Raw genomic sequence first — 57,144 nt, 5'->3', positions numbered from 1 at the left:
AATGGCCCGGTCATGGTCTTTAACAAAATCAAAGGCTTTAAAGATATCAGCGTAGCGATTGGCCTGAATGGCTCCCGCCAGCGCGTCAGCCATTTCCTCCAGTGTGAACCGGCTAAACTGGGGCATCTGCTGAAGGATTCGGTGGAGAATGCGATAGCGCCGGTGATGGCTCAGGGCGCAGCGGTCTGCCAGCAAGTGGTCCACCTGGCGAGCGATGCCGATTTCGATCTGCGCAAGCTGCTGCCGGCGCCGACGAATACTGAAGAAGACGCCGGCCCCTATATTACGATGGGCCTGTGCTACGCCTCCGATCCAGAAACCCATGAGTCCGATATCACCATTCATCGCCTGTGCGTCCAGAGCCGCGACGAACTCTCCATGTGGCTAACGCCCGGCCGCCATATCGATGCTTTTCGCATGAAGGCGGAAGCGGCAGGCCAGCCGCTGCCGATTTCAATCAGCATCGGCGTCGATCCGGCCATTGAAATTGCCGCCTGTTTTGAGCCGCCGACCACCCCGCTGGGCTTCAATGAGTTAAGCATCGCCGGCGCGCTGCGCGGCAAAGCGGTGGAGATGACGCAGTGTAAAACTATTAACGAGAAAGCGATCGCCCACGCTGAGATCGTGATTGAAGGCGAACTGCGGCCCAACGCGCGCGTACGAGAAGATCAGAACACCCATACCGGCCGCGCGATGCCTGAGTTTCCGGGCTACACCGGCGAAGCTAAAGAGGCGATCCCGGTCATCAAAGTGAAAGCCGTCACTCACCGTATCAATCCTATCTGGCGCACCACCGTAGGGCCAGGCGAAGAACACGTCAATATGGCCGGTATCCCGACCGAAGCCAGCATTCTGGATATGGTCGAGCGCGCGATGCCCGGCAAGTTGCTGAACGTCTTCGCCCATTCCGCGGGAGGCGGCAAACTGCTGGCGGTGCTGCAGTTTAAAAAATCCTCCCCGGCGGACGAAGGGCGCCAGCGTCAGGCTGCTCTGCTGGCGTTCTCAGCCTTCCCGGAACTGAAGCACGTCATTCTGGTTGATGAAGACGTCGATATTTTCGACAGCGACGACGTGCTTTGGGCCATGCAAACCCGCTACCAGGGCGATGTCGATACGATCGTTATTCCCGGCGTTCGCTGCCATCCGCTCGATCCGTCGCAGGTACCGGAATACAGCCCGAGCATCCTGCAGCAGGGAATGTCCTGCAAAACGATATTCGACTGCACGGTGCCGTTCCATCTGAAGCACACCTTCCAGCGCTCCAGATTTAAAGAAGTGGACGTGAAGCGCTTCCTGCCGGATTTCGAATAAAAGGAGAACCTCATGACGGCACGCATCATCATTGGTATCAGCGGCGCATCCGGGTTTCAGTACGGCGTTAAGGCGCTGGAGCTACTGCGCCCGCATCCCGTTGAAGTCCACCTGGTCGTCTCTAAAGGCGCGGAAAAAACCTGCGAGCTGGAGACGGATCACCGCCTGGACGAGGTGATGGCGCTGGCCGACGTGGTGCATCCCATCGCGAATCTTGGGGCGGCTATCTCCAGCGGTTCGTTTAAAACGCTGGGAATGTTGATCGCGCCGTGTTCAATGCGTTCTTTAGGCGCCATCGCCCACTGCCTGACCGACAACCTGCTCACCCGCGCTGCGGACGTGGTGCTGAAAGAGCGTCGCCGCCTGGTGCTGCTGGCCCGGGAAACACCGCTGAACCTTGGCCATATCCGCAATATGGCCGCCGTAACCGAAATGGGCGGAATTATCTTTCCGCCGGTCCCGGCACTTTACCAGCGTCCGCAAACGGCGGACGACATCGTTACCCATAGCGTCAATCGCGCGCTCGATCTGTTTGACCTGCAGGTCAACAACATCCCCCGCTGGGGTGAAGGCGAGCTACGTTTTAATTAACCGGAAATTATTCAATGTTAATCGGCCCATATGTAAACGGAGCCGCCGTGATTATCGGCGGACTCATCGGCGCTGCGGCGGGCGGCAAGCTCCCCGAGCGCGTCAAAACGGCGCTGCCGATGACCTTCGGCCTGTGCTCCGTTGGTCTTGGTATTACGCTGGTGCTCAAAGTGAAATATATGCCCGCCGTCGTGCTGGCAATGGTGATTGGCGCCATCCTCGGCGAATTGCTGCATCTGGAAAAGGGCATCGGTAAAGCCGCAGGTTCCACCCGCGGTTTGATCAACAAGGTGCTGCCGCCGGTCAATGGCCTCGGCCATGAAGAGTTTACCGAGAAATTTGTCGCCATCCTGGTTCTGTTTTGCGCCAGCGGCACCGGTATTTTCGGCGCGATGACCGAAGGCATGAGCGGCGATCCGTCAATTCTGTATATCAAAACGATTCTCGATCTATTTACCGCCGGGATTTTCGCGACGCTGCTGGGCTACGCGGTGATGACCATTGCTATCCCGCAGGTCATTATTCAGGTGGCGCTGGCGATGCTGGCGGTGGTTATTCTGCCGTCGATCTCGCCTGATATGATGGCGGATTTCTCCTGCGCCGGCGGGCTGCTGATGGTGGCGACCGGGTTGCGTATCTGTAACATTAAGCTCTTTCCGGTAGCCAACATGTTGCCAGGGCTTGTTTTGGTAATGCCTTTGTCCCATTTATGGGCTACCCTAGTGGCCTGAGTACATGACCCGGCGGGTTTGTGCCGGGTCATTTTCTATTTCAGGAGTTGTCATGGCCGGGGAACATGTCATTTTGCTGGACGAGCAAGATAAGCCTACAGGTATGCTGGAGAAGTATGTCGCCCACACCCTCAACACCCCTCTGCATCTCGCGTTTTCCAGCTGGCTGTTCAATGAACAAGGCCAGCTGCTGGTCACGCGCCGCTCGCTGGGCAAAAAAGCCTGGCCAGGCGTATGGACGAACTCAGTCTGCGGGCATCCGCAAACCGGCGAAACCTTTGAACAGGCCGTTGAGCGCCGCTGCCGCTTTGAGCTCGGCGTCGAGATAACCCGCATCGTCCCGGTCTTTCCGGGGTTCCGTTACCGGGCCGTCGCGCCGAATGGCATTGTCGAAAACGAGGTCTGCCCGGTCTATGCGGCACGAGTCGCCAGCGCGTTACGGATAAATGCTGACGAAGTGATGGATTTTCAGTGGAGCAATCTTGCGGATGTGTTAAGCGGGATTCGCGCGACGCCCTGGGCTTTTAGTCCGTGGATGGTGCTGCAGGCGGCGGACGATAATGCGCGTAACGCATTAATCAGCTTTAGCAATCAGGCATAAAAAAACCCAGCTCTGCTGGGTTTTTTTATTCGCGTAATGCTTATTTTACCGGACGCATCGCCGGGAACAGGATCACGTCGCGGATGGTGTGGCTGTTGGTAAACAGCATCACCATACGGTCGATACCGATACCCAGGCCCGCGGTCGGCGGCAGGCCGTGCTCCAGCGCGGTAACGTAGTCTTCGTCATAGAACATCGCTTCGTCGTCACCGGCGGCTTTCGCGTTAACCTGATCGAGGAAACGCTGCGCCTGGTCTTCCGCATCGTTCAGCTCGCTAAAGCCGTTACCGATTTCACGCCCGCCGATGAAGAATTCAAAGCGGTCGGTGATTTCCGGGTTCTCGTCGTTACGACGCGCCAGCGGAGAGACTTCTGCCGGATATTCGGTAATGAAGGTCGGCTGAATCAGGTGCGCTTCCGCCACTTCTTCGAAGATCTCGGTCACGATGCGGCCCAGACCCCAGCTCTTCTCAACGTGGATACCGATGCTTTCCGCAATGGCTTTTGCAGAATCGAAGTTATCCAGATCGGCCATCTCGGTTTCCGGACGATACTTCTTGATCGCTTCGCGCATGGTCAGCTTTTCAAACGGCTTGCCGAAATCAAAAGTCTGATCGCCGTAAGGCACTTCAGTATGGCCCAGAACGTCCTGCGCCAGAGTGCGGAACAGGGATTCGGTCAGTTCGATCAGATCTTTGTAATCCGCATACGCCATATAGAGTTCCATCATGGTGAACTCTGGGTTGTGGCGAACGGAGATACCTTCGTTACGGAAGTTACGGTTGATTTCGAACACGCGCTCAAAGCCGCCAACCACCAGACGCTTCAGGTACAGTTCCGGCGCGATACGCAGGTACATGTCCAGATCCAGCGCGTTGTGATGGGTGATGAACGGACGCGCGGACGCGCCGCCGGGGATCACCTGCATCATCGGGGTTTCAACTTCCATAAAGCCGCGGCCGACCATGAACTGGCGAATGCCCGCCAGGATCTGCGAACGCACTTTAAAGGTGTTGCGCGATTCATCGTTGGAGATCAGATCCAGGTAGCGCTGACGATAGCGCGCTTCCTGATCCTGCAGGCCGTGGAATTTGTCCGGCAGCGGGCGCAGGGCTTTGGTCAGCAGGCGCAGCTCGGTGCAATGGATGGAGAGTTCACCGGTCTTGGTTTTGAACAGCTTACCGCGCGCCGCGATGATATCGCCGAGGTCCCATTTTTTGAACTGCTCGTTGTAGACGCCTTCCGCCAGATCGTCGCGGGCGACGTACAGCTGAATGCGGCCGCCAACGTCCTGCAGCGTAACGAAGGAGGCTTTACCCATGATACGACGGGTCATCATGCGGCCAGCGACGGCGACTTCAACGTTCAGCGCTTCCAGCTCTTCGTTTTCTTTGCCATCGAAGTCAGCGTGCAGTTGGTCAGAGGTATGGTCACGACGGAAATCATTCGGGAACGGGATACCCTGCTCACGCAGCGCGGCCAGCTTCTCACGACGGGCTTTCAGTTCATTATTAAGGTCAATTGCCGCGTCAGCGCCCTGTGCTTGTTGTTCAGACATGTTGGTTCCTCATAACCCTGCTTTCAAACTTGCTTCGATAAATTGATCCAGGCTGCCGTCCAGCACCGCCTGAGTGTTGCGGGTTTCCACCCCGGTGCGCAGATCTTTAATGCGGGAGTCATCCAGCACGTAAGAACGGATCTGGCTGCCCCAGCCGATGTCGGATTTGGTATCTTCCATCGCCTGCTTCTCGGCATTTTTCTTCTGCATTTCCAGCTCATAAAGCTTCGCTTTCATCTGCTTCATGGCCTGGTCTTTGTTCTTGTGCTGTGAACGGTCGTTCTGGCACTGGGTCACTAAGCCGGTCGGAATGTGGGTAATACGCACCGCGGATTCCGTACGGTTAACGTGCTGACCGCCCGCGCCGGATGCGCGATAAACGTCAATGCGCAGATCCGCCGGGTTGATGTCGATATCAATATCGTCATCCACTTCCGGATAAACGAACGCGGAGCTGAAAGAGGTGTGGCGGCGGCCGCCGGAATCGAACGGGCTCTTACGCACCAGGCGATGAACGCCGGTTTCGGTACGCAGCCAGCCGTAGGCGTAGTCGCCGATAATCTTGATGGTCACGGACTTAATGCCCGCCACTTCGCCTTCAGACTCTTCGATGATCTCGGTCTTGAAGCCGCGCGCTTCGGCCCAGCGCAGATACATGCGCATCAGCATGCTGGCCCAGTCCTGCGCTTCCGTTCCGCCGGAACCGGCCTGGATATCGAGGTAGCAATCGGCGCTGTCGTATTCACCGGAGAACATCCGGCGGAATTCCAGCTGCGCCAGCTTCTCTTCCAGCACATCGAGCTCGGCGACGGCTTCGTTGAAGGTCTCTTCGTCTTCGGCTTCAACGGCCAGCTCCAGCAGGCCGGAAACGTCCTCCAGCCCCTGAGACATCTGATCCAGCGTATCAACGATGGCTTCCAGCGAGGAACGCTCTTTACCCAGCGCCTGCGCGCGCTCTGGTTCGTTCCAGACGTCAGGCTGCTCCAGCTCGGCGTTTACTTCTTCGAGACGCTCTTTCTTAGCATCGTAGTCAAAGATACCCCCTAAGAACGTCCGAGCGCTCCGTGAGGTCCTGAATACGGTTTTTTACCGGATTTATTTCAAACATGGTCGGTTTCTTTTAATGGATTCGTCAAAATGCGGTGATAAGAGCGGAATTCTACCGGATTCGCGCCCTCATTAATATACTGTTCTCAATTTGGCCAGAGGTGGTCAATGATCAGCTGCAGGCTGCGGTTGCCGCGGAACTCATTGATATCAAGCTTATAGGCAAGCTGAACTTCGCGAACGCCGTTATCCGGCCAAAGGGAAGTATCAACATTGAACGCGATACCGTCCAGCAGCGGGCCGCCGCCGACCGGCTCAACCATCACCTTCAGATGACGCTCGCCGACCAGGCGCTGCTGTAGCAGACGGAAACGGCCGTCAAACAGCGGCTCCGGGAACATCTGCCCCCACGGTCCGGCGTCGCGCAGCATCTGCGCGACCTCCATGCTCATCTCTGCCGCCGCCAGCGGACCGTCGGAGACCACTTCCCCCTGCAGCAGCGCAGGATCGAGCCACTCGGTCACCAGCTCGCCGAAGCGCTGCTGGAACTCTTCAAAGCGCGCCTCTTCCAGCGATAGCCCCGCCGCCATGGCATGGCCGCCAAACTTCAGAATCAGCCCGGGATAGAGCGTATCCAGACGCTCCAGCGCATCGCGCATATGCAGCCCCTGAATCGACCGACCGGAGCCTTTGAGCGTACCGTCGCCGGTGGGCGCAAAGGCGATAACCGGACGATGGAAACGCTCTTTGATACGCGAGGCCAGAATGCCAACGACGCCCTGGTGCCACTGCGGATGGTACATCGCCAGGCCGCCGGGCAGCGTCTCACCGCTGCGCTCCAGCTTCTCACACAGGGTCAGGGCTTCCGCCTGCATCCCCTGCTCTATCTCTTTGCGCGTCTGGTTCAACGCGTCCAGCTCATTGGCCAGCACCCGCGCTTCGCCGGTGTTGTCGCACAGCAGCAGCGCCACGCCGACGGACATATCGTCCAGCCGCCCAGCCGCGTTAAGCCGCGGACCGAGCGCGAAGCCGAGATCGCTTGCCGCCAGCTTTTGCGGGTCGCGGTTGGCGATCTCCAGCAGCGCCTTAATGCCCGGACGGCATTTCCCCGCCCGGATGCGGCTCAGCCCCTGCCAGGTCAGAATACGGTTGTTGGCATCCAGCGGTACGACGTCCGCCACGGTGCCGAGCGCCACCAGGTCGAGGAGGTCAGCCAGATTCGGCGGCGCAATGCCGCGTTCCTCAAACCAGCCTTTATCGCGCAGAAAAGTGCGCAGCGCCAGCATCAGATAAAAGGCCACGCCCACCCCGGCCAGCGATTTCGACGGAAACTCACAGTCGCGCAGGTTCGGGTTAATAATCGCTTCCGCCGCGGGCAGCGAATCCCCCGGCAGGTGGTGATCGGTCACCAGCACCGGAATACCCAGCGCATGGGCGCGATCGACGCCAGCGTGCGAAGAAATACCGTTATCCACGGTCATAATCATCTGCGCGCCGCGGGCGTGAGCCTGATCGACCACTTCCGGGCTCAGGCCGTAGCCATCTTCAAAACGGTTTGGTACCAGGTACGAGACGTTGCCGTAGCCCAGCGCCCGCAGGGCCAGAACGCTCAGCGCGGTGCTGGTGGCGCCGTCGGCGTCAAAATCGCCGACCACCACAATATGCAGCCCCTGCTGAAATGCGCCGTAGAGCATCTCTACCGCTTTTTCGACGCCGGTCAGCTGCGACCACGGCAGCATGCCTTTCACGCCGCGTTCCAGCTCCTGCGCGCTACGCACGCCGCGGCTGGCGTACAGCCGCTGCAGCAGCGGTGGGAGATCGGCAGGTAAATCGACGCCGTCAGCCGCCTCGCGGCGGCGTAGTTGTATCTGTTGTTTCACGCGAATCAGTTACCGCTTGTCTGTTTTTGATGCTCATCAAGGAGCGCTTTCAGGTCTTTAGGATCGCGATAGCCGGGCATCAGCGTGCCGTCGCTCAGCACCATCGCCGGCGTGCCGTTAACGCCAAGCTGCACGCCCAGCATGTAGTGTTTAGCGATATCAACATCGCAGCTGGCCGGCTGCACGCCCTTACCGCTCATCGCGTCATCCAGCGCTTTGTTACGATCTTTAGCGCACCAGATAGCCTTCATATTCTGCTCGGCTTCGCTTTGCAGCCCCTGGCGCGGGAAGGCCAGATAGCGCACGGTAATACCCAGCGCGTTATAGTCGCTCATCTGCTCATGCAATTTATGGCAATAACCACAGGTAATATCGGTGAAGACGGTGATGACGTGTTTTTCCTGCGGCGCTTTATAGACGATCATCTCTTTTTCCAGCGCGTTCAGCTTACCGGCCAGCAGCGTATTGGTGACGTTTACCGGCTGCGCGCCGCTGACGTCGTACATCGGCCCCTGGATAATGTGCTTACCGTCATCGGTAACGTATATCACGCCGCTGTCCGTCAATACGGTGCTGATGCCTTTGATCGGCGAAGGTTGCACGTCCGAACTCTGCACGCCCAGCTTCGCCAGCAGTTGCTTGATCGCCGCGCTATCGGCATGCGCCGCACCGGATAAGGTGGTCGCCAGCAGAGTGAACATCAGTAAACCTTTTTTCATACTCAGTCCTTTTTTTCAGCACTCACGCACGCGGGTGATGCTGTTGATGGAGTTGTCGCAGACGCTCGGTCGCCACGTGGGTGTAGATCTGCGTCGTGGAGAGATCGCTGTGTCCTAACAGCATCTGCACCACGCGTAAGTCGGCGCCATGGTTAAGTAAATGCGTCGCGAACGCATGGCGTAACACGTGCGGGGAGAGCTTTTCGCTGTCAATCCCTGCCAGTACGGCATAGTGCTTAATTCGATGCCAGAACGTCTGGCGCGTCATCTGCTGCGCGCGCTGGCTGGGAAAAAGCACATCGGACGCCACGCCGTTCAGCAGCCAGGGGCGCCCGTATTCAAGGTAATTCTCAACCCACAGCACCGCCTCTTCACCCAGCGGTACCAGACGTTCTTTATTTCCTTTACCAATCACGCGCAGCACGCCCTGTCGCAGGCTAATGTCGCTCATGGTCAGGCCCACCAGCTCGGAAACGCGCAGACCGGTGGCGTACAGCACTTCCAGCATCGCTTTATCGCGCAGCTCCAGCGGTTGTTCAACCAGCGGCGCCTGGAGCAGGCGTTCCACCTGCGCCTCGCTCAGATCCTTCGGCAGCCTCTGCGGCAGCTTTGGCGAGGCCAACAGCGCGCTGGGATCGTCCGGGCGAATTTTCTCCCGGTAAAGATGCTGGAAGAAACGGCGCACGGCGCTTAGCAGGCGCGCGGTGCTGGTGGCTTTATAGCCGCCGGTTTGCCGCTCCGCCAGCAGCGACTGGAGATCTTCGCCGCTGACGCTGGCAAGCGACAGGCCACGATGATGCAGCCATTCGACCACCATCGTCAGGTCCCGGCGGTAGGCGCTTAGCGTGTTCTCCGCCAGATTCCGCTCCAGCCATAAGGCATCAAGAAACTGCTCGATTTGTGCGAGATCCTGTTCCACTCTGGCCTCTTTGCTTATTAAAACGGCGCCATTATACCCTAAATAATTCGAGTTGCAGGCGGGCGCGGCCTTTCTGGTACACTAAGCGCAAAGTCACAGCAAGAATTGAGACGTTTCCGCGATGAACATAGGTCTTTTTTACGGTTCCAGCACCTGCTACACCGAAATGGCGGCGGAAAAAATCCGCGATATTATCGGCCCTGAACTGGTCACGCTGCACAACCTGAAAGATGATTCCCCTGCCCTGATGACGCAATACGATGTGCTGATCCTCGGCATTCCAACCTGGGATTTCGGCGAGATCCAGGAGGACTGGGAGGCGGTCTGGCAGCAGCTCGATACGCTGGATCTGCAGGGTAAAATCGTCGCGCTGTACGGCATGGGCGACCAGCTAGGCTACGGCGAATGGTTCCTTGATGCGCTCGGCATGCTGCACGATAAGCTGGCGACCAAAGGGGTTAAGTTTATCGGCTACTGGCCTACTGAAGGCTATGAATTCACCAGCCCGAAACCGGTCATTGCCGATGGGCAGCTGTTCGTTGGCCTGGCGCTTGATGAAACGAACCAGTACGACCTGAGCGATGAGCGCATTCAGAACTGGTGCGAGCAAATCCTCGGTGAAATGGCTGAGCAGTTCTCCTGAGTCCTTGCCTACTCTTGCGTCGGTTTTAGCAACACCAGCCGACGCAGGTCTCGCCATTCTCCCGCGTCCATGCTATCCGCCGCGACCCACAAATGCTGGGTTCGTTGGTTTTCCGTATTCCGCAGGCGCAGCAGCATTCCGCTGTTAATCACCCACGGGGTGCCGATGATATCCCACTCCGCCTTTTGCCAGCGCAGACGGGAGTCGATCAGCAGCTTGATTTCTCCCTGACGGGCATGGATCCGCCGCTGGCTGCGCACGCAGTCGAACACCACCAGCGACAGCAGTATCAGCCACAGCGGGGTATAGCTCAGCGGCCAGGGCATCAGCAGCACAAGCGCCGCCACCACGCCGTGCATCAGCAGCGAAAACCACTGCGCTCGCCACGAGATGCGTAAATCAGATTGCCACAGGACCACGTTCCCGATTCCGTGTCTGAATTAATTTTACCATCCGCTGCAGTTCTGCATCAGCCGGCTCGCCATGATTCATCAACCAGTTGAACAGATCCGGATCGTCGTTTTCCAGCAGGCGGATGAATAACGCTTTATCGCCATCGCTGAGCGTGTCGTACTCATGCTCGAAAAACGGCATGATGGAGATATCGAGTTCACGCATACCTCGACGGCATGCCCAGTGGATGCGGGCTTTATTGTTAATGTCCATGTTTTACTTCCTGCTTATAAATATCTCTTAGTTTAACCCGTTTTCGGCGCTGACTTCACTGGAATATCAAGTTTCGCGAGCGCTATTCCATGAAAACCCTAAAATAATCAGGCCATTTATTATTTCGCTGGTTTCAGCGCCCCGTCTTTGAGGGCACGAATGGCCTGTCAAAAGCGCTTGCATTGCACCATAGCTCTTTTACCATTAGTCACACACTCTGCGTTAAGCTATTCAGGATATGACTATGGCTTTTACACCTTTTCCTCCGCGTCAGCCTTCCTCTTCCGCTCGTCTGCCGTTAACGCTGATGACGCTGGACGACTGGGCGCTGGCGACGATTACCGGTCCGGATGGCGAAAAATATCTGCAGGGGCAGATTACCGCCGACGTCAGCCACCTGACCGACGAGCAGCATCTGCTTGCCGCGCATTGTGACGCCAAGGGCAAGATGTGGAGCAATCTGCGCGTTTTCCGCCGCAACGAGGGTTTTGCGTGGATTGAGCGCCGCAGCCTGCGCGATGCGCAGCTGACCGAACTGAAAAAATACGCGGTGTTCTCTAAAGTGACCATCGCCGCCGATGATGAATCCGTACTGCTGGGCGTTGCCGGGTTTCAGGCGCGCGCTGCGCTGTCGCCGCTGTTTAGTGAGCTGCCGAACGCCGAGAAACAGGTTGTCAGCGAAGGTGCCACCAGCGTGCTGTGGTTTGCGCATCCGGCCGAGCGTTTCCTGCTGGTGACCGATGTGGCAACCGCCACCCGCATCACCGATGCGCTACGCGGTGAAGCGCAGCTCAACAACAGCCAGCAGTGGCTGGCGCTGAATATTGAAGCCGGGCTGCCGGTTATCGACAGCGCCAACAGCGCGCAGTTTATTCCGCAGGCCACCAACCTACAGGCGCTGGGCGGCATCAGCTTTAAGAAAGGCTGCTATACCGGCCAGGAGATGGTTGCCCGCGCTAAATTCCGCGGCGCCAACAAGCGCGCCCTGTGGTATCTGGCGGGAACAGCCAGCCGCGTGCCTGAGGCCGGGGAAGACCTGGAGCTGAAGATGGGTGAAAACTGGCGCCGAACCGGCACCGTTTTAGCGGCCGTGCAGCTGGACGACGGTCGCCTGCTGGTACAGGTGGTGATGAATAACGATATGGAGCCGGACAGCGTGTTTCGCGTACGCGATGATGCCGGTAGCCTGAGCATCGAGCCGCTGCCGTATTCGCTGGAAGAGAGTTAAAGCGATATTCCCTGCCGCCTTCTCCCCGGAGGCGGCAATCCCGCGCCTGTCTGGGCTACCCCACCCGCAAACCACGAAACACCCGCGGCCGCGCGCTTTGCGCAAATGCGCCATCTCTGGCCCAGGCCACTTTCTTGCGTAGAAGAATAGTGTATGTTCTGAACAATCATTTATTTCTTAAGCGGTAAAAGAGATGAGACGGATTGAGGTCATACTGGGAGAGCTGGAGCGGTTAACTCGCGGGCTGAATCTTGCGGATCTGGAACAGGAAACGGCATTTACGGCGGAAGCCATCGGCTTTAACCTCGGGCTTGCGCGCAACTCGGTCAGCAAAGACCTCAATCAGTTATGGAACGACGGCCTGGCGATTAAGAGCAGAGGACGCCCCGTGTTCTTTTGGCACCGCCAGGCAATGGAAACGCTGCTGGGGCGCAGACTGAATGATACCGAATGTGAAGTGCGCACGGTTGCCGACCTTCTGCCGCATCAGGAAGGTTGCTCAACGGATGACCCCTTCAGCGGCCTGATTGGCTACGATCGCAGCCTCCGTGATGCGGTGGAAAAAGGCCGCGCAGCGGTGCTTTATCCTCACGGGCTCCACGTATTGCTGACCGGCCCCTCCGGAGTAGGTAAAACTTTCTTTGCCGAGCTGATGCACCGTTTTGCCTGCGAGCATGCGGCGGGTTCTCCCCCGCCGCTGGTCTACTTTAACTGCGCCGAGTATGCGCATAACCCGGAGCTACTCTCTTCGCATTTGTTCGGCCATCGGCAGGGCGCATTTACCGGCGCCAGTGAGAATAAAGCCGGTCTGGTGGAGCAGGCGGACGGCGGATATCTGCTGCTTGATGAGGTGCACCGCCTGCCGTATGAAGGACAGGAAAAACTCTTCTCCATTCTCGACAAAGGCCAATATCGCCCGCTCGGTTCAAGCGCCACGGCGCGGTCCATCACGGTGCGCTTGATTTGCGCCACCACCGAACCGGTCAGCTCAGTCCTGCTGCGAACGTTCCAGAGGCGCATCCAGGTCTGTATCGATCTCCCCGGGATCCGTCAGCGCTCGGTGGAAGAACAGGTGGAACTTATTGTCGGTTTTCTCCAGCGCGAGAGCCGCAAAATTGAGCGTACGGTCAGTATCGACAAAACGCTGTTGCTCTGGCTGCTGAATAAACCGCTGGAAGGCAATATCGGCCAGCTCAAAAGCGATATCCAGTTTCTTTGCGCCCAGGCGTGGGCCGCGGGAATGACCGAGCATAACGACACGCTCCAGCTGGATAAACGGCTGGTAGAAGTGCCGTTCAACGCCACCCCGGAACAGCGTCTGCTGGTCGATACCTTGTTTGACGGCCAGGATCGGCTAAGCGTCGATGCGCGCACGTTGCCCGCATTGAAAACCTCTCTGGCGACAGGAGCGGAGATCGAAGAAAGCGATCTGTTTTACAGCTTCCTGACCCGCGAATACGTCAACCTGCGCAACAGCAACGTCCCACCGGCTGAGACGCTGGCGATCCTCAAAAACAAACTCAGTTCTATCTTTGAATATGGTCTCTACAGCCGCGACAGCGTAGCCCATCCGCCGCGCTATGGCGATCGGATTGAAGAACGCGTGACCCTGCTGATTGGCTGTGTGGAACAGGTGCTGGGCTTTACGCTGCCAGAAAACCTGATGAATCCGCTGCGTAAACACTTTCTGGCGCTGATTGGCTACGTGCAGCGCGGGCTGATCCCACAGCTCTACTCCTCCAGCCTGATCCTCGACCGCTGCAAAGACGAGTATGAAAACGCGACTCTGCTGTGCCGGAAAATCAACGAGCTGCTGCATATTCAGTGCCCGGCGACGGAGGTCGTCTGGCTATGTCTGTTCCTGAAAGAGTGCCGCCATTATCGCCAGCGGATCGACGCCAGCCCCGACTGCGGCGTCATTTTAATCGCCCACGGCGCGACGACGGCGACCAGTCAGGCGCAGTACGTCAACCGGGTGCTGGAGCGCGAGCTGTTCAGCGCCATCGATATGCCCTTTGAGCAGTCGGTGCATGACACGCTGGAAACGCTAACCCAGCGGATCCAGAGCCAACGCTACCGGCGGCTAATTCTGATGGTGGATATCGGCTCGCTGGTGCATTTTGGCAGCACCATCAGCAAGCTATTCCAGATTGACGTCCTGTTAATGCCCAATATTACGCTGACCAGTCTGCTGGAGCTGGGTCTGGATTTAAGCTATGAAACCAGCGAGCTACCGCAGCTGGCGGAATTACTGCAGAGTAAAAATATCCCCTGTCAGCTCTGTACTCCGCAGCAGGAGAACGGCGGTAAGGTGCTGGTGATCTCCTGCATTACCGGCATGGGAACCGCAGAGAAAATCAAAAAAGTGCTGGAGGAAAGTTTTGGCGAGCTGATGTCGCAGGATACGCGAATGGTGATCCTCGATTACAACGAGGTTCGCAGCCTGGAGCGCGTTCAGCAGTCGCTGCTGGCCGGTGAGCGACTGGCGGGGATTGTCGGCACCTTCCAGCCGGGGCTGCCGGATATTCCGTTTATCTCACTTGAAGAGCTGTTCTCCGAGCAGGGGCCGGAACTGGTGCTCAGCCTGCTCACGCCGGACCTCTCAAGCAGTGAGCGCCGTCTGGAGATGGAGCGCAGCGCGATGCGCTTCATCAGCGCGCTGACCATGGAAAGCATCATCAACCATATTTCGGTACTCAATCCCCAGCGCATTCTCAAAGAGATGGAGGGGGTGTTTAACCATTTAACCACCTCGCTTTCGCTGAAACCCAGCCGCCAGGTGACACTGCGCTTCCTGATCCACTGCTGTTGCATGGTCGAGCGTATCGTAATTAACCGGAAACCGTTACAGATGTCGCTGGAGAGCCAGCCCGCGCTGGACGTCCGCGCGTTTAGTGTCATTAAATCCACCTTCCAGCCGATCGAAGAGGCTTATGCCATTCGTTTATCCGACGCGGAATATTTTTATATCTACGAACTGCTGTATCGCTGATCCCTTAACTGGCGTGGCTTTACGCCACGCCTGCCCCTCTTCGCCCCCCATGTGACACAAATTCTGGCACAGCCTTTGCTCTTATTACGTATATCAACGTAATAGCGCCAGGAGGCCATTTTGATTACCACTGAACCTTTGTCCCAGATCCTGCTGCTGACCCATGGCGGCTGGGGACAACAGCTCTGCAACAGCCTGTGCATGGTGACGGGCGAAATTAAAGGCGTAACGGAAATCGCCCTGATGCCCGTCGATACCTTGGGCGAGTTTTATCAGCGCGTAGAAGCCGTCGTGAAAACCCTGCCCGAAGGCTCGCTTATTCTGACCGATTTTATTGGCGGGACCACCTCTAACGTGGCCGCGCGGCTAAGCGCCGATTATCCGGTGGCGGTGATTTCCGGACTGAATGCCTCGCTGCTGCTGGAGGCCCTGGACAAGCGGGAACAGGGGCCGCTATCCGCCTGCGTAGCTGAATTAGTGGAAGCCGCGCGCAGCAGCTGTCTGGACGTTGTCGCCCACGTTCGGCAATTACAACAATCACAATAAGGAAAAAATATCATGGCTAACATCGTGTTATGTCGCATCGACAGCCGCCTCATTCATGGACAAGTGGTGACGAAGTGGGTCGGACAATCCCAGGCCAACCGGATTGCGGTAGTGAGTGATGAGCTGGACGCCGATCCGTTTATGAAAAATATCTATCTGATGGCGGCACCGCCAAACATCAAAGTGGATTGCTACAGCAATCAGAGCTTTGCCGCATCGTGGAAAGAAAACCAGCTTGGCGACGGCAGCGTGCTGGTGCTGTTCCCCTCTCTCGCGGCGATTCAGGAAGCCGTACAGCTCGGGTTTGATGTTTCCGCCATTCAGGTTGGCGGCTTAGGCGGCGGGCCGAACCGCAAGGTCGTTTTCCAGAACATCACGTTGGATGAAAAAGACGTTGGCATTCTTCACGACCTGAAAAGTCGAGGGATTAAGGCGGTCTTCCAGACTATCCCGGAAGATAAGCCGCAGTCGCTGGACGATATCCTGAAAAAATTCTAATCCTCTGATAACAGGGTAAATAATTATGGATACTTTAGTCTTCGCAAGCCTGATGGGGTTGTATTACTGGTTTGCCCGCTTACGCCTTGGCTACACCTTCTCCGCCATGCTGTTACAACCTGTTGTAATCGCCGTTTTTGTCGGCCTGCTGTTGGGCAATATGGAAACGGCGATGATTATTGGCGCGGGTATGCAGCTGGTTTACCTCGGCGTGACCTCAACGCCCGGGGGTAACGTGCCGTCAGATCCGGCGCTGGCCGCCTGTATCTCGATTCCTATCGCCGTAAAAGCCGGGATGGACCCGAACCTGGCCATCGCGCTGGCCATCCCGTTTGGCGTGATCGGCGTTTTCCTTGACCAGCTCAGACGCACGCTGAACGCCGCATGGGTGCATATGGCGGATAAACACGCGGAAACGGCCAACATGGGCGGCATTATGCGCTGCGCGTTCCTCTACCCGGCGTTGCTCGGCCTGGTGCTGCGTTTCCCGGTGGTGTTTGCTGCCAACTATTTTGGCCAGGACGTGGTAGAGAGCTTCCTTAAGCTGATGCCGCACTGGTTGACCCACTCCTTTGAAATTATGGGCGGAATTCTGCCAGCGCTGGGCTTTGCCATCACCATCATGGTGATCGGTAAGAAGAGCCTGCTGCCGTGGTTTATCGGCGGATTCTTTGCGGTGCTGTACCTGAAGGTGGACATTATGGCGATGGCAATCTTTGGTACCTGCGTGGCCTTCCTGATTAAGGGCCTGGCGAAAAATGAAGGAGCAGCATGATGAGCAGCGATGTAATGCAGCATGAACTGGTGGAGCGCGCGCGGGAGAACGGCACGCTGACCAAAGCGGACATCACCAAAGCCTGGTTTATTTACTGGCTGGGTGCGGAAGTTTCCAGCTCCTATGAGCGTTTACAAAGCCTGATTTTCTGCGCCTCAATGACGCCGATTATCAAAAAACTCTACCCGCAAAAAGAAGAGCAGGTGGAGGCGCTAAAACGCCATCTGAACTTCTTCAACTCTGAGCAGACCTTTGGCGCGGTGATTCAGGGGATCTCGATTGCGATGGAGGAGCAGAAAACCCGCGGTGAACCGATTAGCGACGCGTCTATCACCGGGATTAAAACCGGGCTGATGGGGCCGCTGGCCGGAATGGGGGACTCCATCATCTGGGCGGCCGTCATGCCGTTGCTGATTGCGATTTTCATCCCGTTCGCCGCCAGCGGCAGCGCGATGGGCGGCATTGTGCCCTTAATTCTCTATCCGGCCATTACGCTGGCGATCAGCTACGGCATGGTGCACAAAGGCTACACGCTGGGACGCGACTCAATCATCGGCCTGCTCCAGGGAGGGCGAATTAAGGAGCTTATCTACGGCGCGAACGTGCTGGGCCTGATAATGATGGGCGCGCTCTCCGCAAGCTACGTCAAAATAACGACCCCCTTAAAGCTCAGCGCGCTGAAGGGCTCGGAGGTGGTGGTCCAGCAAATCCTCGACTCTATCGCGCCCGGCCTGTTGCCGCTGGCGGCGGTGTTTGCCATCTACTTCTATCTGGTGAAGAAAGGGCCGCGCTACACCACCATTCTGCTGTCAATTGTCGCGCTCAGCGTGGTCTGTTCGCTGCTGGGAGTGCTGTAAACCATGACGCAGAATATCTATCAACAGCTGGGGTTAAAACAGGTGATTAACGCCTGCGGCAAAATGACGATTCTGGGCGTTTCCAGCGTGGCGCCGGAGGTGATGCAGGCAACGGCGCGGGCGGCATCGGCCTTTGTGGAAATCGACAGGCTGGTAGACCGAACCGGCGAGCGGGTCTCCCGCTTTACCGGCGCGGAGGACAGCTATATCACCTCCTGCGCCTCGGCGGGAATCGCCATCGCCGTGGCCGCCGCGATTACCCATGGCGACCAGGCGCGAGTGATGCAGATGCCGGACAGTCGCGGTATGGCCAACGAAGTCGTCATGCTCCGCGGGCATAACGTCGATTACGGCGCGCCCATCACCAGCGCGATTCGCTTAGGCGGTGGGCGCGTTGTGGAGGTCGGTTCAAGCAATCTGGCGGCGCGCTGGCAGCTGGAGAGCGCGATCTCTGCCAGCACCGCCGCCCTGCTGTATGTGAAATCACACCACTGCGTGCAAAAAGGGATGTTGAGTATCGAGGATTTCGTGCAGGTCGCACAGACTCACAACCTGCCGCTGATTGTCGATGCCGCCGCCGAGGAGGATTTACGCGTCTGGGCGGCGAGCGGAGCGGACATGGTTATCTATAGCGGGGCAAAAGCGTTTAACGCGCCCACCTCCGGATTCATCACCGGGAAAAAACAGTGGATAGCGGCGTGTAAGGCGCAGCATCACGGTATTGCCCGGGCGATGAAAATCGGCAAGGAGAATATGGTCGGTCTGGTTTATGCGCTGGAACACTATCATCAGGGGCAGAAGGGGGTCACTGCCGAGGAACTCCTGCCCGTCGCGAAAGCGATCTCAGCGATAAACGGCTTACAAGCCGATATTGAGCAGGATGAAGCCGGACGCGCTATCTGGCGTATCCGCATTCAGGTGAATGCCCAGGAACTCGGCCTGGATGCCCGCGAAGTCGAAGCACAGCTGCGCAATGGCGAGATCGCCATTTACGCCCGGCGCTATAACCTCCATCAGGGGGTTTTTAGCCTGGACCCACGAACGGTAGCCGAGGGTGAAATGAGCCTGATCGTGGCGCGCCTAAAGGAGATTGCAGACCATGCAGCAAATTAATTTTTACCGTCAACGCGTCGCGATTAACGTGCTGGCGAAAGATATCGCCAACGCCCGGGACATTTATGATGCCGCCGAAGGCCATGCGGCGATTGGCGTCCTCTCGGCACAGTTTGCCTCCGTGGAAGAAGGTGTTCAGGAGGTAAAACGCTGGATGGCGGAGATACCCTCCATCTCCGTAGGCCTGGGCGCCGGCGATCCTGCGCAATATTACAAAGCGGCGATGATCGCGTCAGCGCTTCACCCGGCGCACGTTAATCAGACCTTTACCGGCTGCGGGTTTGCCGCAGGGGCGCTGGCGGCTACGGGGGGGCAGCAAACCTGCATTAACGCGCTGGTCAGCCCGACGGGAACCCCTGGCGAGGTTCTTATCTCCACCGGCGTCAGCAGCTGTCAGGGCACGCCGGCCCGCGTCTCCTGCGATGCGGCGGTACGCATGATGCAGGACATGGGGGCCCATGCGGCGAAGTTTTTCCCCATGGGCGGCGAAAAGTCGTTACCGGAGCTGTATATGCTGGCGACCACGGCAGCCCGTAACGGGATGACGTTAATCGAACCAACCGGCGGAATCGATCTCGATAACTTTGGCATTATTTTGCAAAGCTGTCTGGAAGCAGGCGTACCTCGCGTGATGCCCCATGTTTACAGCTCGATAATCGACCCGCAAACCGGCAATACCCGGCCAGAAGATATCCGCAGATTAATGGATATCGTGAAAGCCGTGGTCTGAATAAAAAACACCAGGCCGTAGCCCGGGCAGGCAGGCCATCACCAACGAAGAATGTCCCGGAGGCGGCGCTGGCGCGCCATGTCCGGGCTACCAGCCCTCAGACGACGGTGAACCTGTAGCCCGGCTAAACGTAGCGCGAGCCGGGAGATTTCGCGAAATTTAAACCTGCCCGACGTACAAATAAATGGCCAGGAAGTGGCACACGCTGCCGCCCAGGACAAAACCGTGCCAGATAGCGTGGTTGTACGGAATACGTTTGCAGACGTAGAAAATAACCCCCAGCGAATAGACCACGCCACCCACGGCAAGCAGCGTCACGCCGCCCACCGCCAGCTTAATCGCCAGCTGATAAACGACGATCAGCGACAGCCAGCCCATGGTCAGGTAGGTCACTAAAGAGAGGATCTTAAAACGATGCGCAATGGTCAGCTTAAACAGGATCCCCAGCAGCGCCAGGCTCCAGATGACGATCATCAGCCCGCGCGATAGCGGCGAATTTAGCCCCACCAGCAGAAACGGCGTGTAGGTCCCGGCAATCAGCAAATAGATGGCGCAGTGGTCGAATTTTTTCAGCCACAGCTTAGCCCGCTGATGCGGAATCGCGTGATAGAGGGTCGAGGCGAGGAACAGCAAAATCATGCTGCCGCCGTACAGGCTGTAGCTGGTAATGGCCGTGGCGCCGGCGTTGCTGTCCACCGCCTGCACCAGCAGCAGCACCAGACCGACGATACCGAACACCAGCCCAATCCCGTGACTGACGCTGTTGGCAATTTCCTCTGCCAGAGAATATCCCTGTGTGATTAACGATTTGCGAACCATATTTGACTCCGAAAACAAGTACGCTTTCAATGCACACTTAGGTTAACTGAGAATGATTCCAGTGAACACCTGTTCGCTAAAATAAAAAGATGAATATTTATGAACAGTATAAAATCAATAGGTTACATAAAAATTTCAACTAACAGACGTTCACTGTTTATTTAAAGCTTTTCGAATTCAATAACATAAAACTGCTTTTCTTCAGGATAGATCTCCGCAATCACCTCACGCAGCTGCGCCAGGGTCATATTCTCCTGCTGCGCGTGCAGTTCACTCAGCGTATCCAGCGTCACCGTTGAGGTGGCCACCACGCGAATGGTGCAAAAATAGCCGTCATCTTCATAGCGGCCAACGCGCAGCACATCGCCTGCTTTAAAGTGTGATTCAGCCGCATCGCGGAGGGTAATGGTTTTGCGTCCGGCGAGGATGTCGTCCTGAAAACGCTGAAAAAAGGTTATGTCATTTGGCTGCATGATATCATTCCGTCCTGGTCATTATGAATTGTGAGTTTGCCACTGTGAGTATCTTCTCCCACGCCGCTATCGCCAGTCTCAATAATCTTGAGATGATGGTCTATCACTACGTCATTAAAAATCGCGACAAAGTGATGTACATGACCATCCGCGAGCTGGCGGAAGCGGCCGGAGTCTCCACGACTACCGTTTTGCGCTTCTGCCGCAAGCTGCAGTGCGAAGGCTACTCGGAGTTTCGCGTACGCTTTAAATTATATCTGGAGCAGAATGAGCCTCAACAGGCAAATATCGGCGCCAGCGAAATAATGAGCTTTTTTAAAAGCGTTAATAACGATGAATTTGACCAGCTGCTCGAGCAGGCGGTCGATATTATTCTGTCTTCAGAACGTATTATTTTTGTTGGTGCCGGCACCTCCGGCGCGCTGGCAAAATATGGCGCGCGTTTCTTTTCTAACGTCGGGAAATTCAGTAACCATATCGACGACCCTTATTTTCCGGTGACCAATGATATGGCGCGTAATGCGCTGGCCATCGTGCTGTCGGTCTCCGGCGAAACCGAAGAGATCCTGCGCTTCGCCAGCCAGTTCAGCCTGCATCGCTGTAAAGTGATGTCTATCACCAGCCACGAGCACTCGCGGCTGGCAAAGCTTGCCGACTTTAATCTCTCCTGGCACGTTCCGCAAACGCGCATCGGCGGCGTCTATGACATTACCACCCAGATCCCGGTCATTTATATTCTGGAAACGCTTGGGCGTAAATTAGCGCGCAAACTCGCCTGAAAATAACAGGGTGTTTTTTCGATGTAACAAATTCCATTCCGGGCAAATTGTTATATCGTGACATTTATATTCCCTTTGTTAGACTCGCAGCCAACAAGTCATTAAGACGAGATGAGCAAAGATGAAGAAAATTCCTTTACCAAAAGACTTTTTATGGGGTGGCGCCGTCGCCGCGCACCAGGTTGAAGGCGGCTGGAATAAAGACGGCAAAGGCCCGAGCATCTGCGACGTGCTTACCGGCGGCGCGCACGGCGTGCCGCGCGAGATAACCCAGCAGGTAGAGCCGGGCAAGTACTATCCGAACCACGAAGCCATCGATTTCCACGGCCGCTACAAAGAAGACATCAAGCTGTTCGCCGAGATGGGCTTCAAGTGCTTCCGCACCTCTATCGCCTGGACGCGCATCTTCCCGCTGGGCGACGAAAGCCAGCCGAATGAAGAAGGGCTGAAATTCTACGATGACATGTTCGATGAACTGCTGAAGTACAACATCGAACCGGTTATTACCCTCTCCCACTTTGAGATGCCGCTGCATCTGGTTCAGCAGTACGGCGGCTGGACCAACCGCAAAGTGGTCGATTTCTTTGTGCGCTTCGCCGAAGTGGTCTTCGAGCGCTATAAGCACAAAGTGAAATACTGGATGACCTTTAACGAGATCAACAACCAGCGTAACTGCCGCGCGCCGCTGTTTGGCTACTGCTGCTCCGGCGTGGTCTATACCGAGCATGAAAACCCGGAAGAGACCATGTACCAGGTGCTGCACCATCAGTTTGTCGCCAGCGCGCTGGCGGTGAAGGCAGCGCGTCAAATCAATCCGGAGATGCAGGTGGGCTGCATGCTGGCAATGGTCGCCCTCTATCCGTTCTCCTGCAAGCCGGAAGACGTGATGTTTGCCCAGGAATCAATGCGTGAACGCTACGTCTTTACCGACGTCCAGCTGCGCGGCTACTACCCGAGCTACGTCCTGAACGAATGGGAACGCCGCGGCTTCAATATCAACATGGAGGACGGCGATGCGCAAATCCTGCGCGAAGGCACCTGCGCGTATCTCGGCTTCAGCTACTACATGACCAACGCGGTGAAAGCGGAAGGCGGCACCGGCGACGCGATCTCCGGCTTTGAAGGCAGCGTGCCCAACCCGCACGTCAAAGCCTCCGACTGGGGCTGGCAGATTGACCCGGTCGGCCTGCGCTATGCGCTGTGTGAACTGTATGAGCGCTACCAGAAGCCGCTGTTTATCGTCGAAAACGGCTTCGGCGCGTACGATAAAGTCGAGGAAGACGGCAACATCAACGACGACTATCGCATCGACTATCTGCGCGCTCACGTCGAAGAGATGATCAAAGCGGTGACTTACGACGGCGTTGAGCTAATGGGCTATACCCCGTGGGGCTGCATCGACTGCGTCTCCTTCACGACCGGTCAGTACAGCAAGCGCTACGGCTTTATCTACGTCAACAAACATGACGATGGTACCGGCGATATGTCCCGCTTGCGCAAGAAGAGCTTTAACTGGTACAAAGAGGTTATCGCCAGCAACGGCGAGAAACTGTAATCATCTTGCCCCTTTCCAGCCGGAAGGGGGCAAAACTTCCCACAAAACAGACACTTCTTTACAGCTTTAGCATTGCTAACCCACGCTCAGCCGATAAGATAAACCACATCAATCGTTGAGTCGCTGACGCTGACTTCGTGAATCAACGCCGCACGCTGCCGGCCTTTCCGGCGCATCACAATGTAGAAAAATGATGCTAAACGTCTTCAGACAGATCCTGATATGGCTGCTGATTGTCGCCGCCGTCAGCCTGGCGGTGGATTACCTGCGCAGGCCCGCGCTGCCGCAGAATTTCTCCAGCATGCCGCTGCAAACGCTTGATGGCCGAACGGTCGATCTGGCGGCAATGAGCCACGAGCGCCCTTTGCTGCTGTACGTCTGGGCCACCTGGTGCGGCGTTTGCCGCTATACCACCCCGTCGGTGGCCGCTTTAGCCAACGATGGCGGCAATGTGATGACGGTAGCGCTACGCTCCGGCGACAACGCCGCTCTGGCGCGATGGCTGGCGCATAAAAAAATGGCGCTGCCGACGATCAATGACGCCAGCGGTCAGCTATCCCAACGGTGGGAGGTGCAGGTCACGCCGACCCTTATCGTTATCTCGCGCGGCGAGGTGAAGTCAGTCACCACCGGCTGGACCAGCGGCTGGGGGATGCGCCTGCGGCTGTGGCTGGCGTCGTAGCGCATTTCCCTGCTTGCGCTGCGCTTAGCAGGGCCAGGGATGGGGTGAGGTAAACAGATGTTGTATCCCGGGCAAGGCGTTAGCCGCCCCCCGGAAAACGAGTTCCGATTATCTCCCGCCCGCCAGCTCCAGAAAGCTGCCGGTCACGTAGGAAGCCTTCTCACTCAGCAGCCAGACGATGGCCTGAGCCACCTCCTCCGGCTGCCCGCCGCGCCGCATGGGCAGCATCGACTTCACGCGATCCACGCGCCCCGGTTCACCGCCGCTGGCGTGCATGTCGGTATAAATTAAGCCGGGGCGCACGCCGTTAACCCGAATCCCCTGCGCCGCCACCTCCAGCGACAGGCCGGTAGTCAGAGTATCAACCGCGCCCTTTGACGCGGCATAATCCACATACTCCCCCGGCGCCCCGAGGCGCGATGCCGCGGACGACACATTCACAATCGCCCCGCCCTTACCGCCGTGCTTGTGCGACATCCGCTTTACCGCCTCCCGGCAGCAGAGGAAGTAACCGGTCACGTTGGTGGCCAGCACCCGGTTAATCCGCTCCGCGCAAAGGCTTTCAATCGTCCCCTGGGTAAATAAAATGCCGGCGTTATTGACCAGCGCGGCGAGCGGTTCGCCGAGGCGATCGATAGCGGTAAACATCGCCATCACCTGCGCTTCATCGCTGACGTCCGCCCGTAGCGCAACGGCTTTGCCACCGCTGGCGATAATTTCGTTCACCACGCCGGTCGCGGCAGCGCTATTTTGGTGGTAATTCACCGCCACGGTATAGCCTTCCTGCGCCAGCAGCAGCGCCGTCGCTTTACCTATTCCCCGGCTGCCGCCCGTCACCAAAGCTATCGTCATGCCATTCTCCCAAAAAATAAAGGCGCCGCAGCGCCTTTAAAAGATAGTCTAATCAGCAGATTACTGGTATTCGCTCATCGGCACGCAGGAGCAGAACAGGTTACGGTCGCCGTAAACATCGTCCAGACGCTTAACGGTCGGCCAGTACTTGTTGTTCAGCCCCGCCGGGAAGACCGCCAGTTCACGGGTGTACGGATGGTTCCACTCGCTCACCAGTTCACCCTGAGTATGCGGCGCGTTCACCAGCGGGTTATCCTCCAGCGGCCATTCACCGCCTTTCACGCGGTCGATCTCGCCGCGAATCGCCAGCATCGCATCGATAAAGCGGTCCAGCTCCACTTTGCTTTCCGATTCGGTCGGTTCCACCATCAGCGTGCCGGCAACCGGGAAGGACATGGTCGGAGCGTGGAAACCAAAATCAATCAGTCGCTTGGCAATATCCAGCTCGCTGATGCCGGTCTCTTCTTTCAGCGGACGAATATCCAGAATACATTCGTGCGCCACGCGACCGTCGCGGCCGGTATACAGCACCGGGAACGCGTCTTTCAGCCGGGTAGCGATGTAGTTGGCGTTCAGAATCGCCATCTGGCTCGCCTGTTTCAGCCCCTCTGCGCCCATCATACGGATATACATCCAGCTGATCGGCAGAATGGAGGCGCTGCCGAACGGCGCGGCGGAAACCGCGCCCTGGCGGGTCAGCATGCCTTCAATTTGCACCACGCTGTGGCCCGGCACAAACGGCGCCAGGTGCGATTTCACGCCGATCGGCCCCATACCCGGGCCGCCGCCGCCGTGCGGAATGCAGAAGGTTTTATGCAGGTTGAGGTGCGAGACGTCCGCGCCGATAAAGCCCGGAGAGGTAATGCCGACCTGGGCGTTCATGTTCGCGCCGTCAAGGTAAACCTGGCCGCCAAACTGATGCACCACTTCGCACACTTCGCGAATAGTCTCTTCATAAACGCCGTGGGTGGACGGATAGGTCACCATGATGCAGGAGAGGTTCGCCGCATGCTGCTCGGCTTTCGCCCGCAGATCCGCCAGGTCGATGTTGCCATTTTTATCGCAGGCGACCACCACTACCTGCATTCCCGCCATCTGCGCGGAAGCCGGGTTGGTGCCGTGCGCAGAGCTTGGGATCAGGCAGATATCGCGATGCCCTTCGTTGCGGCTCTCGTGGTAATGGCGAATCGCCAGCAGGCCCGCGTATTCGCCCTGCGCGCCGGAGTTCGGCTGCATGCAGACCGCATCATAGCCGGTCAGCTTAACCAGCCAGTCGGAGAGCTGGGCAATCATCTGATGATAGCCTTCAGCCTGATCAACCGGGCAGAACGGATGCAGTTCGGCGAATTCCGGCCAGGTGATCGGGATCATCTCCGCGGCAGCATTCAGCTTCATGGTGCAGGAGCCCAGCGGGATCATCGCCTGGTTCAGCGCCAGATCCTTACGCTCCAGCGCGTGCATATAGCGCATCATCTCGGTTTCGCTGTGGTAGCGGTTGAACACCGGATGAGTGAGGATCGCATCGTCACGCAGCATGCTGGCCGGGATCGAACGGCTGTCCAGGGCCACGTCTTTATCCAGCGTGTCGATATCCAGGCCGTGATCGTCGCCCACGATGGCGCGGAACAGGTTCAGGACGTCTTCGCGCGTGGTGGCTTCATCGAGCGTGATCCCGACGGCGTGATGAATATCGCTGCGCAGGTTGATCTGCAGCGCTTCCGCCCGCGCCAGCACAGCAGCTTTATCGGCAACGTCCACGCACAGGGTATCGAAGTAGTGAACATGGCGGAGCTTAAGGCCTTTTTTCTGCAGGCCATCGGCGAGAATATCGGTCAGGCGATGAATACGGCTGGCGATACGCTTCAGGCCGGCCGGGCCGTGGAACACGGCGTACAGGCTGGCAATATTGGCCAGCAGCACCTGGGAGGTACAGATATTGGAGTTCGCTTTCTCGCGGCGAATATGCTGCTCGCGCGTCTGCATCGCCATGCGCAGCGCGGTATTACCCGCCGCATCTTTCGATACGCCGATAATACGGCCCGGCATGGAGCGTTTGAATTCATCTTTTGCGGCAAAAAACGCCGCGTGCGGGCCGCCGTAGCCCATCGGTACGCCGAAGCGCTGGGCGGAGCCAAACACAATGTCCGCGCCCTGCTTGCCCGGGGCAGTCAGCAGAACCAGGGCCATAAAATCGGCCGCGACGCTGACAATCACTTTGCGCGCTTTCAGGTCAGCTATCAGTTTGCTGTAATCGTGAACCTCGCCGGTGGTGCCTACCTGCTGCAGCAGCACGCCAAAGACGTCCTGATGGTCGAGCGCTTTTTCCGCATCATCGACAATCACATCGAAACCAAAGGTTTCCGCGCGGGTGCGCACCACGTCCAGCGTCTGCGGGTGAACGTCGGCAGCGACGAAGAAGCGGTTGGCGTTTTTCAGTTTGCTTACGCGTTTGGCCATTGCCATCGCTTCCGCGGCGGCGGTGGCTTCGTCGAGCAGCGAGGCTGAGGCAATATCGAGCCCGGTCAGGTCGAGGGTCACCTGCTGGAAATTCAGCAGTGACTCCAGGCGACCCTGGGAAACCTCCGGCTGATAAGGCGTATAGGCGGTATACCAGCCCGGATTTTCCAGCATGTTGCGCTGAATCACCGGCGGCAGCTGCACGGCGGTGTAGCCCATGCCAATGTACGACTTGAAGCGCTTGTTACGACCGGCGATCGCCTTCAGTTCCGCCAGCGCGGCGAATTCCGTGGTTGCTTCGCCCACCTGCGGCGGCGTTGCCAGCTGGATATCCTGCGGCACAATCTGGCCAATCAGGGCGTTAAGCGAATCGGCGCCAACGGTTTTCAGCATCTCCTGCTGCTGCCGGGCATCCGGGCCGATGTGACGTTCAATAAAGGCGTCACGGTTTTCAAGCTGGCCTAAAGTCTGGGTCATGAGCGATGGTTCCTGAACGTGCGGTGAATCGTGATTGTCTGACGGGTTTGCCCGGCGAGCACTGACGCTAACCGGGCCAGAAGACGCAAATCATTCGCGTTGCAGGAAGCCAACGCCCCTGCAACGTGAAGGATGAAGCGTATTTATTCGTCTTCTAACAGAGCTTCATATGCGGTCGCATCCAGCAGCGCGGCAACCTGAGCTTCATCGCTGGCTTTGATTTTAAAGATCCAGCCGCCGGCGTACGGCTCGCTGTTGACCAGCTCAGGGGAGTCGTTCAGCTCTTCATTGACGGCAACAATTTCGCCGCTAATCGGCGCGTAGATATCGGAAGCGGCTTTGACGGATTCGGCAACCGCGCAGTCGGCGCCCGCTTCTACGGCGGCGCCCACTTCCGGCAGGTCAACGAAAACCATATCGCCAAGCAGCTCCTGCGCGTGCTCGGTGATACCGACGGTATAGGTGCCGTCCGCTTCTTTACGCAGCCATTCGTGTTCTTTGCTGTATTTCAGTTCTGCTGGTACGTTGCTCATCATTTCATCTCCAAATGGGAAATCACACCACGGCTTTGCCGTTGCGTACAAAAACGGGTTTCGTCACTTTGACCGGCATTTCGCGATTGCGAATCTGCACCACGGCGGTTTCACCGATGCCTTCCGGTACGCGCGCTAAGGCAATACTGTAGCCCAGCGTCGGGGAGAAGGTGCCGCTGGTGATAATGCCTTCTTTCTGATTGCCATCGGCATCGCTGAAGCGCACCGGCAGGCCGCCGCGCAGAACGCCTTTCTCGGTCATCACCAGGCCGACCAGCTGTTCGGTGCCTTTTTCACGCTGGAGTTCCAGCGCTTCACGCCCGATAAAATCACGGTCAGCCGGTTCCCAGGCAATGGTCCAGCCCATGTTAGCCGCCAGCGGAGAGACGCCTTCGTCCATCTCCTGGCCATAAAGATTCATGCCCGCTTCCAGGCGCAGCGTATCGCGCGCGCCAAGGCCGCACGGCTTAACGCCCGCGTCCAGCAGGCCGCGCCAGAAATCCACCGCCTGCTCGTTCGGCAGCGCGATTTCATAACCCGCTTCACCGGTATAGCCGGTAGTCGCAATAAACAGATCGCCCGCCTGCACGCCAAAGAACGGCTTCATGCCTTCCACGGCCTGGCGCTGCGCGTCGGTAAACAGCGTCGCCGCTTTCTCTTTCGCCTTTGGACCCTGTACGGCGATCAGGGAGAGATCGTCACGCACGGTTATCTCAAGACCATAGGATTCAGACTGCTGGGTGATCCAGGCGAGGTCTTTTTCACGGGTGGCGGAGTTAACAACGAGGCGGAAATAGTCTTCAGAAAGGAAATAAACAATCAGGTCATCAATGACGCCGCCGGAGGCGGTCAGCATGCCGCTATAGAGCGCTTTGCCCGGCACGGTGAGCTTCGCCACGTCGTTAGCCAGCAGATAGCGCAGGAACTCGCGGATTCGGCTGCCGTGAAAATCGACGATGGTCATGTGCGACACATCGAACATTCCGGCATCACCGCGCACCGCATGATGCTCATCGATCTGGGATCCGTAATGCAGCGGCATCATCCAGCCATGGAAATCCACCATGCGCGCGCCGCATAGCGTGTGTTGTTCAAACAACGGAGTCTGTTGAGCCATCTTTTCCTCATCGAATAAAACGGAACCAGCCACGATTTTTGGCGTTTTTGCGCCGCGAAAAACGCCGCCAGCATCGCTAAAGGACGCCGACGCAAACGTTCTCTTTGGCCTGAACTTACCACCGATATCCGCACTAAACCATAAGCCTGGTCAGGACATCACATTAGCTTATGACCAAAATCAGCCGCAGAGCCTACAGTGTTTTTATCTACAAAAAAGCGATTAAATCCGCACAAAACCAAACTAATTAGTTAAAAAAGCAGCGCATGATGATATTTTCTGCGAAATGACGAGCCTAATTTCTATAACAAAAAAAAGGTAACATTAATAAAACTAATGCGAAAAACGAGGTGAAATTAGATTATTTCAAATGAGAGGGGATAACCCGGCGCGGCGGCCGGGTGAGAGAAGTGTGACGTACTTAACGTAACCAGGCGGGCAGGTCGTTGAGGCCCATCGCTTGACGGATAAGCTGCGGCTTCACGCCGGGCAATGTATCCGCCAGCTTAAGACCGATATCGCGCAGCAGCTTCTTCGCCGGATTGTGGCCGGAGAACATGTCGCGAAAGCCCTGCATCCCCGCCAGCATCAGCGCAGCGCTATGTTTACGGCTGCGTTCATAGCGACGCAGATACAGATGCTGGCCGATATCCTTGCCCTGCGCGTGCAGGCGCTTCAGTTCGTCGATCAGCTCGGCGGCATCCATAAAGCCAAGATTGACGCCCTGCCCCGCCAGCGGATGAATGGTATGGGCGGCATCGCCGACCAGCGCCAGACGATGGGCAGCAAACTGACGCGCATAGCGGCCGGTGAGCGGGAAGACCTGGCGCTCGCTCTCCACGGCGCATAAGCCGAGGCGGTTATCGAAGGCAATATTCAGCGCCTGGTTAAAAGCGGCATCGTCCGCCTGCCGCATCCGCTCAGCCTCTTCGGGAGAGAGCGACCAGACAATCGAGCAAAGATGCGGATCGCTCAGCGGCAGAAACGCCAGAATCCCTTCGCCGTGGAACGCCTGACGTGCCACCGCTTCGTGCGGTTCTTCGGTGCGAATAGTGGCAACCAGCGCGTGATGGTGATAATCCCAGTAGGTGAGCGGGATATCGGCTTTATTGCGCAACCATGAATTGGCCCCATCGGCGCCAACCACCAGCCGGGCGGTTAACATCGTGCCGTCCTGCAGGCTAAGAAAGGCCTCGTTCTCCCCCCACGCAACCTGCTGCAGCTGCGCCGGGGCCAGCAGAGTGACGTCCGCGCAGCGCTGCGCTTTTTGCCACAGGGCGTGGTGAACCACGGCGTTTTCAATAATATGCCCAAGGTGGCTAAAGCCCATGCTCTGGTCATCAAAGCTGATGCGGCCAAAACTGTCTTTATCCCACACTTCCATACCGTGGTAGCAGCTGGCGCGCTGGGCGATAATATCCTGCCAGACGCCCAGTTTGCTCAGCAGCTTCTCGCTGGCGGCGTTAACCGCCGACACCCGCAGCGCCGGCGGCGCATCCGCGCTTAACGGCTGAGGCGCGGCCTGTTCCAGCACCGCAACGCGCAGCCCGCTGCCCTGCAAACCGCAGGCAACCGCCAGCCCCACCATTCCACCGCCAACAATAGCGACATCAACACTTTGCACGTTTCACTCCTTAACGGGGAACCCAACCGAGGGTACGCTGCGCCAGCGCATCGCGCGCCGGGGTAAATAATTCCATCGCCATCAGGCCGACGTTGCGCCCCACCACCAGCGGCGCCCAGCGATTGGCGAACAGATGCACCAGCCCATCGGTCACGCCGACGGTGGCGGCTTTATCTGCGGCGCGTCGGGTCTGATAGCGGCTCAGAAGCGGATAGCCGCCCGGATCCTCTCCTTCTGCCTGCGCCTGCGCCAGCATTTCCGCCAGGCTCATGACGTCGCGCAGACCGAGGTTAAATCCCTGCCCGGCAATAGGATGCAGCGTTTGCGCCGCGTTGCCGACCAGCGCCAGCCGATGCGCAACCGTGCGGCTGGCTCGGGTGAGCGAGAGCGGATACACGCTGCGCTTTCCGGCATGGACGATCCGGCCAAGACGCCAGCCGAATGCCTGCTGAAGCTCATGGCGGAAGCGTTCGTCCGACCAGCTCAGCACCTCTTCACGCCGCGACTGCGGATGACACCACACCAGCGAGCAGCGGCCCTGCGACATGGGCAGCATCGCCAGCGGGCCGTGTGGGGTAAAGCGTTCAAACGCGCGCCCGCTATGCGGCTGCGCGGTACTGACGTTGGCGATAATCGCCAGCTGTTCATAGGGTTCCTGCTGCCAGCTGATACCGCAGCGGGCCCCCAGCGTCGAGCGCGAGCCGTCGGCGGCGACCAGCAGTTTACCGCTGAGGGTTTCGCCGTTGTCCAGAACCAGGTTGACGCTCTCTTCGCTGCGGCTGACATTTTCCACCTTTGCCGGGCAGTGCAGCGTCACGCCCGGCGCCTTGCGCAGCTGCGCAAACAGGCGCTGGCCGACATCGTGCAGCTCGACCACCTGGCCCAGCGCCGCCAGCCCATACTCCTCAGCCTCGAGCGTCACAAACCCCGCGTGGCCGCGATCGCTGACGTGAACGCGCTGAATGGCCGTGGCGCAGTCGGCTATCTCTTGCCAGATATCAACGCGAGCCAGCTGCTGGCAGGTACCGGCAGCCAGAGCGATGGCGCGGGCGTCAAAGCCCGGATGCTGCACGGAATCCGGCGCAGATGCTTCAACCAGATGCACCGGCAGCGTACCGCCGGTCAGGCGAGATATCGCTAGCGCCAGCGTCGCGCCGGTCATTCCTCCGCCGACGATCAGGATGCTCATAGCTGGCGCGCCGCCGCCATCAGCGCCTCGATATCGTCCGCTTTTTTCACTACGCCGGCGGTGAGGTTCTCATTACCGTCTTCGGTAATGACGATGTCGTCTTCAATACGAATGCCGATGCCGCGGTACTGGGCCGGCACGTCGGCATCCGTCGCAATATACAGCCCCGGTTCAACGGTCAGCACCATTCCCGGCTCAAGAATACGCGAGCGGTCAACGTCATAGCTGCCGACATCATGCACGTCGAGCCCCAGCCAGTGGCTCAGGCCATGCATAAAGAAAGGTCGATGGGCGTTATTGGCAATCAGCTCATCAATTTCACCTTTCAGGATCCCCAGACGCACGAGGCCGGTAATCATAATCCGCACCACCTGCTGGTTAACCTCTTTAATTGAGGTACCCGGGCGATAGAGCTTCAGCGAGGTTTCCAGAGATTCAAGAACGATATCGTAAATCTCGCGCTGGGCCGGGCTAAATTTGCCGTTAACCGGGAAGGTGCGGGTGATATCGCCCGCGTAGCCGCGGTATTCGCAGCCTGCGTCAATCAGCACCAGATCGCCGTCGCGCAGCTCGCACTCATTTTCGGTGTAGTGCAGGATGCAGCCATTTTCGCCGCCGCCCACGATGGTGTTATAAGAAGGAAAGCGCGCGCCGTGACGGTTGAATTCGTGAAGGATCTCGCCTTCCAGATGATATTCGAACATCCCGGGACGGCATTTTTCCATAGCGCGGGTGTGGGCCAGCGCGGAGATCTCCCCTGCGCGGCGCATGACCTCCAGCTCTTCTGCCGATTTAAACAGGCGCATCTCATGCACCATCGGCCGCCAGTCAATGACCGAGCCTGGCGCCTGCAGATTCTGCCGTACGCCTTTGCGCAGTTTTTCCAGCGCGTTAAACACGATGTCGTCGGCGTAGGCATATTCGCCCTGGGCAAAGTAGATAGCGTCGAGGCCGTTAAGGAGCTGGAACAGCTGCTGATTGATTTCACTAAATGCCAGCGCGCGATCGACGCCCAGCTTCGCGGGGGCAGCTTCCTGCCCGAGGCGGCGGCCAAACCAGATTTCAGCGGTCAGATCGCGCACGCGGTTAAACAACACGCTGTGGTTGTGCGTCTCATCGCTTTTAATCAATACCAACAGCGCTTCTGGCTCATTAAAGCCGGTGAAGTACCAAAAATCGCTGCTCTGCCGGTAGGGATATTCTGAATCTGCGCTGCGTACCGCTTCCGGCGCGGCGAAAATGAGCGCTGCGCTGCCCGGCTGCATCTGCGCCAGTAGAGCCTGGCGACGAGAGAGAAATTCCTGCTGAGTCATGACGCCCCCTGAACGATTTAATGAATGATTAGTGTAGCGTCGGCTTTTGAACTTCCGGCGCAGTGGGTTTCTGAAGAGAGAAGGTGTCGTGGCACAGCAGCGCAGCAACGCGTACGTATTCGATAATCTCCTCCAGAGACATTTCGAGCTCTTCCTGATCCTCGTCTTCGTCATACCCGAGCTGAGCAATATTGCGCAGATCGTCGATGGCTTCACCCGTTTCGTCTTTGACTTTATCCAGCTTAGGCTGCGTCACGCCCAGCCCAAGCAGAAAATGGTTCACCCAACCCGCGAGCGCATCGGCGCGATCGAACACGCTCACCTCGTCGCCATCCGGCAGGTAGAGCTGGAATAAGAAACCGTCATCCTCCAGCGAGTCGCTGGTGGCGGAATGCATGTTACGCAGCGCCTGCGCCAGCTCGTGACCAAAAGCCAGACCTTCGTTAGTCAGATCGTGCACCAACGGCTGCCAGCTGCTGTCTTTGTTGCCGCCGCACAGGATCCCGCTAATCAAACCGTGCATTTCGGCAGGGGTTAATCCTACCCCTTGTTGGTTCAGTAACTGGTCTACAGCGTTGTAGCCAGGCATTTCGTTCTGTATAGACATGCGCATTCGTCATCGTTGGGAGGAATATTCATGATATGCTACCACTTTGGACCCTGGTGAACCAGAATAGGGCTTGTATCTTAAAACCAGGGTAGCTATAGTGTCGCCCCTTCGCAGACCCTCCCAGGGCGTGAAGGCCGCGCAGTCAATCAGCAGGAAGGTGGCATGTCTGCACAACCCGTAGATCTCCAAATTTTTGGCCGTTCACTACGAGTGAATTGCCCGCCTGAACAAAGGGATGCCTTAAACCAGGCAGCTGACGACCTGAATCAGCGGTTGCAAGATTTAAAAGAACGCACTAGAGTCACAAATACTGAGCAGCTGGTCTTCATCGCCGCGTTGAACATCAGCTATGAGTTGACTCAGGAAAAAGCGAAAACCCGCGACTACGCCGCCAGCATGGAGCAGCGTATTCGGATGCTTCAGCAGACCATCGAACAAGCATTGCTTGAGCAAGGTCGCATAAGCGAAAGACCCGGGCAGAAGTTTGAATAACACTTTGCATTTAACTGTGTTAGAGTAATCGCAAGAACAAAATTTCTCTGAGATGTTTGCAAGCGGGCCAGTCCCCTGAGCCGATATTTCATACCACAAGAATGTGGCGCTCCACGGTTGGTGAGCATGCTCGGCCCGTCCGAGAAGCCTTAAAACTGTGACGACACATTCACCTTGAACCAAGGGTTCAAGGGTTACAGCCTGCGGCGGCATCTCGGAGATTCCCTTCTTTTTCGTTTCATCCCCCCTAAGTTAATTTTCGGCTTTTGCCGTCGTGTATTAGACTACGCCTGTTGGTATCGTTTGCTCACCGATGAGACTCAGGTATGACCCTATTGTCAGATATCCCCTTTACCAGGCAGCAAATTCGTCAGCAGATCCGCCAGCGCCGACGCGCGTTAACGCCGGAGCAGCAAACCCAGTTCGCCCTCCATGCGGCGGACAGAATGATGGCGTATCCGCCGGTTCTGCTCGCGCAGACGGTCGCGGTATTTCTTTCGTTTGATGGCGAGCTGGATACGCGGCCGCTGATTGATCAGCTCTGGCGGGCAGGCAAACGGGTCTATCTCCCCGTGCTTCATCCGTTCAGCCCCGGCAATCTTCTGTTTCTGCACTACCACCCAAGCAGCGATCTGGTGGTGAATCGTCTGAACATCCGCGAACCGAAGCTCGACGTGCGCGATGTCCTCCCGCTTAGCCAGCTGGATGTACTGGTAACGCCGCTGGTCGCGTTTGATGCCGCCGGACAGCGCCTGGGTATGGGCGGCGGATTTTACGACCGGACGCTGCAAAACTGGCGGCAGCATCGCCTGCAGCCGGTCGGCTACGCGCATGATTGCCAGCAGGTCGACGCGCTGCCGACGGAGCAGTGGGATATCCCGCTGCCAGCGGTCATCACTCCGTCAAAAACCTGGCTCTGGTAAAACGTCGAACAATTGACATTGCTGATTTTTTCACCTAAATTCCTGGATAAAGGGTGAGGGAGGCGAACCTCCCTCCTGCATTCTCTCTGTTAATATGCTGGCCAGGCGATGATTAACAGGATAAGCAGCATGATGAAGAGTCTCATCATCGTCCCTTTCCTTTTAGAGCCCCTGCCTCGGTAGGGGCTTTCCCGTTTCAGCCCCACGCTGAGTCTTTATCGTAAATCCCTTTCTTTCAGGCACAACGACATCCGACGGTTTTAATCGCCGTTTGCGGCAAGCCTCGCTAAGCGTTTGGGTGGCGACGGGAAATTGCAGAAGGGTCTATCAGGAGAAAAGGGGCAGGTCGATGACCTGCCCGCTGGCATAAAAGGAGTTAGAACAGCAGACGGGCGCGGATGGTACCAGGAATAGCCTTCATCGCCTGCAGCGCGCTCTGCGCGACATCTTCTTCGGCTTCGATATCAATGACCACGTAGCCCATTTGCGGAGTGGTCTGCAGATACTGCGCCGCGATGTTAATGCCCTGCGCGGCGAAAATCTGGTTAATCGCGGTCAGAACGCCCGGACGGTTTTCATGGATATGCAGCAGACGGCGCCCGCCGTGCAGCGGCAGCGACACTTCCGGGAAGTTAACCGCGGAGAGCGTAGAACCGTTATCAGAGTATTTCGCCAGCTTGCCCGCCACTTCCAGACCGATGTTTTCCTGCGCTTCCTGAGTTGAGCCGCCAATGTGCGGGGTCAGGATAACGTTGTCGAACTCACAGAGCGGAGAGTTGAACGGATCGCTGTTGGTCGCCGGCTCGGTCGGGAAGACGTCGATCGCCGCGCCCGCCAGGTGCTTGCTCGCCAGCGCATCGCACAGCGCCGGGATATCCACCACGGTGCCGCGAGAGGCGTTGATCAGCAGCGCGCCGGGTTTCATCAGCGCCAGCTCTTCCGCGCCAATCATGTTCTTCGTGGAGGCGTTTTCCGGCACGTGCAGGCTCACCACATCGCTCATGTTCAACAAATCAGAAAGATGCTGGACCTGAGTCGCGTTACCTAACGGCAGCTTGCTTTCAATATCGTAGAAATAGACATGCATCCCCAGCGATTCGGCCAGAATACCCAGCTGCGTGCCGATATGACCATAGCCGATAATACCCAGCTTTTTGCCGCGCGCTTCAAAGCTGCCGACCGCCAGCTTGTTCCATACGCCGCGGTGCGCTTTGGCATTTGCCGCCGGTACGCCGCGGAGCATAAGCAGCAGTTCGCCGATCACCAGTTCAGCAACGGAACGGGTATTGGAGAACGGGGCGTTAAACACCGGGATACCGCGTTTCGCCGCCGCGTTTAAATCAACCTGATTGGTACCGATACAGAAGCAGCCAACCGCGACCAGCTTCTCCGCCGCCGCGAAGATCTCTTCAGTCAGATGAGTACGGGAACGCAGGCCGATGAAATGGGCATCACGGATGGACGCTTTCAGCTCTTCGCTATCCAGCGCGCCTTTATGAAATTCGATATTGGTGTAGCCCGCTGCGCGAAGGCTGTCCACCGCTTTTTGGTGCACACCTTCAACCAGCAGAAATTTAATCTTGTCTTTTTCCAGTGATACCTTAGCCATTTCCCCGTCCTGTTTTTGTCTTAACTGATGTCGTGCGGAACGAAAGTTCTTCTCAGCAACATATCAAAAAAAACTATTGCGGCAATATGAACGTTTGCGTCGGCAACCTGAAGAAATATCAATCAGCGGGAAATAGCAGGACAAAACACCAGAAAGTAAAAGAAAGGTAGATTGTTACTAAGACAAGGCGCGTAAATGTGACAGAAGTCACCAAAATAGGCCTGGAGAAAAAATATTTGCGAGGGAGCAATTCGCTCCCTCGGATCAGACTATTTAGTGATAGTTTTTACACCATCAGCGGTGCCAATCAGCGCGACGTCCGCACCGCGATTCGCAAACAGGCCGACGGTCACGACGCCCGGAATACCGTTAATGGTATTTTCCAGCGCAATAGCGTCCAGAATTTCCAGACCAAACACATCGAGGATCACGTTGCCGTTATCGGTCACGACGCCCTGACGATACTCCGGACGGCCGCCCAGCTTAACCAGCTGACGCGCCACGGCGCTGCGCGCCATCGGGATCACTTCCACCGGCAGCGGGAATTTACCCAGAATATCCACCTGCTTGGAAGCATCGGCGATACAGATAAATTTGTCGGCGACCGAAGCGATAATTTTCTCACGCGTCAGGGCTGCGCCACCGCCCTTGATCATCTGCATGTGGCCGTTGATTTCATCTGCGCCGTCCACGTAAATACCAAGACGATCAACGCTGTTCAGATCAAAAACCGTAATACCGAGGCTTTTCAGTTTTTCAGTAGAGGCATCAGAGCTGGAAACCGCCCCTTCAATCTGCCCTTTCATGGTACCCAGCGCATCGATAAAGTGCGCCGCCGTCGAGCCCGTACCGACCCCAACGATGGTGCCCGGTTGTACATACTGCAGTGCCGCCCAGCCTACCGCTTTTTTCAGTTCATCTTGCGTCATGATTATGGTCCGAGATGTGAATTCCTGAGGCGCATTATAGAACATCAGGGGGGTCATTGTCCCTGCGACGGCGCTCACACAACGCGGTCGCCAATTTTTCATCTTCATCAAAAACAAATTTATGTCATAGTGCGAGTTAACGAAAAGTATTAGGGGGCACGCCAGAGCAATGAAACGACCGGACTACAGAACACTACAGGCGCTGGACGCGGTAATCAGGGAACGAGGGTTTGAGCGCGCCGCGCAGAAGCTTTGTATTACGCAGTCCGCCGTCTCTCAGCGCATCAAACAGCTGGAAAACATGTTTGGACAACCGCTGCTGGTGCGAACCGTACCGCCGCGTCCCACCGAACAGGGGCAAAAGCTGCTGGCCCTGCTGCGTCAGGTCGAACTGCTGGAAGAGGAGTGGCTGGGCGATGAACAAACCGGCTCCACGCCGCTGCTGCTATCGCTGGCGGTCAACGCCGACAGCCTGGCCACCTGGCTGCTGCCCGCGCTCTCCAGCGTGCTTTCCGACTCCCCTATTCGGCTGAACCTGCAGGTGGAAGATGAGACCCGGACCCAGGAACGCCTGCGCCGCGGCGAAGTGGTCGGCGCGGTCAGTATTCAGCCGCAGGCGCTGCCCAGCTGCCTGGTCGATCAGCTCGGCGCCCTCGACTACCTGTTCGTCGCCTCGAAGGAGTTTGCCCAGCGCTATTTCCCCAACGGGGTGACCCGCTCGGCGCTGCTGAAAGCGCCGGTGGTGGCATTCGATCATCTCGATGATATGCACCAGGCCTTTTTGCAGCAGAACTTCGATTTGCCGCCGGGCAGCGTGCCCTGCCATATCGTGAACTCCTCGGAAGCCTTTGTGCAGCTGGCCCGTCAGGGAACAACCTGCTGTATGATCCCGCATCTGCAAATTGAGAGAGAGCTGAACAGCGGCGAACTGATTAACCTCACGCCGGGCCTGTTCCAGCGCCGGATGCTCTACTGGCACCGTTTTGCCCCGGAAAGCCGCATGATGCGCCGGGTGACCGATGCGCTGATCGATTACGGCCATAAAGTGTTGAGACAAGATTAACCCCCGCAAGCAGGCCGGCGCCGTCCGGCCTGTATGACCCACCTTCTCCTGTTCATATCTTTGAAATACATCACAAAATAAAACATTTCATGCGGCAAAAAACGACGCATCGATGGCTATTTTTTGCTGGCGACAGGGGCGATGAAAAAGCTCACCGTATTCGCAATATCCCATTTCATTGCGCATACGGAGCACAACATGTCAGAGTTACGGGAGTGGCAAACGCTCGCCAACAAAGAGCTCAGCCGGCGGGAAAAAACCGTCGATGCCCTGGTAAAACAGACGGCAGAGGGCATTGACGTTAAGCCGCTGTATACCGAAGCCGATCTTGATAATCTGGAAGTGACAGGCACCCTACCCGGCCTGCCGCCTTACGTTCGCGGCCCGCGCGCCACCATGTACACCGCACAGCCGTGGACCATCCGCCAGTACGCCGGTTTCTCTACCGCCAAAGAGTCCAACGCTTTCTATCGCCGCAACCTCGCCGCGGGGCAGAAAGGGCTTTCCGTCGCCTTCGACCTCGCGACCCACCGGGGCTATGACTCCGATAACCCGCGCGTGGCGGGCGACGTGGGGAAAGCCGGCGTGGCGATCGATACCGTCGAAGACATGAAGATTTTATTCGATCGGATCCCGCTGGATAAGATGTCCGTATCGATGACCATGAACGGCGCGGTGCTGCCGATAATGGCGTTTTATATCGTCGCGGCGGAAGAACAAGGGGTTGCGCCTGAACAGCTCACCGGCACGATCCAGAACGATATTCTGAAAGAGTACCTGTGCCGGAATACCTATATTTACCCGCCAAAACCCTCAATGCGCATTATCGCCGACATCATCGCCTGGTGTTCGGGCAACATGCCGCGCTTTAACACCATCAGCATCAGCGGCTACCACATGGGCGAAGCCGGAGCCAACTGCGTGCAGCAGGTGGCCTTTACCCTGGCTGACGGTATCGAATACATCAAGGCCGCGCTCTCCGCCGGGCTGAAAATCGATGACTTCGCTCCGCGCCTGTCGTTTTTCTTCGGCATCGGTATGGATCTGTTTATGAACGTCGCCATGCTGCGCGCCGCACGCTACCTGTGGAGCGAAGCGGTAAGCGGCTTCGGCGCTACCAATCCGAAATCCTTAGCCCTGCGCACCCACTGCCAGACCTCCGGCTGGAGCCTCACCGAGCAGGATCCGTATAACAACGTGATCCGCACCACTATCGAAGCGCTCGGCGCCACGCTCGGCGGCACCCAGTCGCTGCACACCAACGCTTTCGACGAGGCGCTTGGCCTGCCCACCGACTTTTCCGCCCGTATCGCGCGTAATACGCAAATCATCATCCAGGAGGAGTCAGAGATCTGCCGCACCGTAGACCCGCTGGCCGGATCGTACTACCTCGAATCGCTGACCGATCGGATCGTCAAGCAGGCGCGGGCCATTATGCAGCAGATCGACGACGCGGGCGGAATGGCAAAGGCGATCGAGGCCGGACTGCCGAAACGGATGATCGAAGAGGCCTCCGCCCGCGAACAATCGCTGATCGACCAGGGCAAGCGCGTCATCGTCGGCGTCAATAAGTACAAGCTGGAAAAAGAAGATGAAACGGCGGTACTGGAGATCGACAACGTCAAGGTGCGCAACGAACAGATCGCCTCGCTGAAAAAAATTCGCGCCAGTCGGGACGACGTGACGGTAAAAGCCGCGCTGAACGCCCTCACCCACGCCGCGCAGCATGGTGAAAACCTGCTGGCCGCCGCCATCAACGCCGCCCGCGTTCGCGCCACGCTGGGCGAAATTTCCGACGCGCTGGAGGCGGCGTTTGACCGCTACCTGGTACCCAGCCAGTGCGTCACCGGCGTGATTGCGCAAAGCTACCACCAGTCAGACAAAGCCGCCGGCGAGTTCGACGCTATTGTTGCGCAAACCGAAAAATTCTTCGCGGAACGCGGCCGCCGCCCGCGCATTCTGATCGCCAAAATGGGTCAGGACGGTCACGATCGCGGGGCCAAAGTGATCGCCAGCGCCTATTCCGATCTCGGCTTCGACGTTGACCTGAGCCCGATGTTTTCCACGCCAGAAGAGATCGCCCGCCTGGCGGTGGAAAACGACGTGCACGTGGTGGGCGCCTCCTCGCTGGCGGCAGGCCACAAAACCCTGATCCCCGAGCTGGTCGATGCCCTGAAAAAATGGGGGCGGGAAGATATCTGCGTCATCGCCGGCGGCGTCATCCCGCCGCAGGATTACGCCTTTCTGCAGGCGCGCGGCGTGGCCGCCATTTACGGCCCCGGTACGCCGATGCTGGAGAGCGTACGCGACGTCCTGATGAGGATTAGCCAATATCATGATTAACCACGCCACGCTGACGGACGCCGTGCGGCGACTACGCCTGGGCGAGCGGGCCACGCTCGCCCAGGCCATGACGCTGGTGGAAAGCCAGCATCCCCGCCATCAGGCGCTAAGCGCACAGCTGCTGGATGCCATTATGCCCTTCACCGGCAACGCCCTGCGCCTCGGCGTCACCGGCACGCCGGGGGCGGGAAAAAGCACTTTTCTGGAAGCTTTCGGCATGCTGCTGATTCGCCACGGCCTGCGGGTCGCGGTGATAGCGGTCGATCCGAGCAGCCCGGTCAGCGGCGGCAGCATTCTTGGCGACAAGACGCGCATGATCGACCTGGCGCGATCGGACTCGGCATTTATCCGCCCGGTGCCCTCCAGCGGCCATCTGGGCGGCACCAGCCTGCGCGCGCGGGAGCTGATACTGCTGTGCGAAGCGGCGGGCTATGACGCGGTAATTGTCGAAACCGTCGGCGTCGGCCAGTCGGAAACGGAGGTCTCCCGGCTGGTGGACTGCTTTATCTCGCTGCAGATCGCCGGCGGCGGTGACGATCTGCAGGGCATTAAGAAGGGGATTATGGAGATGGCGGATATCGTGGTTATCAATAAAGATGATGGCGAGAATCGCGCCAGGGTGGCAATCACCCGTCATATGTATGAATCCGCCCTGCATATTCTGCGCCGCAAGCACGCCGCGTGGCAGCCGCGCGTTTTGAGCTGTAGCGCGCTGGAGCAGCGCGGCATCGAAGCCGTCTGGCTCGCAATTCTTGACTTCAAAACCACCCTCACCGACAGCGGCGATCTGGAAAAACTGCGCCAGCGCCAGGCGCTGGAGTGGCTGCAAAAGCAGGCCGAAACCGAGGCGCTGCACCTGCTGTTTGCCCGAACCGACTTTGCGCGCTACTTCCAGCAAACGCTACAGGCGGTAAAAAACAACGGCCTCTCGCCGCGCACCGGCCTGCGGCAGATTAGCGAATTCCTCCAGAATCATTACTTTGCGTAAAAGGATATTTATGTCTTATCAATATGTTAATGTCGAAATTATCCGCAAGGTTGCGGTGATTGAGTTCAACTATAGCCGCAAGCTCAACGCCTTAAGCAAGGTGTTTATCGACGATCTGATGCAGGCACTGAGCGACCTCAACCGGCCGGAAATTCGCTGCGTCATTTTACGCGCGCCCGGGGGAGCAAAGGTTTTCTCCGCCGGCCATGACATCCACGAATTGCCCGGCGGGCGCCGCGATCCGCTCTCGTATGACGATCCGCTGCGTCAGATCACCCGTATGATCCAAAAGTATCCGAAACCGGTGATCTCCATGGTCGAAGGCAGCGTCTGGGGCGGCGCGTTTGAGATGATCATGAGCTCCGATCTGATCATCGCCGCCAGCACGTCAACGTTCTCTATGACGCCGGTGAATCTCGGCGTGCCCTACAACCTGGTCGGCATCCACAATCTGACCCGCGATGCCGGCTTTCATATCGTGAAAGAGCTGATTTTCACCGCCCTGCCGATTACCGCCCAGCGCGCGCTGGCGGTCGGTATTCTCAATCACGTGGTGGACGCCGACGAACTGGAAGATTTTACCTTGCAGATGGCGCACCACATCTCCGAGAAAGCGCCGCTGGCGATCGCGGTCATTAAGGAAGAGCTGCGCGTGCTTGGCGAAGCCCACACCATGAATTCCGATGAGTTCGAACGTATTCAGGGAATGCGTCGCGCCGTCTACGACAGCGTGGATTATCAGGAAGGCATGAGCGCGTTTATGGAAAAGCGTAAACCTGAGTTCGTCGGCCATTAATCACGCCGGATTAAGGAGTATAAAATGAAACGGATGAGCGCCGATGAAGCGGCGGAGATTATCCAGCACGACCAGATGGTGGCGTTCAGCGGATTCACGCCCGCCGGTTCGCCTAAAGCGCTGCCCGCGGCCATCGCTCGCCGCGCTGATGAATTACATCGGGCGCAGAAGCCTTTTCAGATCCGCTTGCTGACCGGCGCCTCCATCAGCGCCGCCGCCGATGATGCGCTATCGGCAGCCGATGCCGTCTCGTGGCGCGCGCCGTATCAGACCGCCTCCGGACTGCGGCAAAAAATCAACCAGGGGCAGGTGAAGTTTGTCGATCTGCACCTGAGCGAAGTGGCGCAAATGGTCAACTATGGGTTCTTTGGCGAGATTGATGTCGCGGTGATCGAAGCTTCGGCTATCGCGCCGGACGGACGGGTCTGGCTCACCAGCGGTATCGGCAACGCGCCAACCTGGCTGCTGCGGGCGAAGAAAGTGATCATTGAGCTGAATCACTACCACAGCCCGCGGGTTGCCGAGCTGGCCGATATCGTGATCCCCGGCGCCCCGCCGCGGCGCAACAGCATCGCCATCTTTCATGCGATGGATCGCGTGGGCAGCCGGTACGTGCAAATCGATCCGAAAAAGATTGTCGCTGTGGTGGAGACCGAGCTGCCCGACGCCGGAAACGTTCTGGATAACAATAATCCGGTTTGTCAGAAAATTGCCGATAACGTGGTCACCTTTCTGCTGGAAGAGATGGCTCGCGGACGCATCCCACCAGAATTTCTGCCGCTGCAAAGCGGCGTGGGCAATATCAACAACGCGGTCATGGCGCGGCTGGGCGAAAATCCGGATATCCCCGCTTTTATGATGTACTCGGAAGTTTTACAGGAGTCGGTGGTTCATCTGCTGGAAACGGGGAAAATCACCGGCGTCAGCGCCTCCAGCCTGACGATATCCGCCGGTTCGTTGCGCAAGATTTACGACAATATGGATTTCTTCGCCAGCCGTATTGTCCTGCGCCCGCAGGAGATCTCCAATCATCCGGAAATTATCCGCCGTCTGGGGGTTATCGCCCTCAACGTGGGGCTGGAGTTTGATATCTACGGTCACGCCAACTCGACGCACGTAGCTGGGGTGAATCTGATGAACGGCATCGGCGGCAGCGGCGATTTTGAACGCAACGCCTGGCTCTCTATCTTTATGGCGCCGTCCATCGCCAAGGACGGGAAGATCTCCACCATCGTGCCGATGTGCAGCCATGTCGATCACAGCGAGCACAGCGTGAAGGCGATCGTTACCGAGCAGGGTATCGCCGATCTGCGCGGGCTATCGCCGCTGCAGCGCGCCCGCGCCATCATTGATAACTGCGCGCATCCGCTCTACCGGGACTATTTACATCGCTATCTGGAGAGCGCTCCCGGCGGACATATTCACCACGACCTCGCCCACGCCTTCGACCTGCATCGTAATCTGCTTGAGCACGGTTCAATGCTCGGCTAGCCCTCCGCGCCGTCGCGATCTTCAGTAATATGCTGAAGCATCGTGGCGGTATAGCGATGATTTTTCAGCGAATAGAGATACTCCTGCATATACATCGCGCTGCCGGGCGCGTCGAAGTACTTCAGCTTCGCCGGATTCACCAGACGCCAGGCGAAGTAAGGAATAACCGTCAAAAACTGCCCGCGCTCTACGGCGCTAATTTTGGCCATAAAGCTGTAGGGGCGATAGATAATCGTCGGGTTGATCCCGCTGGGGCGCATATACGCGTCCAGCATCGCCTCAAAATTGGCCCGGTTCTGGAAACGCATCTGCAGCCAGGGCAGCTCACGTAACAGATCCTGCGGCGGCTTATCTTCATAACGGCGGGAAACCAGAAACCCCAGACGCAGCGGCGCCAGTTCGCTAATGGTCAAATTTTCCAGCTCCTGCACGCGGGGCGAAACATGCTGCGGCGAGATAATAAAATCCAGCTGGCGATCGAACAGGTTATCAATCACGCCATTCTCGCTGAACTCCACGGCCTGGGTGGTTACGCCATCGTATTTATCGCCCAGGCTGATGAGCTGATCGAAAATAATCGTTGGATAGGTATTGTCGATGCCGATAACGATGTTGCGCGAGCGGTGCGCGGAATAGTGAATTTCGTTATCGATGGCCGATAAGCGCTGATAAATGGGAAACAGCTTCTGATAGAGCTCCTGCCCCGCTTTATTGAGGCTGATGCTGTTATCTTTACGGGTAAATAGCGTATAGCCGATCTGATCCTCCAGCGCAGCGATGCTTTTGCCGAAGGGAGACGCGGTCATATGAATTTTTTCCGCCGCTCTGGCAATATTATTGGTCTGCGCCAACAGAATGAAATTGCGCATCTTTTTCGAAATAAAGATATCCATGCTCACCTCATCGTAGAACAGGGATATATCCTTACCTTATTCAGGGAAAAGACTTTTGTCGCGCTCTCAATTTTACAGATAGTCACAGAAAAAACCCGGCGCGAAGGCCGGGCGACAGGATTACTGTGCGGCTTTGGGTTCTTCAGCGGGTTTCGCCGGTTCCGCAGATGCTGGCGCAGGCTGGGTCGGCTGCAGCTCAAACACCACGTCCACCTGGTCATCGAACTGAATGGTCGCCTGCTCGTAGGTTTCCTGAGCAGAAACCGGCGCCGCATCGGCTTTCATCATCCGCACCATCGGGCTCGGCTGGTAGTTGGAGACATGATAGCGAACGCTGTAGACGGGCCCCAGTTTGCCGTGGAACCCGGTAGCCAGCTCCTGAGCCTGGTGAATGGCATCATCAATCGCCGCTTTACGCGCTTTATCTTTATAAGCGTCCGGCTGCGCCACGCCCAGTGAGACCGAACGGATCTCATTCAGGCCGGCTTTAAGCGCCCCATCTAACAGACCGTTGAGCTTATCCAGCTGGCGCAGCGTCACTTCAACGCTACGCACCGCGCGGTAGCCCTTAAGAATGCTTTTACCGTTCTGATAGTCGTAATCAGGCTGGGTACGCAGGTTAGCTGAGTTAATGTCTTTCTTCGCAATGCCGCTCTTCTCCAGGAAGGAGAGATACTGGGCCACGCGCTCATCGGCCTGTTTTTTAGCGGATGCCGCGTCTTTCGCGGAGACGTTTACTTCAATCGCCAGCGTAGCGATATCAGGAACCGCAGCGACGCTGGCGGTACCTGAAGTGACAATATGTGGGCCGTTTGGCAACTCGTTTGCCTGAACTGCCATTGCGCTAAATCCGAGTGCCGCCGCCAGGGCCATGACTTTTAACTTCACTGTCGTTTCTCCATCTTACATTGGTCGTCTATACGCAGACGCATGCCTGCAAGCTTAGCGCGTACGCGGAGAAAGTCCATCGGACAAGGCTTAGTTAAGCAGCGCCTGCACATGAGCGAAGCCGTCCTTCGCCAGCTGGAAGGCAATGACCCACATCACCAGACCGACCAGCACGTTGATAATGCGCTGCGCCTTCGCCGTACGCAGGCGCGGGGCGAGCCAGGCGGCCAGCAGGGCCAGCCCAAAGAACCATAAGAATGAGGCGCTGATGGTACCTAAGGCAAACCAGCGCTTCGGCTCCATCGCCAACTGCCCGCCAAGGCTGCCGAGAACCACAAACGTATCCAGATACACGTGCGGATTCAGCCAGGTGACCGCCAGCATGGTGACGATAATTTTCCAGCGTCCCTGCTTCATCACTTCCGCGCTGGCCAGCGCCAGATTGCTGCTCAAGGCCGTTTTCAGCGCGCCAAAGCCGTACCACAATAAAAAAGCGACGCCGCCCCAGGTCACCAGCGCCAGCAGCCACGGTGACTGCATCAGCAGCGCGCTGCCGCCAAAAATCCCGGCGCAGATCAGCAGCAGATCGCTGATGGCGCACAGCAGAGCAATCATCAGGTGGTACTGACGGCGAATGCCCTGATTCATCACAAAGGCGTTTTGCGGACCGAGCGGCAAAATCATGGCCGCTCCCAGGGCAAGGCCCTGAAAGTAATACGATAACATCGCAAGTGATTTCCACTGAAAGAGTCAATGCCGGGGAATATAGCGCGCAGAAATCATTAGAGGAAATTGAAAATTTTAATCGTTAATAAGAACTACTAATATGGCGCAGAAAAAAGGCCGGACAAACCGGCCTGTATAAAAGAGGAGAATTACTCTGCTTTTTCCTGCGGACGAATGACGTGAACGTCCATCTGCGGATACGGGAAGCCGATGCCGTTGGCGTCAAAGTCGCGCTTAATACGCTCCAGAACGTCCCAGTATACGCTTTGCAGATCGCTGCTCTTACTCCATACGCGCACCACGTAGTTCACCGAAGAAGCGCCCAGTTCATTCAGACGCACGGTCATTTCACGATCTTTGAGGATACGTTCATCCGATTCGATGATATTGGTGAGCAGCTGCTTCACTTTATCGATATCAGCGTCGTAGGCCACGCCGATGATAAACTCGTTGCGGCGCACCGGCTCGCGGGAGAAGTTGATGATATTCCCGGCAATGATTTTACCGTTCGGCACCACCACGATTTTGCCATCCGCGCTGCGCAGGGTCGTGGAGAAAATCTGCACGTTCAGCACGGTTCCCGCGATACCGCCAAGGTCAACGTATTCACCGGCGCGGAACGGGCGGAAGACCACCAGCAGGACGCCAGCGGCAAGGTTAGACAGCGAGCCCTGCAGCGCCAGACCGACGGCTAAGCCCGCGGCGCCGAGCACCGCGATCACCGAGGCGGTTTGCACGCCCACGCGGCCGAGAGCGGCGATCAGGGTAAAAGCAATAACGGCGTAGCGTACCAGCGCAGAGAGAAAATCGGCAACGGTGGCATCAATATGCCGCGCCCGCATCAGGCGATTGACGGTGTTGGAAACAATCCGCGCCACGATCAAACCGACAATAATAATCGCGATAGCCGCGACAATGTTGACGGCATAGCTCAGCAGTAACGCCTGATTGCGCACCAGCCATGAACCGGCGTTATTTATGCTATCGACAACGTTCAAATCTTCCATTCAACTTTCCTTATGGATACCCGGACGGGGAAAAAATAACCAAACCTGATAATTACAAACAGGTTAAGGGTAAACAATAAGAGTGCGTTTTGCCAAATTGATCACATTTATTTAGCAACATTTCATGTTGTTCAGATAATAAAAAAGCCCGCATTTCTGCGGGCTTCCGGGTAAGCAACAAACCTTTCTTACAGGACGTCGATCGCGTTCAGCTCTTTAAATGCCTGCTCCAGACGGGTCACCATGGACGTCTGTGCAGCGCGCAGCCATACGCGCGGATCGTAGTATTTCTTGTTCGGCTGGTCTTCGCCTTTCGGGTTGCCCAGCTGGCCCTGCAGGTAAGCTTCGTTAGTTTTGTAGTACTGCAGGATACCGTCCCAGGTTGCCCATTGGGTATCGGTATCGATGTTCATTTTGATCACGCCGTAGCTTACGGAGTCTTTGATTTCCTGAGCGGAAGAACCGGAACCACCGTGGAATACGAAGTTCAGGCTGTTGTGCGGCAGGTTGTGTTTCTTAGAAACGTATTCCTGAGAGTCGCGCAGGATAGTCGGGGTCAGTACCACGTTGCCCGGCTTGTAAACGCCGTGTACGTTACCGAAGGAAGCGGCGATGGTGAAACGCGGGCTGATTTTGCTCAGCTCGGTGTACGCGTAATCAACGTCTTCCGGCTGGGTGTACAGAGCAGAAGCGTCCATGTGGCTGTTGTCCACGCCGTCTTCTTCGCCGCCGGTGCAGCCCAGTTCGATTTCCAGAGTCATGTCCATTTTGGCCATACGCGCCAGGTACTTAGAACAGATCTCGATGTTTTCGTGCAGGGACTCTTCAGACAGGTCGATCATGTGAGAAGAGAACAGCGGTTTGCCGGTTGCGGCGAAGTGTTTTTCACCCGCGTCGAGCAGACCGTCGATCCACGGCAGCAGTTTCTTAGCGCAGTGGTCAGTGTGCAGGATAACCGGAACACCGTAGTGCTCAGCCATCTGATGCACGTGATGCGCGCCAGAGATAGCGCCCAGGATGGCTGCGCCCTGAGGAACGTCAGTTTTCACGCCTTTGCCCGCGATGAACGCAGCGCCGCCGTTAGAGAACTGAACGATAACCGGAGAACGAACTTTTGCAGCTGCTTCCAGAACGGCGTTGATGGAATCAGTACCCACGCAGTTTACCGCTGGCAGAGCAAAGTTGTTTTCTTTAGCTACCTGGAACACTTTCTGAACGTCGTCGCCAGTGATGACGCCCGGTTTTACGAAATCAAAAATTTTAGACATGTTACGTAGTCCTGTATCTGTATCTTCGACCGTTGAAGAAGGTTCGCGAGCTTTTACGCGCGCTGAAAAACAGGCGGGTCTCCCCGCCTGAACTGAATTACTGCTTAGCGCGCTCTTCGAGCATGGCTACTGCCGGCAGAACTTTACCTTCCACGAATTCGAGGAATGCGCCGCCGCCGGTGGAGATGTAGGAGATTTTGTCAGCAATACCGAACAGGTCGATTGCTGCCAGGGTGTCGCCGCCGCCTGCGATGGAGAACGCTTCGCTGTCTGCGATGGCGTTAGCCACGATTTCAGTACCTTTGCGGAAGTTCGGGAATTCGAACACGCCGACCGGGCCGTTCCACAGGATGGTTTTCGCGTTTTTCAGGATTTCAGCCAGTTTCTCTGCGGAAGCATCGCCCAGGTCCAGAATCTGCTCTTCATCTTTGATGTCGTTAACAGATTTCAGGGTAGCGGTTGCGGTTTCAGAGAACTCGGTTGCCACGCGAACGTCAGTCGGAACCGGGATATCGCAGGTCGTCAGCAGGCGTTTCGCTTCGTCAACCAGATCGGCTTCGTACAGGGACTTACCGACGTTGTGGCCCTGAGCGGCAACGAAGGTGTTGGCAATGCCGCCGCCGACGATCAGCTGGTCAGCGATTTTAGACAGGGAGTCCAGAACGGTCAGTTTGGTAGAAACTTTAGAACCACCCACGATAGCAACCATCGGACGAGCCGGTTCTTTCAGCGCTTTACCCAGGGCGTCCAGCTCAGCGGCCAGCAGCGGGCCTGCGCAAGCGACGTCAGCGAATTTGCCGATACCGTGAGTAGAAGCCTGCGCGCGGTGAGCGGTACCGAACGCGTCCATGACGAATACATCGCACAGCGCAGCGTATTTTTTCGACAGCGCTTCGTCGTCTTTCTTCTCGCCTTTGTTAAAGCGAACGTTTTCCAGAACCACCAGCTCACCGGCAGCGACTTCAACGCCGTCCAGGTAATCTTTAACCAGACGTACCGGGTTAGACAGTTTGTCTTTCAGATAGTTAACAACCGGCAGCAGAGAGAATTCTTCGTTGTACTCGCCTTCGGTAGGACGACCCAGGTGGGAAGTGACCATCACTTTCGCACCCTGTTTCAGGGCCAGTTCGATGGTCGGCAGAGAAGCACGGATACGCGCGTCGCTGGTTACTTTCCCTTCTTTAACCGGTACGTTCAGATCCGCACGGATAAAAACGCGTTTACCAGCCAGATCCAGATCGGTCATCTTAATTACAGACATGGTGAATCCTCTCGTTGATTCTTGATAAAGTTTTGCAGGCGCCTGAGCGCCTTACCTGAAACCTTGTGCGGCCATCGCTAACGTGGTGTCGAGCATCCGGTTAGCAAAGCCCCATTCGTTATCGCACCAGACCAGCGTTTTGATCAAATGCGCGCCACTTACCCGCGTTTGTGTGCCATCGACAATGGCGCTATGGGGATCGTGGTTGAAATCTATCGAGACTAACGGCAATTCCGTATAGTCAACTATACCATGAAATGCACCCAGTGCTGCTTTTTGCAGCAACTGGTTGACTTCACTTGCTTTTACCGGTTTTTTCACCGTTACGCTAAGGTCGATCGCCGTCACATTAATCGTCGGTACACGAACCGCGATCGCTTCAAAGCGATCGTTAAACTGAGGGAAAAAACGCGTGATCCCCGCAGCAAGCTTAGTATCAACCGGGATGATTGATTGGCTGGCCGCTCGCGTCCTGCGTAAATCCGGATGCCAGGAATCAATGACCTGCTGATCGTTCATTGATGAGTGGATCGTGGTTACCGTTCCTGACTCAATACCATAGGCATCATCTAACAGCTGAATGACCGGAATAATGCAGTTGGTGGTGCAGGAGGCGTTGGAGACGATACGGTGCTCGGTTCTGAGCTCAGCATGGTTTACGCCAAAAACGATCGTCGCGTCGAGGTCGTTGCCGCCAGGGTGTGAAAAAAGCACTTTTCTGGCGCCGGCCTGAAGATGGGCTTCGCCATGCTCGCGGCTGCCGTAAACGCCGGTACAGTCAAGCACCACATCAACCGCCAGTTCCCGCCAGGGCAACGCCTCAAGGGAAGATTCATGCAGAAGACGAATGGCATCGTCGCCAACAAACAGCTGCTCTCTCTCCTGACGTATATCCCAGGCAAAGCGCCCATGGCTGGTGTCATATTTCAATAAATGCGCGATGCCGGCAGCATCCGCCAGTTCATTGATTGCCACCACGGTAATTTCCGCACGACGCCCGGATTCATACAAAGCACGAACCACGTTACGCCCGATGCGACCGAAGCCATTAATCGCAATGCGTATGGTCATAGGTCTCCTGCAAGGCTATCCATGATATGAGGTGGCTGACAGAGTAATGCAGCAACGCTCTAAGGGAAACCTTACCTGTCGCAAACTGCGACTGATTGATTAATTGTCGAACATTTAGACGACTGAAACGCTTCAGCTAGAATAAGCCAAACAAGGAATAAAAGGAATGATTGTCCAGCCGGAGAAACCATTTATCTGACTTACATCACACTTTTACCCTCTCTGCCGCGGAATTTATTCCCTATTCCACAATGACGAATAAGCGTAGCAAAATCTTTTCGTTGCCGGGCGGCAAACACTGATTTATATCAGAAACTATACCGTTTAGCGGCGATATGATGACCGTTACGTCCGAGTCTCGGAGTCCCTCGAAAAAATGACAATCCCCCACTTGCAGCCCTCTGCGGCTCGTTACTATGCGCTTCGCTTACTTCCGGGCGATGAGGTTTTTTCACGCCTGCGCGCCTTCATACAAGAGCAACAGATTCAGGCTGCCTGGATAGCCGGCTGTACCGGCAGCTTAAGCCATGCGGCATTACGTTTTGCCGGCCAGGATGAGACCACTTTTTTGACCGGAACCTATGAGGTTATCTCCCTGAACGGCACGCTGGAATGGCAAGGCGAACATCTCCATTTAGCGATATCCGATCCGCAAGGCGCCATGCTCGGCGGCCATATGATGCCCGGCTGTACCGTCCGCACCACCCTTGAGCTGGTGATAGGCGAACTGACCTCCCTGGCGTTTAGCCGTCAGCCGTGCGCGGTTTCCGGCTATGACGAACTGGTCATTTCATCCCGATAACTTTTCCCCTTAAAGAGGTTTATATGGCTCGTCGCCAATTTACCAGCCAGTCCCTGGTGCTGATTGCGATCGCCGTCGCCATCAATATGATCGGCGGACAGCTCATCAGTCTGTTAAAGCTTCCCATCTTTCTCGATTCGATCGGCACCTTAATCAGCGCGGTTTTACTCGGCCCGGTCATTGGCATGTTGACCGGGTTACTGACCAACCTCCTGTGGGGGCTGCTGACCGATCCGATTGCCGCCGCCTTTGCGCCGGTGGCGATGGTGATTGGTCTGGTCGCCGGATGGCTGGCGCGCGCGGGATGGTTCCGCACCTTACCGAAGGTGGTCATTAGCGGCGTTGTCATTACCCTCGCCGTGACCGCGGTCGCCGTACCGCTGCGTACGGCGCTGTTCGGCGGCGTGACGGGCAGCGGCGCGGATCTGTTTGTCGCCTGGATCCATTCGGCAGGTCAGAATCTGCTGGAATCGGTGGCGATTACCGTCTTAGGCGCTAATCTGGTGGATAAAATCCTTACCGCGATTATCGTCTGGATCCTGCTGCGCCAGCTGCCGCTGCGCACGCTGCGCCAGTTTCCTGCGATGTCTGCCGTACGCTAATGCACCCTTTTACGTCATTAACTCTCTGGGCGCTGGCGGCGGCGACTACGCTGCTGCTGCCCGCAGAGACGGCGCTGCCGGTGTATAGCGCGGCGGCGTTTCTCAGCTTGCTGCTGTTCAGGGCGACGCGGCGGCGGGCAAAATACGTCGCCTGGCTCCTCTTCTCGCTGGGCATTGGCCTGTGGCTGGTCCACGGCGGCTGGTTTACCCAGTGGCTGAGCGGCCACCCTCGCGACCCGCAGCGCTGGGCCAGCGCCATCACGCTGTGGCTGAGAATTCTGGCGATTGTTTCAACGTCACAGCTGTGGATGGAGTACGTACCGGTACAGCGCTTTATTCGCGCCCTGTTTGCTTCACGCCTGCCGCCGGGCGTCGCTTATCTGTTCGCTGGCCCGCTGCTGGTTGTCGAACAGCTAAAGCGCCAGCTGACGATTATCCACGAGGCCCAACGCGCCCGCGGCGTACCGCTGGACGAGAACGGCTATCAGCGGCTGCGCGCTATGCCTGCGCTCATTATCCCTCTGACCCACAACGCGCTTAACGATCTGGCGATACGCGGAGCGGCGCTGGATATGCGGGCATTTCGTTTACATCGTCGGCGCACCACGCTTTGGGCGCCGAAAGACAGCACCTTACAACGTCTGGCGCGTTACGGCATGCTGCTGGCGATGGTCGCTGAAGCTGGAGCCTGGCTATGGTTACGTTAGAACAATTCCGCTATCACCCGACCCAGGCGGCGCGATCTGCGGCATGCTTTGATTTTCATTATTCGCAGCCCGGCATTGTGGCGATTTTTGGCGATAGCGGCAGCGGGAAAAGCACTCTGGCGCAGATTATGGCGGGCTGGTATCCGGATTTTCTGCCCGGCGATATCGAAGGTAAAGGCACCCTGCTTGGTATCTCCATCGGCCAGCAATCGCTGGTCGAACGGGCGCAGGCCATCCAGCTGGTCCAGCAATCACCCTATCTCCAGCTTTCCGGCTGTACCTTCAGCGTCGAAGAAGAGGTCGCTTTTGGCCCTGAAAATCTCTGCCTCAGCGAAGAGGAGATTATGCGCCGTATTGACGAAGCGCTGACGCTGACGGCGTGCCAGGCGTTACGACATCGCCACCCCTCCACGCTATCCGGGGGAGAAACCCAGCGCGTGGCGATCGCCTGCGCGCTGGCTATGCGGCCAACGCTACTGATCCTTGACGAAGCCTTTAGCCGCCTGACGGCGCAGGCAAGCGCTATGCTTCTGGAGCGCCTGGGGCACTGGGCGCTGGCGCAGCGTTCGTTGATTATCCTTTTTGAACGCCCCCCTTCGCCTTTTCTTGCCTGGTGTCAGCAGGGATGGCGACTGCACGATGGAGCGCTTTCCCCGCTATGCTAACGTTGAATCAGGTGACCTGGCGCTGGCCCGGCGCGACGGCTGACTGTCTGCAAAATATCTCGCTGGCGCTCGGCCAGGGGGAATGGCTGGCGCTCACCGGCGATAATGGCGCGGGGAAATCCACCCTGCTGCGGGTGATGGCCGGACTGCTACCCGCCACGTCCGGTAGCGTCAATTTGCTGGATAAGCCGATTGCGCAATACAAAAACCGTCAACGCGCCAATATCATCGGCGTGCTGTTTCAGGAGGCCGAAAACCAGCTCTTCCACAGCAAAGTCGCGGAAGAGGTCGCCTTTGGGCTGCGGCTCCAGAAATTGCCTTCTGCGGAGGTTGCGCAACGCACCGCGGCGGCGCTGAAATTATGCCGGCTGGAGAGCGTAGCCGACGCGCATCCGCTGGATTTACATACCGCCCAACGCAGGATGGTCGCCGTCGCCTCTCTGGAAGCCATGGCGCCAGAAATACTGCTGCTTGACGAACCCAGCCGCGATTTTGACCAGCACTGGCTGGCAATATTTGAAGCGTGGCTGGCGGTTTGCCGCAAAAGAGGGACCAGCGTAGTGGCCATCAGCCACGATGAGGCGTTTACACGGCGGCACTTTTCCCGCCGGGTGCTTCTGGAAAAAGGTAGGGTGCTGAGGATGGTCTGAAAAAGAAACGGGCCGCCAGAGCGACCCGTTTTTTACGGCGGCAGCCAGAGTTTTTACCCGGAGGCGGTGCTGCACGCCTGTCCGGGCTACCCGACCGCGCTGGCCCGTAGCCCGGAGGCGGTAAAAGAACTACAGCAGCGCTTTCGCTTTCGCGACCACGTTGTCCACGGTGAAGCCAAACTCTTCAAACAGCTGCTCCGCCGGCGCAGACTCACCGAAGGTGGTCATGCCAACGATCGCGCCGTTCAGGCCCACGTATTTGAACCAGTAGTCGGCGATACCCGCTTCGATGGCCACGCGCGCAGAGACGGCTTTCGGCAGCACGGCTTCACGGTAAGCGGCATCCTGCCTGTCGAACGCGTCGGTGGACGGCATGGAAACCACGCGCGCCTTCACGCCTTCGGCAGTCAGTTTTTCGTAAGCGGCAACCGCCAGCTCCACTTCAGAACCGGTGGCGATGAAGATCAGCTCCGGCTGTCCCGCGCAGTCTTTCAGCACGTAGCCGCCGCGGGCGACGTTCGCCAGCTGCTCTTCGGTACGCTCCTGCTGCGCCAGGTTCTGACGGGAGAGGATCAGCGCGGTCGGGCCGTCCTGACGCTGCACGCCGTATTTCCACGCAATGGCGGATTCCACCTGGTCGCACGGACGCCATGTTGACATATTCGGGGTGACGCGCAGGGAAGCCACCTGCTCAACCGGCTGGTGCGTCGGGCCGTCTTCGCCCAGACCGATGGAGTCGTGGGTGTAGACCATCACCTGACGCTGCTTCATCAGCGCCGCCATACGTACCGCGTTACGCGCGTACTCGACGAACATCAGGAAGGTGGAGGTGTACGGCAGGAAACCGCCGTGCAGGGCGATACCGTTGGCAATCGCGGTCATACCGAATTCACGCACGCCGTAGTGGATATAGTTACCGGCAGCGTCTTCGTTGATGGCCTTAGAGCCGGACCACAGGGTCAGGTTACTTGGCGCCAGGTCAGCGGAGCCGCCGAGGAACTCAGGCAGCAGCGGGCCGAAGGCTTCAATGGCGTTCTGGGACGCTTTACGGCTGGCGATTTTCGCCGGGTTAGCCTGCAGCTTCGCGATGAATTCGTTCGCTTTCGCGTCGAAATCAGCCGGCATCTCGCCTTTCATACGGCGGGTAAACTCGGCGGCTTCCTGCGGGAAGGCTCTGGCGTAGGCAGCGAATTTCTCGTTCCACGCGGACTCTTTCGCCTGGCCGGCTTCTTTGGCATCCCACTGGGCATAGATTTCAGACGGGATTTCAAACGCCGGGTGTTTCCAGCCGAGCGCTTCGCGGGTCAGCGCGATTTCCGCGTCGCCCAGCGGCGCGCCATGGGAGTCGTGGGTACCGGCTTTGTTCGGCGAACCGAAACCGATGATGGTTTTGCACATCAGCAGGGACGGTTTGTCGGTAACCGCACGCGCTTCCTCTACCGCGCGTTTAATCGAGTCAGCATCGTGACCGTCAACGCCGCGCACCACGTGCCAGCCGTAGGCTTCAAAACGCTTCGCGGTGTCATCGGTGAACCAGCCTTCGACGTGACCGTCGATGGAGATGCCGTTGTCGTCATAGAACGCCACCAGCTTGCCCAGTTTCAGGGTACCGGCCAGAGAACATACCTCGTGAGAGATACCTTCCATCATGCAGCCGTCGCCCATGAACGCGTAGGTGAAGTGGTCAACAATGTCGTGGCCCGGGCGGTTGAACTGCGCCGCCAGAGTTTTCTCCGCGATGGCCATACCAACCGCATTCGCAATACCCTGCCCCAGCGGACCGGTGGTGGTTTCCACGCCCGCGGTGTAGCTGACTTCCGGGTGACCCGGCGTTTTAGAGTGCAGCTGACGGAAGTTCTTCAGCTCTTCAATCGGCAGATCATAACCGGTGAGGTGCAGCAGGCTGTAAATCAGCATGGAACCGTGGCCGTTGGACAGGACAAAACGGTCGCGGTCGGCCCATGACGGGTTCTGCGGGTTATGATTCAGGAAATCACGCCACAGGACTTCGGCAATGTCAGCCATACCCATCGGGGCACCCGGGTGACCGGATTTGGCTTTCTGTACTGCGTCCATGCTCAGCGC

Annotated in this window: 55 protein-coding genes and 1 other RNA gene (1 of these 56 only partly in view); 29 read left to right on the top strand and 27 right to left on the bottom strand. The window is 57.4% G+C overall.

From position 1 onward, the window contains the following. The 4 genes in view from F8562_RS23125 to idi are tightly spaced (at most 52 nt apart) and all read left to right on the top strand, a layout consistent with a single transcriptional unit that may run on beyond the window. On the top strand, positions 1-1,311 hold the 3' portion of the coding sequence (locus F8562_RS23125; protein WP_014226786.1) for a UbiD family decarboxylase. It extends 183 nt beyond the left edge of the window; 1,311 of the gene's 1,494 nt are visible here — the last part of the coding sequence; its start codon lies beyond the left edge, outside the window; its stop codon occupies positions 1,309-1,311. Positions 1,312-1,323: 12 nt separating this feature from the next. After that, positions 1,324-1,902, top strand: coding sequence for a UbiX family flavin prenyltransferase (locus F8562_RS23120; RefSeq protein WP_014226787.1), 579 nt, complete (start codon positions 1,324-1,326; stop codon positions 1,900-1,902). Positions 1,903-1,916: 14 nt separating this feature from the next. Continuing rightward, a complete protein-coding gene (locus F8562_RS23115) occupies positions 1,917-2,633 on the top strand; it encodes a DUF554 domain-containing protein (protein WP_004105549.1) in 717 nt (238 codons plus the stop codon). 52 nt (positions 2,634-2,685) lie between these two features. Continuing rightward, a complete protein-coding gene (idi, locus tag F8562_RS23110) occupies positions 2,686-3,234 on the top strand; it encodes an isopentenyl-diphosphate Delta-isomerase (protein ID WP_014226788.1) in 549 nt (182 codons plus the stop codon). Between the two features lie 40 nt (positions 3,235-3,274). Here the strand turns inward: idi and lysS are convergent, their stop codons facing one another. The 5 genes from lysS to xerD all read right to left on the bottom strand — a co-directional run bounded on the left by lysS (position 3,275) and on the right by xerD (position 9,357). Beyond that, positions 3,275-4,792: a lysine--tRNA ligase gene (gene lysS / locus F8562_RS23105; RefSeq protein ID WP_004134430.1), complete on the bottom strand. Its 1,518-nt coding sequence runs from the start codon at positions 4,790-4,792 to the stop codon at positions 3,275-3,277. 9 nt (positions 4,793-4,801) lie between these two features. Continuing rightward, positions 4,802-5,900 (bottom strand): peptide chain release factor 2 gene (gene prfB / locus F8562_RS23100; protein WP_100248296.1). Its coding sequence is split into 2 segments (ribosomal slippage): positions 4,802-5,824 and positions 5,826-5,900, totalling 1,098 coding nucleotides; the frame shifts between segments, so codons are not numbered across the junction. Positions 5,901-5,985: 85 nt separating this feature from the next. Further along, complete coding sequence (gene recJ, locus F8562_RS23095; protein WP_014226791.1) at positions 5,986-7,719, bottom strand: single-stranded-DNA-specific exonuclease RecJ; 1,734 nt, start codon at positions 7,717-7,719, stop codon at positions 5,986-5,988. Between the two features lie 5 nt (positions 7,720-7,724). Continuing rightward, positions 7,725-8,438, bottom strand: a complete 714-nt coding sequence (dsbC, locus tag F8562_RS23090; protein WP_004854054.1) for a bifunctional protein-disulfide isomerase/oxidoreductase DsbC — start codon at positions 8,436-8,438, stop codon at positions 7,725-7,727. 22 nt (positions 8,439-8,460) lie between these two features. Beyond that, the gene (gene xerD, locus F8562_RS23085) at positions 8,461-9,357 is read right to left on the bottom strand and encodes a site-specific tyrosine recombinase XerD (RefSeq protein WP_004105555.1); all 897 of its coding nucleotides are present in this window, start codon (positions 9,355-9,357) and stop codon (positions 8,461-8,463) included. Positions 9,358-9,478: 121 nt separating this feature from the next. Between xerD and fldB the strand changes: the two genes are divergently transcribed. Continuing rightward, positions 9,479-10,000 (top strand): flavodoxin FldB, encoded by a 522-nt coding sequence (fldB, locus tag F8562_RS23080; RefSeq protein WP_014226792.1) that lies wholly within the window; start codon positions 9,479-9,481, stop codon positions 9,998-10,000. Between the two features lie 8 nt (positions 10,001-10,008). Here the strand turns inward: fldB and F8562_RS23075 are convergent, their stop codons facing one another. Then, positions 10,009-10,419: a protein YgfX gene (locus tag F8562_RS23075; RefSeq protein WP_004854060.1), complete on the bottom strand. Its 411-nt coding sequence runs from the start codon at positions 10,417-10,419 to the stop codon at positions 10,009-10,011. After that, a complete protein-coding gene (sdhE, locus tag F8562_RS23070; protein WP_004124953.1) occupies positions 10,400-10,666 on the bottom strand; it encodes an FAD assembly factor SdhE in 267 nt (88 codons plus the stop codon). Before sdhE ends, F8562_RS23075 begins: the two co-directional genes overlap by 20 nt. Positions 10,667-10,910: 244 nt before the next feature. Here sdhE and ygfZ point away from each other — a divergent pair, with 244 nt between their 5' ends. The 8 genes from ygfZ (at position 10,911) to dagF (ending at position 19,405) form a co-directional block, all read left to right on the top strand. Continuing rightward, the gene (gene ygfZ, locus F8562_RS23065) at positions 10,911-11,894 is read left to right on the top strand and encodes a tRNA-modifying protein YgfZ (protein ID WP_014226793.1); all 984 of its coding nucleotides are present in this window, start codon (positions 10,911-10,913) and stop codon (positions 11,892-11,894) included. Between the two features lie 193 nt (positions 11,895-12,087). Further along, entirely contained in the window at positions 12,088-14,886 is a 2,799-nt protein-coding gene (gene dagR / locus F8562_RS23060) for a transcriptional regulator DagR (protein ID WP_014839506.1), read from the top strand. Positions 14,887-15,006: 120 nt separating this feature from the next. Further along, complete coding sequence (locus tag F8562_RS23055; RefSeq protein ID WP_004854067.1) at positions 15,007-15,432, top strand: PTS sugar transporter subunit IIA; 426 nt, start codon at positions 15,007-15,009, stop codon at positions 15,430-15,432. A 12-nt stretch (positions 15,433-15,444) separates the two neighbouring features. Further along, positions 15,445-15,930: a PTS system mannose/fructose/N-acetylgalactosamine-transporter subunit IIB gene (locus tag F8562_RS23050; protein WP_004854068.1), complete on the top strand. Its 486-nt coding sequence runs from the start codon at positions 15,445-15,447 to the stop codon at positions 15,928-15,930. A gap of 25 nt (positions 15,931-15,955) precedes the next feature. After that, positions 15,956-16,705: a PTS mannose/fructose/sorbose/N-acetylgalactosamine transporter subunit IIC gene (locus tag F8562_RS23045; protein WP_004124968.1), complete on the top strand. Its 750-nt coding sequence runs from the start codon at positions 15,956-15,958 to the stop codon at positions 16,703-16,705. Continuing rightward, the gene (locus F8562_RS23040; RefSeq protein WP_014839507.1) at positions 16,702-17,562 is read left to right on the top strand and encodes a PTS system mannose/fructose/sorbose family transporter subunit IID; all 861 of its coding nucleotides are present in this window, start codon (positions 16,702-16,704) and stop codon (positions 17,560-17,562) included. Before F8562_RS23045 ends, F8562_RS23040 begins: the two co-directional genes overlap by 4 nt. A gap of 3 nt (positions 17,563-17,565) precedes the next feature. Then, positions 17,566-18,675, top strand: a complete 1,110-nt coding sequence (gene dgaE / locus F8562_RS23035; protein ID WP_014839508.1) for a D-glucosaminate-6-phosphate ammonia lyase — start codon at positions 17,566-17,568, stop codon at positions 18,673-18,675. Then, the gene (gene dagF, locus F8562_RS23030; protein WP_014226798.1) at positions 18,662-19,405 is read left to right on the top strand and encodes a 2-dehydro-3-deoxy-phosphogluconate aldolase; all 744 of its coding nucleotides are present in this window, start codon (positions 18,662-18,664) and stop codon (positions 19,403-19,405) included. Before dgaE ends, dagF begins: the two co-directional genes overlap by 14 nt. A gap of 159 nt (positions 19,406-19,564) precedes the next feature. Here the strand turns inward: dagF and trhA are convergent, their stop codons facing one another. Together trhA and yqfB are read right to left on the bottom strand one after the other, a co-directional pair. Beyond that, positions 19,565-20,224 (bottom strand): PAQR family membrane homeostasis protein TrhA, encoded by a 660-nt coding sequence (gene trhA, locus F8562_RS23025; RefSeq protein WP_014839509.1) that lies wholly within the window; start codon positions 20,222-20,224, stop codon positions 19,565-19,567. Between the two features lie 161 nt (positions 20,225-20,385). Beyond that, the gene (yqfB, locus tag F8562_RS23020; RefSeq protein WP_014839510.1) at positions 20,386-20,697 is read right to left on the bottom strand and encodes a N(4)-acetylcytidine aminohydrolase; all 312 of its coding nucleotides are present in this window, start codon (positions 20,695-20,697) and stop codon (positions 20,386-20,388) included. A gap of 50 nt (positions 20,698-20,747) precedes the next feature. Here yqfB and F8562_RS23015 point away from each other — a divergent pair, with 50 nt between their 5' ends. The 3 genes from F8562_RS23015 to F8562_RS23005 all read left to right on the top strand — a co-directional run bounded on the left by F8562_RS23015 (position 20,748) and on the right by F8562_RS23005 (position 23,713). Then, complete coding sequence (locus F8562_RS23015) at positions 20,748-21,476, top strand: MurR/RpiR family transcriptional regulator (RefSeq protein ID WP_025105967.1); 729 nt, start codon at positions 20,748-20,750, stop codon at positions 21,474-21,476. Between the two features lie 121 nt (positions 21,477-21,597). Beyond that, positions 21,598-23,031, top strand: a complete 1,434-nt coding sequence (locus F8562_RS23010) for a 6-phospho-beta-glucosidase (RefSeq protein WP_014839512.1) — start codon at positions 21,598-21,600, stop codon at positions 23,029-23,031. 190 nt (positions 23,032-23,221) lie between these two features. Beyond that, positions 23,222-23,713 carry a protein disulfide oxidoreductase gene (locus F8562_RS23005; RefSeq protein ID WP_004854083.1) on the top strand — a complete coding sequence of 164 codons (492 nt, stop codon included), beginning with the start codon at positions 23,222-23,224 and terminating at the stop codon, positions 23,711-23,713. A 108-nt stretch (positions 23,714-23,821) separates the two neighbouring features. Here F8562_RS23005 and F8562_RS23000 read toward each other — a convergent pair whose 3' ends face one another. The 8 genes from F8562_RS23000 to F8562_RS22965 all read right to left on the bottom strand — a co-directional run bounded on the left by F8562_RS23000 (position 23,822) and on the right by F8562_RS22965 (position 33,882). Then, complete coding sequence (locus tag F8562_RS23000; protein ID WP_025105965.1) at positions 23,822-24,565, bottom strand: SDR family oxidoreductase; 744 nt, start codon at positions 24,563-24,565, stop codon at positions 23,822-23,824. Positions 24,566-24,625: 60 nt separating this feature from the next. Continuing rightward, positions 24,626-27,499 carry an aminomethyl-transferring glycine dehydrogenase gene (gene gcvP, locus F8562_RS22995; protein ID WP_014839514.1) on the bottom strand — a complete coding sequence of 958 codons (2,874 nt, stop codon included), beginning with the start codon at positions 27,497-27,499 and terminating at the stop codon, positions 24,626-24,628. A gap of 143 nt (positions 27,500-27,642) precedes the next feature. Then, positions 27,643-28,032 carry a glycine cleavage system protein GcvH gene (gene gcvH, locus F8562_RS22990; RefSeq protein ID WP_004854088.1) on the bottom strand — a complete coding sequence of 130 codons (390 nt, stop codon included), beginning with the start codon at positions 28,030-28,032 and terminating at the stop codon, positions 27,643-27,645. A gap of 22 nt (positions 28,033-28,054) precedes the next feature. Continuing rightward, positions 28,055-29,149 (bottom strand): glycine cleavage system aminomethyltransferase GcvT, encoded by a 1,095-nt coding sequence (gcvT, locus tag F8562_RS22985; RefSeq protein WP_009654955.1) that lies wholly within the window; start codon positions 29,147-29,149, stop codon positions 28,055-28,057. A 421-nt stretch (positions 29,150-29,570) separates the two neighbouring features. Further along, positions 29,571-30,773 carry an FAD-dependent 2-octaprenylphenol hydroxylase gene (gene ubiI, locus F8562_RS22980; RefSeq protein WP_014839515.1) on the bottom strand — a complete coding sequence of 401 codons (1,203 nt, stop codon included), beginning with the start codon at positions 30,771-30,773 and terminating at the stop codon, positions 29,571-29,573. A gap of 10 nt (positions 30,774-30,783) precedes the next feature. Beyond that, positions 30,784-31,962, bottom strand: a complete 1,179-nt coding sequence (gene ubiH, locus F8562_RS22975; protein ID WP_014839516.1) for a 2-octaprenyl-6-methoxyphenyl hydroxylase — start codon at positions 31,960-31,962, stop codon at positions 30,784-30,786. Beyond that, positions 31,959-33,275, bottom strand: coding sequence for a Xaa-Pro aminopeptidase (pepP, locus tag F8562_RS22970; protein WP_014226807.1), 1,317 nt, complete (start codon positions 33,273-33,275; stop codon positions 31,959-31,961). The genes ubiH and pepP overlap by 4 nt, the downstream gene beginning before the upstream one ends. Before the next feature lie 28 nt (positions 33,276-33,303). Beyond that, positions 33,304-33,882, bottom strand: coding sequence for a YecA family protein (locus F8562_RS22965; protein ID WP_004133578.1), 579 nt, complete (start codon positions 33,880-33,882; stop codon positions 33,304-33,306). A gap of 165 nt (positions 33,883-34,047) precedes the next feature. Here F8562_RS22965 and zapA point away from each other — a divergent pair, with 165 nt between their 5' ends. From zapA to F8562_RS22950, 3 genes are all read left to right on the top strand, one after another. After that, positions 34,048-34,377 carry a cell division protein ZapA gene (zapA, locus tag F8562_RS22960; protein ID WP_004105598.1) on the top strand — a complete coding sequence of 110 codons (330 nt, stop codon included), beginning with the start codon at positions 34,048-34,050 and terminating at the stop codon, positions 34,375-34,377. A gap of 41 nt (positions 34,378-34,418) precedes the next feature. After that, positions 34,419-34,602: non-coding RNA, 6S RNA (gene ssrS / locus F8562_RS22955), on the top strand. A gap of 101 nt (positions 34,603-34,703) precedes the next feature. Then, entirely contained in the window at positions 34,704-35,300 is a 597-nt protein-coding gene (locus F8562_RS22950; RefSeq protein WP_014226809.1) for a 5-formyltetrahydrofolate cyclo-ligase, read from the top strand. Positions 35,301-35,676: 376 nt separating this feature from the next. Here F8562_RS22950 and serA read toward each other — a convergent pair whose 3' ends face one another. Both serA and rpiA read right to left on the bottom strand, forming a co-directional pair. Then, positions 35,677-36,909, bottom strand: coding sequence for a phosphoglycerate dehydrogenase (serA, locus tag F8562_RS22945; RefSeq protein WP_004115297.1), 1,233 nt, complete (start codon positions 36,907-36,909; stop codon positions 35,677-35,679). Positions 36,910-37,178: 269 nt separating this feature from the next. Beyond that, the gene (gene rpiA, locus F8562_RS22940) at positions 37,179-37,838 is read right to left on the bottom strand and encodes a ribose-5-phosphate isomerase RpiA (protein WP_004125006.1); all 660 of its coding nucleotides are present in this window, start codon (positions 37,836-37,838) and stop codon (positions 37,179-37,181) included. A gap of 169 nt (positions 37,839-38,007) precedes the next feature. On the opposite strand from rpiA, the gene argP reads away from it, so the two are divergent. From argP to F8562_RS22915, 5 genes are all read left to right on the top strand, one after another. After that, the gene (gene argP, locus F8562_RS22935; RefSeq protein WP_004105608.1) at positions 38,008-38,901 is read left to right on the top strand and encodes a DNA-binding transcriptional regulator ArgP; all 894 of its coding nucleotides are present in this window, start codon (positions 38,008-38,010) and stop codon (positions 38,899-38,901) included. A gap of 198 nt (positions 38,902-39,099) precedes the next feature. Further along, the gene (scpA, locus tag F8562_RS22930; RefSeq protein WP_038423616.1) at positions 39,100-41,244 is read left to right on the top strand and encodes a methylmalonyl-CoA mutase; all 2,145 of its coding nucleotides are present in this window, start codon (positions 39,100-39,102) and stop codon (positions 41,242-41,244) included. Next, positions 41,237-42,232, top strand: coding sequence for a methylmalonyl Co-A mutase-associated GTPase MeaB (meaB, locus tag F8562_RS22925; protein ID WP_014839520.1), 996 nt, complete (start codon positions 41,237-41,239; stop codon positions 42,230-42,232). The genes scpA and meaB overlap by 8 nt, the downstream gene beginning before the upstream one ends. A gap of 10 nt (positions 42,233-42,242) precedes the next feature. Then, positions 42,243-43,028, top strand: a complete 786-nt coding sequence (gene scpB / locus F8562_RS22920) for a methylmalonyl-CoA decarboxylase (RefSeq protein ID WP_014226812.1) — start codon at positions 42,243-42,245, stop codon at positions 43,026-43,028. A gap of 24 nt (positions 43,029-43,052) precedes the next feature. Next, positions 43,053-44,519 carry an acetyl-CoA hydrolase/transferase family protein gene (locus F8562_RS22915; RefSeq protein WP_014226813.1) on the top strand — a complete coding sequence of 489 codons (1,467 nt, stop codon included), beginning with the start codon at positions 43,053-43,055 and terminating at the stop codon, positions 44,517-44,519. Here F8562_RS22915 and srsR read toward each other — a convergent pair. The 7 genes from srsR to epd all read right to left on the bottom strand — a co-directional run bounded on the left by srsR (position 44,516) and on the right by epd (position 51,633). Further along, positions 44,516-45,412, bottom strand: a complete 897-nt coding sequence (gene srsR / locus F8562_RS22910) for a LysR family transcriptional regulator SrsR (protein WP_014226814.1) — start codon at positions 45,410-45,412, stop codon at positions 44,516-44,518. The genes F8562_RS22915 and srsR overlap by 4 nt on opposite strands. A 120-nt stretch (positions 45,413-45,532) precedes the next feature. Next, positions 45,533-46,300 (bottom strand): oxidative stress defense protein, encoded by a 768-nt coding sequence (locus F8562_RS22905; protein ID WP_014226815.1) that lies wholly within the window; start codon positions 46,298-46,300, stop codon positions 45,533-45,535. 90 nt (positions 46,301-46,390) lie between these two features. Next, positions 46,391-47,026, bottom strand: a complete 636-nt coding sequence (argO, locus tag F8562_RS22900; RefSeq protein ID WP_032693817.1) for an arginine exporter ArgO — start codon at positions 47,024-47,026, stop codon at positions 46,391-46,393. A 149-nt stretch (positions 47,027-47,175) separates the two neighbouring features. Then, on the bottom strand, positions 47,176-48,033 hold the full coding sequence (locus F8562_RS22895; RefSeq protein WP_014839522.1) for a small-conductance mechanosensitive channel MscS: 858 nt from the start codon (positions 48,031-48,033) through the stop codon (positions 47,176-47,178). Positions 48,034-48,221: 188 nt separating this feature from the next. Further along, positions 48,222-49,301, bottom strand: coding sequence for a class II fructose-bisphosphate aldolase (gene fbaA / locus F8562_RS22890; protein WP_009654956.1), 1,080 nt, complete (start codon positions 49,299-49,301; stop codon positions 48,222-48,224). Between the two features lie 97 nt (positions 49,302-49,398). Then, the gene (gene pgk / locus F8562_RS22885; protein WP_004125049.1) at positions 49,399-50,562 is read right to left on the bottom strand and encodes a phosphoglycerate kinase; all 1,164 of its coding nucleotides are present in this window, start codon (positions 50,560-50,562) and stop codon (positions 49,399-49,401) included. Positions 50,563-50,613: 51 nt separating this feature from the next. Then, entirely contained in the window at positions 50,614-51,633 is a 1,020-nt protein-coding gene (epd, locus tag F8562_RS22880; RefSeq protein WP_094909274.1) for an erythrose-4-phosphate dehydrogenase, read from the bottom strand. 376 nt (positions 51,634-52,009) lie between these two features. Here epd and F8562_RS22875 point away from each other — a divergent pair, with 376 nt between their 5' ends. From F8562_RS22875 to F8562_RS22855, 5 genes are read left to right on the top strand one after another with little or no spacing between them, the layout of a single operon-like run. Next, complete coding sequence (locus F8562_RS22875) at positions 52,010-52,435, top strand: PPC domain-containing DNA-binding protein (protein ID WP_042934174.1); 426 nt, start codon at positions 52,010-52,012, stop codon at positions 52,433-52,435. A gap of 23 nt (positions 52,436-52,458) precedes the next feature. Then, positions 52,459-53,037 (top strand): ECF transporter S component, encoded by a 579-nt coding sequence (locus F8562_RS22870; RefSeq protein ID WP_014226821.1) that lies wholly within the window; start codon positions 52,459-52,461, stop codon positions 53,035-53,037. Continuing rightward, entirely contained in the window at positions 53,037-53,744 is a 708-nt protein-coding gene (locus F8562_RS22865) for an energy-coupling factor transporter transmembrane component T (protein WP_014839525.1), read from the top strand. The genes F8562_RS22870 and F8562_RS22865 overlap by 1 nt, the downstream gene beginning before the upstream one ends. Further along, positions 53,732-54,409 (top strand): ABC transporter ATP-binding protein, encoded by a 678-nt coding sequence (locus F8562_RS22860; protein ID WP_014839526.1) that lies wholly within the window; start codon positions 53,732-53,734, stop codon positions 54,407-54,409. The genes F8562_RS22865 and F8562_RS22860 overlap by 13 nt, the downstream gene beginning before the upstream one ends. Next, complete coding sequence (locus F8562_RS22855) at positions 54,403-55,059, top strand: ABC transporter ATP-binding protein (protein ID WP_014226824.1); 657 nt, start codon at positions 54,403-54,405, stop codon at positions 55,057-55,059. The genes F8562_RS22860 and F8562_RS22855 overlap by 7 nt, the downstream gene beginning before the upstream one ends. A gap of 129 nt (positions 55,060-55,188) precedes the next feature. On the opposite strand, the gene tkt is transcribed toward F8562_RS22855, so the two are convergent. Beyond that, positions 55,189-57,144, bottom strand: a 1,956-nt coding sequence (gene tkt, locus F8562_RS22850; protein ID WP_151891905.1) for a transketolase, incomplete at its 5' end; no start/stop codon positions are given.

Origin of the sequence: Klebsiella sp. RCJ4, from assembly GCF_009025755.1 — a bacterium.
GTDB classification, from domain to species: Bacteria; Pseudomonadota; Gammaproteobacteria; order Enterobacterales; family Enterobacteriaceae; genus Klebsiella; species Klebsiella michiganensis.
Note: the sequence above shows the minus strand (reverse complement) of the source record. Positions and strands in the feature narration are given on the sequence as shown.

What these genes read in the sequence shown, in the direction of transcription:
- F8562_RS23115 (WP_004105549.1), top strand. Translation starts at nt 1,917, where the DNA reads ATGTTAATCGGCCCATATGTAAACGGAGCCGCCGTGATTATCGGCGGA.
- F8562_RS22860 (WP_014839526.1), top strand. Translation starts at nt 53,732, where the DNA reads ATGGTTACGTTAGAACAATTCCGCTATCACCCGACCCAGGCGGCGCGA.
- argO (WP_032693817.1), bottom strand. Translation starts at nt 47,026, where the DNA reads ATGTTATCGTATTACTTTCAGGGCCTTGCCCTGGGAGCGGCCATGATT.
- pgk (WP_004125049.1), bottom strand. Translation starts at nt 50,562, where the DNA reads ATGTCTGTAATTAAGATGACCGATCTGGATCTGGCTGGTAAACGCGTT.
- F8562_RS23120 (WP_014226787.1), top strand. Translation starts at nt 1,324, where the DNA reads ATGACGGCACGCATCATCATTGGTATCAGCGGCGCATCCGGGTTTCAG.
- gcvH (WP_004854088.1), bottom strand. Translation starts at nt 28,032, where the DNA reads ATGAGCAACGTACCAGCAGAACTGAAATACAGCAAAGAACACGAATGG.
- lysS (WP_004134430.1), bottom strand. Translation starts at nt 4,792, where the DNA reads ATGTCTGAACAACAAGCACAGGGCGCTGACGCGGCAATTGACCTTAAT.
- scpB (WP_014226812.1), top strand. Translation starts at nt 42,243, where the DNA reads ATGTCTTATCAATATGTTAATGTCGAAATTATCCGCAAGGTTGCGGTG.
- F8562_RS22870 (WP_014226821.1), top strand. Translation starts at nt 52,459, where the DNA reads ATGGCTCGTCGCCAATTTACCAGCCAGTCCCTGGTGCTGATTGCGATC.
- F8562_RS22915 (WP_014226813.1), top strand. Translation starts at nt 43,053, where the DNA reads ATGAAACGGATGAGCGCCGATGAAGCGGCGGAGATTATCCAGCACGAC.
- F8562_RS22855 (WP_014226824.1), top strand. Translation starts at nt 54,403, where the DNA reads ATGCTAACGTTGAATCAGGTGACCTGGCGCTGGCCCGGCGCGACGGCT.
- serA (WP_004115297.1), bottom strand. Translation starts at nt 36,909, where the DNA reads ATGGCTAAGGTATCACTGGAAAAAGACAAGATTAAATTTCTGCTGGTT.
- fbaA (WP_009654956.1), bottom strand. Translation starts at nt 49,301, where the DNA reads ATGTCTAAAATTTTTGATTTCGTAAAACCGGGCGTCATCACTGGCGAC.
- dgaE (WP_014839508.1), top strand. Translation starts at nt 17,566, where the DNA reads ATGACGCAGAATATCTATCAACAGCTGGGGTTAAAACAGGTGATTAAC.
- F8562_RS23040 (WP_014839507.1), top strand. Translation starts at nt 16,702, where the DNA reads ATGATGAGCAGCGATGTAATGCAGCATGAACTGGTGGAGCGCGCGCGG.
- F8562_RS22865 (WP_014839525.1), top strand. Translation starts at nt 53,037, where the DNA reads ATGCACCCTTTTACGTCATTAACTCTCTGGGCGCTGGCGGCGGCGACT.
- pepP (WP_014226807.1), bottom strand. Translation starts at nt 33,275, where the DNA reads ATGACTCAGCAGGAATTTCTCTCTCGTCGCCAGGCTCTACTGGCGCAG.
- srsR (WP_014226814.1), bottom strand. Translation starts at nt 45,412, where the DNA reads ATGGATATCTTTATTTCGAAAAAGATGCGCAATTTCATTCTGTTGGCG.
- sdhE (WP_004124953.1), bottom strand. Translation starts at nt 10,666, where the DNA reads ATGGACATTAACAATAAAGCCCGCATCCACTGGGCATGCCGTCGAGGT.
- epd (WP_094909274.1), bottom strand. Translation starts at nt 51,633, where the DNA reads ATGACCATACGCATTGCGATTAATGGCTTCGGTCGCATCGGGCGTAAC.
- scpA (WP_038423616.1), top strand. Translation starts at nt 39,100, where the DNA reads ATGTCAGAGTTACGGGAGTGGCAAACGCTCGCCAACAAAGAGCTCAGC.
- dagF (WP_014226798.1), top strand. Translation starts at nt 18,662, where the DNA reads ATGCAGCAAATTAATTTTTACCGTCAACGCGTCGCGATTAACGTGCTG.
- F8562_RS23045 (WP_004124968.1), top strand. Translation starts at nt 15,956, where the DNA reads ATGGATACTTTAGTCTTCGCAAGCCTGATGGGGTTGTATTACTGGTTT.
- F8562_RS23010 (WP_014839512.1), top strand. Translation starts at nt 21,598, where the DNA reads ATGAAGAAAATTCCTTTACCAAAAGACTTTTTATGGGGTGGCGCCGTC.
- dagR (WP_014839506.1), top strand. Translation starts at nt 12,088, where the DNA reads ATGAGACGGATTGAGGTCATACTGGGAGAGCTGGAGCGGTTAACTCGC.
- yqfB (WP_014839510.1), bottom strand. Translation starts at nt 20,697, where the DNA reads ATGCAGCCAAATGACATAACCTTTTTTCAGCGTTTTCAGGACGACATC.
- F8562_RS22895 (WP_014839522.1), bottom strand. Translation starts at nt 48,033, where the DNA reads ATGGAAGATTTGAACGTTGTCGATAGCATAAATAACGCCGGTTCATGG.
- argP (WP_004105608.1), top strand. Translation starts at nt 38,008, where the DNA reads ATGAAACGACCGGACTACAGAACACTACAGGCGCTGGACGCGGTAATC.
- gcvT (WP_009654955.1), bottom strand. Translation starts at nt 29,149, where the DNA reads ATGGCTCAACAGACTCCGTTGTTTGAACAACACACGCTATGCGGCGCG.
- meaB (WP_014839520.1), top strand. Translation starts at nt 41,237, where the DNA reads ATGATTAACCACGCCACGCTGACGGACGCCGTGCGGCGACTACGCCTG.
- F8562_RS23005 (WP_004854083.1), top strand. Translation starts at nt 23,222, where the DNA reads ATGATGCTAAACGTCTTCAGACAGATCCTGATATGGCTGCTGATTGTC.
- F8562_RS22950 (WP_014226809.1), top strand. Translation starts at nt 34,704, where the DNA reads ATGACCCTATTGTCAGATATCCCCTTTACCAGGCAGCAAATTCGTCAG.
- gcvP (WP_014839514.1), bottom strand. Translation starts at nt 27,499, where the DNA reads ATGACCCAGACTTTAGGCCAGCTTGAAAACCGTGACGCCTTTATTGAA.
- ygfZ (WP_014226793.1), top strand. Translation starts at nt 10,911, where the DNA reads ATGGCTTTTACACCTTTTCCTCCGCGTCAGCCTTCCTCTTCCGCTCGT.
- ubiH (WP_014839516.1), bottom strand. Translation starts at nt 31,962, where the DNA reads ATGAGCATCCTGATCGTCGGCGGAGGAATGACCGGCGCGACGCTGGCG.
- dsbC (WP_004854054.1), bottom strand. Translation starts at nt 8,438, where the DNA reads ATGAAAAAAGGTTTACTGATGTTCACTCTGCTGGCGACCACCTTATCC.
- F8562_RS22875 (WP_042934174.1), top strand. Translation starts at nt 52,010, where the DNA reads ATGACAATCCCCCACTTGCAGCCCTCTGCGGCTCGTTACTATGCGCTT.
- trhA (WP_014839509.1), bottom strand. Translation starts at nt 20,224, where the DNA reads ATGGTTCGCAAATCGTTAATCACACAGGGATATTCTCTGGCAGAGGAA.
- idi (WP_014226788.1), top strand. Translation starts at nt 2,686, where the DNA reads ATGGCCGGGGAACATGTCATTTTGCTGGACGAGCAAGATAAGCCTACA.
- zapA (WP_004105598.1), top strand. Translation starts at nt 34,048, where the DNA reads ATGTCTGCACAACCCGTAGATCTCCAAATTTTTGGCCGTTCACTACGA.
- F8562_RS23050 (WP_004854068.1), top strand. Translation starts at nt 15,445, where the DNA reads ATGGCTAACATCGTGTTATGTCGCATCGACAGCCGCCTCATTCATGGA.
- rpiA (WP_004125006.1), bottom strand. Translation starts at nt 37,838, where the DNA reads ATGACGCAAGATGAACTGAAAAAAGCGGTAGGCTGGGCGGCACTGCAG.
- F8562_RS22965 (WP_004133578.1), bottom strand. Translation starts at nt 33,882, where the DNA reads ATGTCTATACAGAACGAAATGCCTGGCTACAACGCTGTAGACCAGTTA.
- F8562_RS23000 (WP_025105965.1), bottom strand. Translation starts at nt 24,565, where the DNA reads ATGACGATAGCTTTGGTGACGGGCGGCAGCCGGGGAATAGGTAAAGCG.
- fldB (WP_014226792.1), top strand. Translation starts at nt 9,479, where the DNA reads ATGAACATAGGTCTTTTTTACGGTTCCAGCACCTGCTACACCGAAATG.